The following is a 47,972-nucleotide window of genomic DNA, read 5'->3' as shown; positions in this document are numbered from 1 at the left end:
CGTTGAGTAATGCCATTTGTGCTAATTTTTCTTTTTCGGCTTGTTCCATTGCATGATGAGCTTCTGAACGTGCCACTAATGTTTTTAAATCGACACTTGCGGCATTAGAACGTCCACAGCCCACAAGAAAAAGGGCAACCAATGCGATTGCACTAAAACACCATGCTTTTACATTCATCTTTTGCATTTTAATTCCTCACTTTCATATCTCTCCATAAATCTTGTGATAAAAATAACAGACTGCCCTATTTACTTCATTTTAACCACCCCTTTCATAAATTGCAAGGCTTAAATAAAAATATACTCACTTCTGTTCTTTTTCAGCGATCTTTTATTCCAACAAAATATCGGGATTATGGATAAGCTCCACCAGATCTGCCGACAGTTCCGACTGCCCCATCGACTGCTGGGAACGTCCATAGTCTAAAAATAAACGCTTGAATGCCATAAAGAGATAGTCGTTCGGACGCTGCACCTGCCCTTGACGAATCTGATACATGCATGATTTAAACGTTTTCGCCAGCATTTGGTGTAAGTATGACCCGCTAGGATCAATCTCAAAGCCCACACCCAAACTATAGCCCAAGTCTTTCTCCGCCGACTGCTGTGCAAACATCACCTTATCCGCATAAAGCTTCAACGCTTCCGCATTGCCGTAGGCAAAATTCTCAAGAAGTTTTAAAAGCGTTTCGCCATAAAAATGTTTAAAACTCATATTGTCTAAATACTGGTGCACTAACTCTAAATTAAGCGTTTCTGAATTTTGACTCTCGGACACATTTTTCCAGAGGATGGAATTTTCATCGCTTGGGCGATCTTTAATCTCTTTAAGATCTTTATAGTTATCTTTATATATATAGGGCGCAAATTTTGCTAGTCCGCTTGTATCAAGGGTTTCCACGTTTTTTATTTTGCCTTTTATCGCAAGCAATGAGAGCCTGTGGATTACTCAAAAGATATCCTATTATAGGAAGGGAAAGATTAAGAGGATGAATAATGATTATTAGGTGCAGGCGTGAGAGTATGCTACTATAAAAAAGAGTAATTAATATAAAGGAGTTCTTTATGTATCGAACATATTTATCTAAGAAAAATCATAGTGCCCATTATTTTTATGGTGCAGCAGTCATTGTTTGTCTGCCTTTTTTATTGTTATTGTGGGGGACTGTCTGTCATCAAGCAGCATTAACAGCCATGGACTATCAGTGGGGGCATTATATCTATCAATTACGCTCGCCACAGTGGACACCTTTTGTGATTGGTGTGACAACAATTGGGAATGTGTGGCCACAAACTATACTGACTGCTATCTTTGCGGTAGGTTTGTGGTGGATGAATGAGCGATACTATGCGCAGTACCTTGCATGGGCCATGTTCTTGGGAGCACTTTTATTGAATGGTGGCATAAAGCAACTTGTAGCTAGAATTCGCCCAACGGAAGTTACCCATTTAATTGACCAAGGTGGATACTCATTCCCCAGTGGACATGCGATGGGAATGACAATTTTATGTAGCATGCTTTTATTTATTATTTTCCAAAAGGTACAGACTATCACTGCCAAAATGATATGGACTGTCATATTAGTCGGACTTACTTTAGCCATTGCATGTAGTCGTATCTATTTGGGAGTACATTTTGTGTCAGATGTGATTGCAGGGATATCTTTGGGCTTGAGTTTCAGTTTGTTATTTATGGGAAGTAGCAAAAAAAGACACAAATATCGAATAAATAGCCCATACTAAATTGAGGAGGGACAAGATGAAGATTGCAATTGTAGGAATGGGAGTAGCTGGTGGAAATACACTGCGTTCCCTTTATGAGAAGAATGCTGTCCGCCCTAGTGATGAGATTCATGTATATGAAGATCGCTTGACACCAGGTGTTGGATTACCTTATCAGCCAGATGATGACCGCCTTATTTTAAATTCTTTTTCAATGGATGTCAGCTTGAATCCGGATGATCCAGATGAATATGTAAAATTTCTGGAAGAACATTATCCTGGACGCTTTGGTCGTTATGAATTTACTCCGCGTATGATTTTTGGTGAATATGCAACGCAACGCTTTGCCCCTTATTTAGAAAAAGAAGAAGTACAATGGATAAAAAAACGTGTAACACGTCTAACGCCAATACTATCCGATCATCATCCTGACAAATTGCGATTTTGCGTGCAAGTAGACCAGAACCGTCCTGGAGAAATATATGATGCGGTCTTCTTGGCAGTGGGACACCCTCCTTATGCGGATTATTATGGCTTGAAAGGACAGCCGGGATATATTCATGAACCTTTTCCAGTGTCGCATCTACTGGAGCAGATTGATCCATCAAAAGATCGTGTGGGCATTGTTGGCAGCAGTCTGACTGCTCTTGATGTGATGGAATATTTGCAGGAGTCTGCATCATTTGCATATCCGCTTACTTTTTATACATTGCATGAACCATTTGCGACAGTTAAAGATACATTATATGAAGGGGATGAAGTATTTTGCACATTTGATGATGCTTGGATTGAAGCGCACCGATTGCCATCAGGAAAGATAGCACTCGATGATGTACTTGCACAATTTAAAAAAGATTTGTCCGACAGTCAGATTCACTTAGACTATATTATGGAGCATTTTGGCACAGGTTCTTTATATGAGGTGCATCAACAATTACAACAAGCAGACGAGCAATTATTGAAATTTCAATATTATATTGCATTACTTTCTCCGCATATGACGGCAATTGTGAATGCATTAGATGATAGAGGACGCCGCCACTTTTTTGAAACTTATCGTCCATGGTATGAATATTTTCATGTTCAACTGTCCAAAGTAAAAATGGAAAAAATATGGAAGGGTTACCTCAATGGCACTATCCGCTTTGTACGTGAAATTGTTGTAATTGAACCAGCAAAAGATAAAGGTGTTGTGATTAAGACGGCACACCATCGCACATATCATGCCGATGTTCTAATTAATGCAACAGGGTTTGAGACACGCTTGTCATATGCAGCGGCAGAGGATCCACTCATCCATTCGCTACTTGAAGCGGATCTTATGATGCCCTCTCCTCAGCAAGATGTTGCGATTACGTGGCCAGGATCACAGCCATTAAGTCGCACTTATGGTGTGGTTGATAATTTATATTTATCTGGATTTTGGATTGGGACGACCCAGTATCCGAATAATAATGTTCAACGTGCTGCACAACAAGGTGCACGTATGGTGGACAGTTTCAAAAAGAATAATCATCGTTAAGATCAAAAAAGACTTGTGCATGCACAAGTCTTTTTTATTCAACAACGGTCAGATCAGCCACTGTAATAGGTAGGATTGCTTGTAAATGTTCAAGTGAAAGCTCGACAGAGTAATTGACTTTTCCTGCACTAAATAAAAAAGTTGAAAATAATTGTGCCGATTCATCAATATATGTTGGTAAGTCGACTTTCATGCCAATAGGGGAGCATCCTCCATGAACATAACCCGTTAATGGCAATAAGTCGCGCTCTTTTATCATATGAATATTTTTTTCGCCGCAAGCTGCTGCCGCTTTTTTTAAGTCTAATTCTTCTGTCGTTGGAATCATAAAAACATAGTGCGCATTTGATTTACCAACAGTGACTAACGTTTTAAAAATTTGCGACTGCGAAAGGATACCTTGTGCCGCCATATTTTCTAGTGGTTTATAATGTGGCTTGTAAGGGAGGCGGTGCTGTTCAATCAGTCGCATCACATTTGTTTTTTCATTTTTTGACATGTTGTTCGTCCTTTCCACTGCTAGTATAGCAAAGTCAGCGAAAATAAAAAAGAACACTCACATGCCAATATATCTAAAATGCGACTAAAAATTAAAATCATCTCATGCTTTAGGCTGAAATTAAAAGAGAATAGGTGGAAATTGTCATTTATTTGTTATAATAGAAAGTGAAAAAAGTAAGTCATTCATTTTTTAAGTGAATAATAGCAAAGGAGCTTTTGACATGAAACAATTTCTAAAAAAAATAATTATTGCTGCAGCTAGTGTCGGGATGTTGGCAAATGCTGGTCTTGTGGCACATGCTGTCGATACGCAATGGGATAAACCAACTGTCATCTATGGTGCAGGTCTTTCCGAGGCCGAGAAGAAAGAAACAGCGGTCCAATTAGGGATGGATAAACAAGAAGTGTTAGAATCCGTAGTCACTGGAAAAGATTTAGAGAAATATTTGGGTTATGCTACAGCAGATGCCAATATGATTTCGAGTGTTGCAGTGAAACGTACAGGCAAAGGTGGGGGCGTAACAGTCAATATTGCTACACCTAAAAATATCACGCTCATTACAAAAGAACAATATATGAATGCAGCATTCACCGCTGGTATCGAAAATGCAGACATTCAAGTTGCTGCAATTCGTCCTGTTACAGGAGAAAGTGCTCTAACAGGTGTATATAAAGCATTCGAAGAAAATGGCGAACATTTAGAGAGTAACCGTATGGCGGTAGCACAAGAAGAGCTAGAAACGACAAGTGACATCGCCCAAACATTAGACAAAGACCAAGCCAAACGTCTGGATGCTGCTATCGTTGAAATCAAACAACAACTTGCAGATTTGAAAAAAAGAACTGATGAATTAGCAACACGTGAAGATATCGAAAAAATTATTAATGATGCACTTGATGAATATGATCTTTCAAGTATTTTGACAGAAGAGCAGATGAATCGTTTAATTGCACTTTTTGAGAAATATCAACAAACAAGTGCCATTGACTCCGACAAAATCAAAGAACAATTAGGAAATTTAAAAGATAAACTTGGAAAAGTATGGAAAGAAGCAGAAGAAAGTGGCGTCATTGACCGTATTGTTCAATTTTTGCGCGATATATGGAATGCGATAATGGATGCCTTTCATAATTGATAGAAAATCTAAAGCATAAAAATAAATGAATGTCCCTTAAAAGAAATCTCCCACATCAATTGGTGGGAGATTTTTTAGGATATTTTTTGAAGAATTCTTTTTAAAATTATGATAGACTAGACATGTGAAAGCGAGGTGATGATGATGAGAGAAGAATTATTAAAAGGCCAGCTAGTGGAAGTTCAATTGGAAACTTTCATTAACCAAAATGGGGAAGTCCATCATCATATATTTGACGAGATGGGGCGTATTGTGAAGCTGAATGAGCATTATTATATAAGATTCGAAGAAACGAATCAAAACCAGCAGTTGCCTAAAGCGTCCATAACAATAAAAATACATCCTCAAGGGCGCGTAACCGTTATTCGAAATGGTGAGCAGACTACGCGTTTAGTGTTTGACAAAAAACAAAAGACCATTTCTCGCTATGCTACGCCGGCAGGTCTTTTAGAGCTTGATGTATCAACGACTCGCTTACAATTCGTAACAAGTGACCAGCCTTTTTCGGGTGCATTGGATGTCGATTATCATATGGTAAGTGGGGACGACATCTTCGGTCGTTATCAAATGCATTTGCGTTTTACGACATAATCAAGTAGTCTATAGAAATAAAAAAGATAATAAAGGAAGTGTCAACGTGGATTTATTCAATCAAATTTATGACAAAAGAGAACTCTCCATGCTAGATGTCGCCAAAATGATCTTAGTGCGTCATGGCGATATTATGGACTTTAATGATTTACTTGCCGAAATCGCCGAATTTCTAGAGCTTGATGACGATCAACTTGAAAGCGAGATGGCACAATTTTATACGGACTTAAATACGGACGGCCAATTTATCTCTTTAGGGGATAATCTGTGGGGCTTGCGTAATTGGTATCCTTTCGAATCTATTAATGAAGTCCTAACACAAGAAAATACGGAAGAAGATATTACACCACGTCGCAGTTCTGATGGCTTTGACGATTATGACAGCCTCTTCGAACAAGAAGAAAAAGAAGCATTAGATGAAGAAGATAGCGATGAATTGGATGAGGAAACAGAAAAAGATGAAGATCTAGATGCTTATCGTGACGATCTCGATGATCTGGAAGAAGACTCTGACGAGCTTGAAGATCTAGAGATTGAAGATGATGAAGATGTCCTTGCAGATGATGAAGATGACGACGATTTAATTTAGGCGACATTTTACTTGACGAAGGGTCTAAAAGTACGTATCATATTATTTGGGCACTAGAATTATTCTAGTCAGAACACCATAGAGAATAAGGCTCCCTACTTGTATCGAGTAGGGAGTTTTCTTTATTTAGATTAAAATAGGAGGAATTATTTATGACAAAGTATATCTTTTTTACTGGCGGTGTCGTATCGTCCATTGGTAAAGGAATTTCTGCAGCTTCTCTTGGCCGATTGCTCAAAAATCGAGGCTTAAAAGTTACGACTCAAAAATTTGACCCCTATATTAACGTTGACCCAGGCACGATGAGTCCGCTTCAACATGGTGAAGTCTTCGTAACGGAAGATGGGGCAGAAGCTGATTTGGACCTTGGGCATTATGAACGCTTTATTGATAATACCTTAAATAAATATTCTAGCGTAACGGCTGGGAAAATTTATTCCGAAGTCCTAGAAAAAGAACGTCGCGGCGAACTTAATGGCGCTACCGTTCAAGTAATTCCTCATATTACAAACCAAATCAAAGAAAAATTAATGCGCGCTGCTGAAACGACTGACTCCGAAATCATCATTACAGAAATCGGTGGCACTGTCGGCGATATTGAATCGCTACCACACTTGGAAGCACTGCGCCAAATGCGTACAGATGTAGGGGCAGAGAATGTACTTTATATTCATACAACGCTCGTTCCTTATCTGAAAGCATCTGAAGAAATGAAAACAAAACCGACCCAACATTCTGTTAAAGAATTACGTGGTCTTGGAATTCAGCCGAATATCTTGATTTTGCGTAGTGAACACAAATTAGATCAAGCAATCAAAGATAAAATTGCGCTATTTACCGATGTTGAGCCACGTGCTGTCATTGAATCATTAGATGTCGAAACCCTTTACTCTATTCCACTAAGACTTCAAGAACAGCATTTGGATGATTTAGTGCTTGAACATTTTGGCATTGAAGCACCACAAGCAGATATGACGGAGTGGCGTGCACTTGAACAACGCGTCCTTCATCTAGAAAAATCAGTTAAAATAGCTGTCGTTGGTAAATATGTCAGTCTACCCGATGCATATCTTTCTAGTAATGAGGCACTCAAACATGCAGGCTATGCATTCAATAGCAAGATTGATATAAAATGGATTGACTCTGAAAAATTGACAGCTGCTAATGTGGCAGAGCAACTGAGTGATGTTCAAGGCGTCTTGGTTCCTGGAGGCTTTGGCAAACGTGGTATTGATGGCAAGCTTGAAGCTATCCGCTATGCACGTGAGCAGGGCGTGCCATTTTTAGGGATTGGATTAGGAATGCAGCTGGTGGTCGTAGAATATGCTCGCCATGTGATGGGACTTGCTGATGCTCACTCAACAGAAATGAATCCCGATACGTTACATCCAGTTGTTAATTTACAAGATGATCAGCATGATGTGACCGTTATGGGTGGAACATTGCGCCTAGGCAGTTATAATGCAAAATTAAAAGAAGGTTCCTATACACGTGCTATTTATGGTGGACAAGAAATCGTAAGTGAACGCCACCGTAACCGTTATGAAGTGAATCAAGAGTATTTCGAAGCACTAGAAAAAGCAGGATTTTGCTTGTCTGGAATCAATACAGAAGAAAATTGTGTGGACTTTGTCGAAATCAAAGACCATCCATTCTTCGTTGCAACGCAAGCGCATCCTGAGTTCAAATCACGTCCGAATCGTCCGCATCCGCTTTATCGTGAATTCATCAAAAAAAGTTTAGAAATGGAATAAGACGCTTAACCGGCAGTGGCCACTGGATTTCACTGCCGGTTTTAATTATACTTAAAGTGTGGAAATGAAAAATAGGAGGAAAAAATATGAGTCGTTTAGTAAATATGACGGATATGCTAAATAAAGCATTAGATGAAGGATATGCAGTTGGCCAATTCAATATCAACAACCTTGAATGGACGCAAGCAATCTTAGAAGCGACGAAACGAGAAAATTCACCAGTTATTTTAGGTGTATCAGAAGGTGCTGCAAAATATATGGGCGGTTTTAAAGTAGCTGCAGCAATGGTAGAAGCCTTGCTCGAAACAATGGCGGTTGAACAGCCAGTAGCACTTCACTTAGACCATGGCTCAAGTGTCGCAGTAGCAAAAGAAGCGATTGAAGCAGGTTTTTCATCGGTGATGTTAGACTTATCCGCACGTCCTATTGATGAAAATATCGAACAGACAAAAGAACTTGTAGTCTTTGCACATGAACATGGTGCAAGTGTTGAAGCGGAAGTTGGGACAGTTGGCGGTCAAGAAGATGGCGTCATTGGTAATGTGATCTATGCAGATCCACAAGAGTGCAAACGCATGGTAGATGAAGCGGGCATTGATGCATTGGCTGCAGCGCTCGGTTCAGTTCATGGTCCATTGACAGGAGAACCAAAATTAGGATTTGCTGAAATGAAAGAAATCTCTGAATTGACGAAGACACCGCTTGTCCTACATGGGGGAACAGGCATTCCAGAACATCAAATTAAAAAAGCGATTGCTAATGGCCATGCTAAGATTAATGTGAACACAGAATTGCAACAAGTATGGGCAGCGAGAGTTCGTGAAGTGCTAGACAATGATGAAATGGTCTATGACCCACGTAAAATTATCGGTCCTGGAAAAGAGAATATTACAAATGCAACGATCGATAAAATGCGCATGTTTGGCTCTAGCCAAAAAGCATAATAATGATGAGCCGGTTTAACCGGCTTTTTTAATTAGAATGAGTCTAAAAACTTGAATGAATTCTGGAAAAAGACTATGATGAAAATGTAGAAAAGATGGTTCTACATTATAATGTAAGTATTTCATCATATTTTAAAAAGTAATAGAAAGAAGGAATGTGCAATGACTTTTGACTATTCAGATCGTGGCAAACAACCTGTTGTTGAAGATATCGAAGGCATGACACTTGATAATACGAATTTCCGCACAACAATATGGACGGGCGAACATTTACAAATGACTTTGATGGAAATTGCTCCAAATGATGATATTGGACTAGAAGTTCACCATGATATTGACCAATTTCTACGTGTTGAAGGCGGTGTAGGCCTTTGCAAAATGGGACCTACTGAAGACAATCTCACTTTTGAAAAAGAAGTAAGAGATGGCGATGGTATTTTCGTACCAGATGGCACTTGGCATAATGTGGAAAATATTGGCGATGAACCATTAAAAATTTATACCATTTATGCAAAACCAGACCATGTGCCAGGCACTATTCATGTAACTCATGAAGATGCAGAAAATGATCCCAATGAACATTAAGCAATAACCAATTATTATGCCATTTTATGGCAGACCCCACGAATTAGATATGGGGAAACAAATAATGCATGCACTATTCCAACCAAAAAAGACCTCCACGGATTAAGCGTGGGGGTCTTTTTTATTGGAAAAAAGTGGGCAGAGGAGTCATATGTATGGATGCTTTTGGAACTTATAGTGCAAGTTGGATGCGCCCACCCAGAGGGTGCATGAGTGCATCATTTTTTCTTGAAAAAAGACACCATTTCATTCATGATAACAAAAAGGAGGCGGGAGAATGTATCATATTAGAAAAGCAGTCGCTGCAGATCTGCCACGTGTGAAGCAATTAATTCAAAATGGCCGCAAACGGCAAATTGCATCAGGCAACATTCACCAGTGGCAGAGGGGCTATCCAAGTGATGAACTCTTACAGAATGATTTTGACAGGGGTACCATTTACTTATGCCTTGAATGTGCACAGATCGTTGGAACCTTTACATTATTCCAGATGCCAGACCCAACATATGCTACGATTTCTAATGGGAATTGGTTGAATGATGCGCCATATGTAACCATTCATCGTATTGCCACTGCTGAATCTGCACCGGGGGCAGGTCAATTTTGTCTATCTTTTGTGCAACGCCATTTCGATAATATTCGGATTGATACGCATGAAGACAATCATGTGATGCGCCATATTTTGGCTAAGTTGGGATTTCAAGAAGTGGGTATTATTCAACTGGCAGACGGAAGCGACCGTTTAGCCTTTCATTATGCAAAATAAAAAGCCTTTTGTCCTCTTTGACAAAAGGCTTTATTTTAGTCATTTAATAGTTCAATTGAGATTTCTTGTGCAGCTTTATGGCTGACAAGTATTTTGTCCCCTTTGCTATTTCTAAGGGTGAGCGGTCCTTCTAGGTCATCAATGGCCAGCAATTTGAATTTCTCACCAGGAACAAGCTCGCGTTCATAGGCATATTGTAAGATATCGGCATGATCGCTGACTTCACGAATGGCGAAGGTTTCGCCAATTTTAGCATCGGATAAGGCAATATAATAATAGACATCAATGGAACCATCTGCACGCGGGATAATGCCTCCATGTGGATCGCGCGTTGGATGATTCAATAATTCACTTAATTTATTAATGAGGCGGTCGCTGGATACATGTTCTAGGAGGTCTGCCTCTGGATGGACATCTTCCCAATTGTAGTCCAAGAATTCATATAAAAATGTCTCCCAGATGCGATGCTTTCTTATTAATTTACGTGCTGTAAGAATTCCTTTTTCTGTAAGTTTAACGCCTTGGTAAGGAATATATGTAATTAGGTCCTCTTCTAATAATCTTGAGTTCATGTCGGTGACTGAAGCTGCAGATACATTAAGTGCGTGTGAGAGCGCCTTGTTGCTGACAATTTCACGTGCACCATCTAAAGAGTGAATTGCTTTAATGTAATCTTCTTTACTTGGGGTCATAAATTCACGTCCTTCTAATACTACTTTCTTTCATTTTATAGGTATTGAAATATATTTACAAACAATAAGTATTTTACAACTCAAAAAAGATGATGCATTCAAAAAAACAATGGTTTGCTATAATAATTATCTTTTTTCGCTATAGCGTAAAAGTCTTAAACCATTCAAGATAACAAGCAATGTACTTCCTTCATGACCAACGACACCGATCGGTAAGTTAATGCTTTGAAAAAGATTGGCTACAATTAATAAAGCAATTACGCTCAGTGAGAAGATAATATTTTGTAGCACAATGCGGCGTGTTGCTCTTGATATACCAATTGAAAAAGGAATCAAATGTAGATCGTCTTGAATGAGCACAACGTCAGCTGTCTCCATAGCAACGTCCGTCCCAGTTCCTAGAGCAAAGCCAACATCGGCAATTGCTAGAGCAGGTGCATCATTAATACCATCGCCGACCATGGCGACTTCACCATATTTTTCTTGCAACTCATGAATGATCTCAGCTTTATCTTGTGGAAGAAGATTAGCACGAACTTTATCAATGTCCAATGATTTTGCGATAAATTGGGCATTACGCTCTTCATCGCCAGTTAGCATGATCGTTTTAATATTCATCTCATGCAGACGTGCAATCGTTGCCTTGCTTTCTGCTTTGACCTGATCGGCTAATGTATAAAAAGCAGCGAATTGTTTATTTTTGCTGACGTAGATAACGGTTTTTCCTTCAGATTCATATTGTAAAATCGTTTCATGTTCATCATGTTTAATGGTATCAAGATGGTGTTCAAGTGTGAATTTTTTGTTACCAATACGCCAAGTATCTTCACCATTGATGACTTCGAACCCTTTTCCTGTAATGTCTTTTACTTCATCGAGCGGTCTTAGCATGACATGTTCTTGCTCGAATTTTTCGATAAAGGCACGTGCGATTGGGTGAGTTGATGAAGATTCTGCAGCATAGACAATTTGGTCGATGAATTCTTTTTGTGCTGGATCATGGTAGAAAGCATCGACAATGGCAGGTTTTCCTTCGGTTAGAGTTCCCGTCTTATCAAAAATGACTGCTTTTAAATCGTTCGTTTTGTCTACAACGTCGCCCCCTTTAAAAAGGATGCCTTTTTTAGCGCTGCGACTAATAGCGGATAAGTTAGCAGGGGCAGAGCTTGCAACGAGAGCACAAGGAGATGCGACAGTCAGCAACACCATTCCGCGGTAGAAACTTTCAGCATAGTCCCACGTCTTAAAGAATAAAGGAGTTAAAAGAATAAATAAAGGAACAGCAACTAGTACTGCCTTAACATATATATTTTCGATGGCTTTGATTTTTGAACTCGTTTTGGACGGATTATTTTTCGCTTCTTCTACCATGCGAATAATTTTTGAAAATAAGGTATCTACATTTTCAACAGCAACTTCCATATCAAATGCTTCATCTTCATTGATCGTTCCGCCGATAACTTCTTCACCATAATGAAGTGTTACAGGTAGCGGCTCGCCAGTAATAGCAGCGGTATTAAGAATTGCCATCTCATCTAGCAATCGGCCGTCAATCGGTACCGCCTCACCTTTACGAACTTGAATGCGGTCGCCAATTTTCAGATCGGCTGTTGCCACTTCAATTAATTCACCTATTTCATTATAAAGTCGTGCAACATCAGGAGTAACTTGCATTAAGGAGGCAATGGAGTCTTGGGTCTTATTCATCGCCATCGTTTCTAATGATTCAGCAAGTGAGAAGATAAAGATTAAAAGCGCTCCTTCCATCCAGTAGCCGATAATAGAAGCACCTACTGCGGCTAGAATCATTAAGATATCGACATTTAATTTATGATATTTTGTTAAGTCTGTCCAAGCGTGTTTCATGGAGTGCCAACCGCCAATTAAAAAAGCAATGATATAAAGTGGCACTGCGACACTCATGTTGTCTGCATGGTCAAAATATAAACCGAAAAGAATTAAGATAGCACTTATAATGGTATTGACCATTTCTGGGTTATTTTCCACCCAGCTTTGCAGTTTTTTCATGTGAATCGATCCTTTCTATTTCTTATATATTTATTGTATAGAATTAAAGAATCAGATTCCACTATTTAGAATCATTCTAAATAGATAGTAATCATTACGATTTAGAATCATTCTAAATAAAAGTAATCATTACGATTTATAAGGTAGACCATTTCAAAAAAGCTGTGCATAAATTATGCACAGCTTTTTTATTTACCATAAATAAATTGGTTCATTTATATAGAGCAAGGAAATTATCTTCCGCGTAGTCGTGATCCGCCACGTGGTGTATAGCCATAATATTTTGTACACCATAATGCACTGATACCAACTAAAATATAAAAAATACGTGGTCCTTGAATATGCAGTGTCATTAATGTGTCGGTAATTGCATAAGAATTTACTGCGCCAATAAGCATCAAATGGATGCCGCCGATAATTAGAATTGTTAATGCTAAACGGTCTAAAAGTTTCATCATAAACCTCCTAACAAAATAAGATACCAAAATACTTGAAAGATATACCTTATTATAACGAACTTTGAATAAAAATCCAATGGGTTCAAATACGCGATGATAGGAATAATATGATATACTTACACCATTATAGGAGTAAAGGGGTTAATCAACGAATGGCAAAAAGTGATATTGAAATTGCACAAAGTGTTACAATGCAGCCGATTGATCGAATCGCTGAGAAATTAGCAATTCATCCCGAACAGTTGGAACATTATGGTCCATATAAGGCCAAAGTCCATGTGGATCCAGACGAGTTATCCAAGCGCAAACGGGGAAAATTAATCTTAGTGACAGCGATTAATCCGACTGCAGCAGGTGAAGGGAAGACAACAGTATCCATTGGGCTAGCAGATGGATTAAATTATATCGGGGAAAAAGTATGTCTAGCTTTACGCGAGCCGTCCTTAGGTCCTGTTTTTGGTATTAAAGGCGGTGCTGCTGGAGGTGGGCATTCACAATTAGTGCCAATGGAAGATTTGAACTTGCATTTCACTGGCGATATGCATGCCATTGGTGCAGCGAATAACTTAGCAGCTGCTATGATCGACAATCACATTCATCAAGGAAATGAACTGCAAATTGATCCGCGCCGTATTGTTTGGCGCCGTGCCGTTGATATGAATGATCGCCAATTGCGCCAGATTACGAGCGGGTTAGGTGGACCGCTGAATGGTATGCCAAGAGAAGATGGTTTTGATATTACGGTTGCCAGTGAAGTGATGGCGATTTTATGCTTGTCGACATCACTTTCAGATTTAAAACAGCGCCTTTCCAGAGCTGTTATCGGTTACACTTATGACCGCAACCCCGTAACGATTGGGGATCTAGGGGCAGAAGAAGCTATGACTATCTTATTAAAAGATGCCTTGAAACCGAATCTCGTTCAAACATTAGAAGGAACACCAGCATTTGTCCATGGAGGCCCTTTTGCTAATATTGCACATGGTTGCAATAGTGTTCTTGCTACACAGTCTGCTCTAGCATATGCAGACTATGCTGTAACTGAAGCGGGATTTGGAGCAGATTTAGGTGCCGAAAAATTCTTAGACATTAAATGTCGTATGACGGACCTAGCGCCTGATGCAGTGGTCGTAGTTGCAACGATTCGTGCATTGAAATTGCATGGTGGTGTGGCAAAAGATCAGCTACAAGAAGAGAATGTAAAAGCACTCCAAGACGGTTCTAGCAATTTATTGAAACATATTGAAAACTTGCAACATGTCTACAATCAAAATGTCGTTGTCGCTATCAACGCTTTTGTGAATGATACCGCCGCCGAAATCCAAGCGCTTCAAGAGATTTGCCAGCAAGCAGATGTTCCTTATGCTTTGTGCAAGTCGTGGGAGCAAGGTGGCTCAGGGGCTGAAGCATTAGCACATCTCGTTGTAGATGCATGTCATGTACCATCTACATTAACCTATCCTTATGCACTTGAAGACTCCCTTGAAGCCAAAATAGCCCACGTCATTCAAAAAGTGTATGGTGGAAAAGCTTCGCAGTGGTCCGTCAAAGCTAAACGCGTTGCACGCCAACTGAAGCGACAAGGGTATGGGCATCTGCCTATTTGTATGGCAAAGACACAATATTCATTATCGGACAATCCTCGATTGCTTGGACGTCCTAAAGATTTTGAAGTAGCGATTAAGGATTTAACTGTTTCTGCGGGGGCAGGCTTTATTGTTGTATTAACGGGAGATGTAATGAAGATGCCTGGCTTGCCAAAAGATCCTGCCGCGACACATATGACCATTGATGATTCTGGTAAGATTAATGGATTATTCTAGTGAGGGTATGCGATGAAGCAATTAACTATTGAACAGCTTTTACATGAACTGGGCTCAAAAAATGGAAAATATACTGGTGGAACAGGCATTGGCTTAGTGAGTGTATTAAGTGCAACATTGACACAATTTATTTTTGAGTTGCAGTTAGGCAAGAAAAAATATATAAAAGATCAGGCACAGTTAGAGCAAATTATTGAACATGCCAAACAATTGAGTGATGAATTCTTACGATTGACAGAAGAAGATTCTACAGTTTTTGAGCAAGTCTTAAGTGCTTATAAAATGCCTAAAATATCGACTGAAGAAAAAGAGTTACGCCAACAAGCCATTGATAATGGCTATGTGCAGTCCAGTTTACCATTACTCAATATTATGCGAAATTTAGTAGAGTTGTTGGATTTGTATGAACAATTGATTGATCTTCAAGTGAGTGGTCCGATTTTGAGTGATGCATTAATGAGTGTCCAATTTATTCAAGCAGCAGCCGTCAGTGCGGAGCGAATGATTGAAAATAATTTATATGAAGTGAAACAAAGTGAAAAAGCACTTCCTATTCAGGATGCACTCATTCAGACCAAGCAAAAATTAAATAAAAAAATAAAAAAAGTAACCGATGCAATTGAATCTTATCTAAAATATAATAAATGGTAAGGAGAATGGGGAATGAACCAGCCGAGACTACTTAAAGGGCGTCCAGTAGTTATCGAAAAAAGAGAAGAGATTAAAGCACAGATTGCTACCTTAAAACAAAAAGGTATAACACCACATTTAAAAATTTTTCGCATTGAAGGTCAAAAAGCATGTCAGTCATATAGTCGTGCCGCTCAAAAAGTTATGCAAGCTGTGGGAGGAATAGCATCTGAAGACTTATTCCCAGCTGATGTAACAGAAGCGGAATTCTTAAAAGCCGTAGCGCAACGTTGTGATGAAAAGGATATACATGGCATCATTATTATGCAGCCACTTCCACCTCATATTGATCGCCAAAAAGTGGCCGATTTACTTCCACCACTAAAAGATGTTGACGGGATGACGACGCTGAACTTAGGGCGTGTGACTGAAAATAATGATAAAGCAATGTTCCCAAGCACGGCCAGAGCGGTAATGGAAATTTTGGACCATTATGCAATTGATGTGCGAGGTCTTGATGTCTGTGTTATCGGCAAAAGTACTTCCGTTGGCAAGCCGTTAATATTATTATTGATGAACCGGGATGCAACCGTCATATCTTGTCATAAAGCAACGCGCCAGCTTAAAAAATATACTAAAACGGCCGATGTGATTATTTCTGCGACTGGTGTAGTGGATTTAATTACAAAAGATCACCTAAAACCTGGCGCAATTGTGATTGATGTTGGCTACAATATGAAAGATGACAAAATCGTGGGAGATGTATCATTTGATGAAGTGGCGACAGCAGCGAGTGTTATAACACCTGTGCCAGGAGGGGTCGGCAGCGTTACAACGACAGCTTTAGTGGAGCAAGTCGTTCGAGGATGCACGTTGCAAATGGAAGAATGCAAATGAGTTCTAAAAAAGAAATTCGGGAGCAATCGTTACATTTTTTGCAAAGCCTTTCCTCAAGTCAGCGCCATTTTATTACGCAATGCCTCCACAAAAAAATATTGAATGCTTCCGCTTGGCAAGATGCGCACACCATCGCTTTAACGCTATCTACCGCAATTGAGTGGGACACGCATATCTTAATTCAAAAAGCGTGGGAAGAAGAGCGTACAGTTGTAGTGCCACGTTGCCTTCCTCGTACACGTCAGCTGCAATTTTTTGCCATTGAATCGCTGCAACAGGTGTCACCTGGCTTTAAAGGGCTATTGGAGCCTTCACCAGAACTTACGCAAGAAGTGCCACTTGATGTAATTGATTTAATGATTGTGCCTGCACTTGTTTGTTCGAAAGAAGGCTTTCGGATCGGTTTTGGAGGCGGTTATTATGACCGCGTGTTGGCCACCTATCAAGGGCAAACACTTACCATGATGAGTTCATCTCAGTGGGCGGACAATTGGCATCCACAAGATTGGGATCGCCCTGTTGATTATGTTGTAACAGAAAAAGAATGGATAAATATTTAAAAAATAAAAAAGAGTAGGAAAATAGCGTTAAGGTCTGAGAGATGGGATGTTGCTTTCAGAAGAAAAAATATTGCGACTATTTTTCGCATCCGCTTATATATTAAGTGGATTCTTTGAATTAAAGGAGAATTCCAATGAATAAAAAAAATAAATTTAATTTTTCAGTTGAACAAATGACGATCGTAGCAGTTATGATTGCACTTCATTTAGTACTTTCGCGATTTTCAATTCCTCTAGGTAATGCTAACCGAATCAGCTTTAGTTTTATTATTACTGCACTGCTGGGTATTTTATATGGACCTATTATTGCTGGACTGGCCAATGTATCGAGTGATTTGCTAAAAAGCTTTCTTTTTGGTCCAGGAGGTCCCTTTTTCATCGGCTTTACGATTAGTGCTATGCTTGGCGGTATCATTTATGGCCTATTTTTGCATCGAAAAACGATTCGTTGGCCGCACGTTTTAGCAGCAACTGTTGTTAATACCCTCTTTGTGAATTTAGTATTGAATACTTACTGGGTCCATTTGCTTTTTGGGACACCTTTTCGTGAGTTATTAGTGACTAGAGTGCCACAAAATGCGATTATGTTACCTATACGTTTTGCATTTATTTTATTTATCACACAATTGCCACAGTTGAAACCTATTATTAAAAAATATCAAACAAAATAATAAAAAGCTTCGAAGCATTTTAGTTTTACGCTAATAAGGAAGTATTCACAATAACTTATCACTAACGCTGACAGACAGGTTTGCAAACAGAAACAGAGAGTTAGTCACTTTTAAAAGTGATTTCCTCTCTGTTTTTCTATCTATGCATTGTTATGCAGTAGAACCCCATTTTTGAGTGAAAAGGTAAAATCTCTTATCCTTGATGTTTTCGTGTCTGTAAGATGCTTAAACCCAAGCTGTGTTGCCCTCTATTGCGTAACATTACTATGACAATTCCTATAGCAGTTTACAAGGAACAAAGCCTTGTGTAGTTATGACTTCCAGCATTGGATTACTCGATATTGGATTTTCCATTCCTTTCTGTCCCCTCAATTCTTCCTCTGTCCATAAGTTGCTGGAACGAAAGCGAAATGAAGCGGGAATACAGAAATAATTATTCGTTTAGAAAATTCATAATTCATAGAGGGGCAAGCGGTCTATCCGCTTGCGCTCTTGATTATCCCATAGCAAAACCACATAGACATTTGGTAATATGAGTTATTCAAGCGTACATAGTGAAATGTGTGTTCATACTGGTAGCTGGAATATCCCGTTATATGGAATAGGCTTTTTTGATAATTGAAGAATGTCAATGGTACAGAAAAAAGGACATGGTGATACCGCCTTGCTTACAAGCATTTGATACCGCCATATCCTAAATGGGCGTTCCAACATATTGACTGTATGCAAAATACGGCAGTTTATTTACTACAGAACAGAAAAGAGCCGATAACCGCATTTTATATCTGCGTGTTATCGGCTCTGCGTCTGTGCGTCCGGCTCTTGGATAACGGATAGTTTCATTTGTTCTACACTAATTAGCATTTCTTGTCTGCACTTTGGACAAAACAGCGGGAAGTTTTTCAATTCGGTATCTTGCCGTATCTGTAGCCTTGTTTTATTACCGCAAACAGGACAAAGTATCCATTCTGTTGTAACCATTTCATTTACTCCTTAGAACAATAAATTTCAATAGCCTGCTTTACAAATTCAGCCGTGCCCGCGCCACCTACTTTATCAATATTGTGCTTAAATCGCTCATCATTGACATACATCTGCCCTAATCCACGAAAAATTTCAGTATTACAAGTGTAGTAATTACTTGTAATAAAGTTTTGTAAATCGTTAATTTTTTCCTGTACCGCTTTATCGGTAGGCGACAACTGCCCGAGTGCTCCGATTTCATTGAACAAATTCATCAGCTGCGATGTTGTTTCACTAAAATCATGTCCGCTCTTTTGCTTCTGCTCATATTCTTGATATTCTTTGATGTCACCCCATTTCGCTTTGGCTTCTACCTTGTACTGTTCAATCTCGCTTTTGTCGAAAATGCGAAAGTTCATTTCTCTCACTCCTTTTTTCTGGATTTCACGGGCGAAAGAAATCAGTTCCCCTATATGCTTATACTGCAATTCCAGTAATTCAATTTGTTGTGTTAATGCCTCTAACGGATCAAAGTTTGAACTGTCAAGAATTGCTTTGATTTCTTTTAGAGGAAATTGTAACTCACGAAACAGTAAAATATTTTGCAAACGGCTGAGTGCCGTATCGTCATACAACCGATAACCCGACTCGGTCACTTCTGTAGGTTTCAAAAGACCAATGGCATCATAATGATGCAGTGTGCGCACACTTACTCCTGTGAGTTTGCTAACTTCATTTACTGTTCGCATAATTATCCCTCCCGTGTAAAGATATTATAAACTATAACGTAACGTTAGAGTCAAGAGGTGTAAAAAGTTTTTCACAAAAATTTTCTCAAAACTTCGGCAAAATCGCAAAGGGCGGTGTTGTATATAGTTCGGGGCAAAGAGCAACAATAGTTTTATACCTTTCCAAAATCTGCTTAACGATTTTTACGCCAAAGATACCAGTAAAAAAACGGGCAATCAAGAAAGTGCAGGGCATGGCAGGGGAACATCTGACAACGCCACCTTACGGTTATAAGGTAGACCCCAATGACAGAAAAAATAGATTGTAGATGAAGAAGCCACCGCTGTGGTAAAGAAGATTTTTGATTTATGTGTTGTCAGAAACGGACCTATGCGGATAGCGAAAACTCTGAAAGCTGACAAAGTGCTAACAATACGCGCCCATTATGCAAAGCAGAAAAGGAAATGAAGCGCAAGTGGCGTAAAGTAGGGCAGGGGAAAAAACGGATTGCGGAACTCGACCAGATTTTCAAGTGGATTTATGAGAATGACATCAACGACACAATCAGCCTTGAACGATTTTTAAATCTGTCCGCAGAGTACGAAGCGGAACAGAAAGAACTGACATAAAAGGTAATATAGAACAACAGAAAGTCGATACCTACGAACAAAATAAAAGCGATTTTGACAGATTATCCGCCATTCTCTGCAAGTATGTGGGAATAACAGAATTAACACCCACTATCGTCAATGAGTTTGTGAAGAAAATCGTTGCCCATGCGCCTGAGAAGATAGGTGGCAAGCATTTTCAGAAAGTGAATATTATTTTTAACTTCGTGGGAGAAATCCATTTGCCGACTGACCCGCAAACGGAACAGAAAGAAACCAATAAACAGGAAAAGACGGCATAGCCCTTGAACGGGCTATACCGCCTAATTGAAAAATATACTTCCTTATAACCAAACCCTTCACTTCGAGGCTTTTTTAGATAATATGTCCATTGTGAATATGTTTTAGAAATTGTTGTCGCAATACTTGTACATCAAAAGGTATATCTGCTGAAGTCGATAAGAATTCTGCTGGGACATAAAGGCGCTGGTTACCATGAAGATGGTCGCTCAAGATTTTGACAATAGGGCTGGCAGTACTTAATTCAACCAAAGAATCATCTGGATTCATTAAGATAATAGGCGATTGTCCTTTCAATGAATAGTCATAAGATAGATCAGAGCTGCGATTGATTTGTGTGAAATATTGTAAAGGATAGCCTGCTTTTTCAACAAGATGGCGTAATTTCTCAACGATTTCTGTCTGATTTTTTCCATCAAATTCTACAGATTTTAGTGGTTTACGATTATAAAACATTTGCGCCAGCGTACTTAAAATAGTGTCTTTACTTTGGCAAAATAGGCCGATGGCTGTGATAAGTACAGCATCATCAAGGGCGAGATAGTCGTGCAATGTATAATGATTGTCAAAAAAAGGTTCAAGAAAAGGCGGCAATATATCTAATTGCCCTGCTAAATATAAATCTTTTGCACGTGTTAATAAACGGTCAAGCGTCACTTCCATGCCACGGGAAACGGGGTGGAAATAGACTTGCATATACATTTGATAGCGACTGACAACATAATCTTCTACGGCGTGCATTCCTGCATACGAAAAAGCGATACCTTGTGTATACGGACGTATCACACGCAAAATGCGACTCAAATCAAAATTACCATAACTAACGCCTGTAAAATAGGCATCGCGCAATAGATAATCCATGCGGTCCGCATCCATTTGGCTGGAGATAAGCTGAACGACCTGCGGGTTGGGATAAGTTTTTGCGATGACACTGGCGACTTGTGCCGGAAAATCTTCTCCAGCATGTTGTAAGATGTGGTGGACTTGTGTCGCAGGGTTTAGAATAATTTGTTGTGTAATTGCTTCATGATCTGTTTTGAAAATTTTTTCAAATGTATGTGAAAAAGGGCCATGACCAATATCGTGGAGTAAGGCAGCACAGAGCGCAACAAATTGCTCCTGACTATCCCATTGATGCGCATAGTAGCGCGCAAAGCGGTCAGTAATCAATCGTGTCAATTCATAGACACCTAGTGAATGAGAAAATCGCGAATGTTCAGCTCCATGAAAAGTGTATTGCGAAGTGCCTAGTTGTTTAATGCGGCGTAGACGTTGAAATTCTTTTGAGTCGATTAATTGTAAAATTAGACGGTCATCGACATGAATATAATCATGAACAGGATCTTTGAAAACGATCGGTTGTGTACGCGATGGTTTATTTGAAAGTTCTGACATCTTTTTCTCCTTTCTCATTGACTTCTTTCGCTCATTGTACCATATTGTAATAGAAGAAATGTAGTATTTGGAAAGTTGTTTTCAAACAGCGTTTCATCTAAAATGGAAACGATTTATAAGAGTAAAAAAGGAGGGGTGCTAAATGAAAAATAAAACGACATTATATCATATTACCATTACAGTAAGTTTGTTGTTGGCGGCGACCATTGCAAGTGGACTGTTGCATTATTATAATGTGCAAAGTGCAAATATTGTGATGTTTTATTTATTGGCGGTTATTCTGACGGCGCAATTTACGAATCAACGCAGTTATGGATTATTTCAATCATTTGCTTCGGCACTCCTAATTAATTGGCTATTTACAGAGCCTTATTTTACATTGCGAGTAACGCAATCGGACTGGATTATTACATTGATCTTTTTGGTCATTGTTTCGATTATTATGAATACATTAGTGATGCACTTGAAAGAGGCACATGACCATTCGCAGCAAGTCAGCCGAAAATTCAAGATTCTCTATCAATTGACAGACCGCTTGCTAGATGTCCATACGGAAGAAGAGACGCTAGAAGCAGGGACGCAAGCATTGAAACAAGCACTAACCATTGATGAAGTGGAGCTTGTGAAACAATTGCCGCAGCCTCTTCCAACCAATAAAATGCCACTATCTTTAAAAATAAAAAAACAAGTGCCCGTCTATGGAATCATTCCTGCAGAAAATAAAGAAAATATGAATGTGATGCAAGAAGATTTAGTTGAGTCAATCATTGAAAATATTGCCATTTCACTAGAGAGAATTGAACATTTACAGCAACGACAAGCCGCAGAAAGAAAAATCGAAAAAGAAAGACTGCGCTCGAATTTGTTACGAAGCATCTCTCATGATCTACGCACACCGCTAACATCAATTATGGGTAGTAGCGAATGGATTCAGCAAATGTCTGAAAAAGATGAAGTCAAAAAATTAGCGCACGATATTTATAAGGAAGCGACATGGCTCACTTCAATGGTAGAGAATATTTTGAGTCTAACACGTGTCCAAACAGGCGATCTGCAGTTGCACAAAACGATCGAGCCATTAGAAGAAGTGTTGGGGGTTGCCATTGAACGTGCAGAACGCATGAATGGTCATATTCAAATTGAAGTCGATGCCCCCAATGACTTGCTTTTAGTGCCAATGGATGCAAAATTAATGGCACAAGTCATCTTCAACTTGCTTGAGAATTCAATTCGTTCAGCAACGGCACAACCTAAAATTACCATTCAAGTGAAGAAAATGACCGACCATGTTGCAATTCATGTTCGAGATTTCGGACCAGGTATTGCTGAAAAAGATTTACCCCATGTATTTGAGATGTTTTACACGAATCGTGGAACAAATGATCGTGGACGAGGAACGGGATTAGGGCTAGCCATTGTCCAAGCCATTGTCCATGCTCACAATGGACATATTTCTGTCAGCAATATAAAGGAACATTCGGGGGCTGAATTTGTGATTACATTGCCACTGCAAAAGGAGGATGAGTCGCATGATACCCATTAATAATCGCTTATTAATTATTGAAGATGATCCTCAAATTCGTCACTTTATGGAATATTTCTTGACCGAAAAAGGCTTCCAATGTCAGGTGGCGGATACTGCTCAAGAAGGGCTATCAATTTTTGTAACGCAAGCGATTGATTTAATTATCTTAGATTTAGGATTGCCGGATTATGATGGTGCTGAAGTTATTCAAAAGGTGCGTGAATGGTCGCAAGCTCCGATTATTGTCGTGTCAGCACGTGACCAAGAATGCGAAAAAATAAAAGCATTGGATTTAGGAGCGGATGATTATTTAACGAAGCCTTTTTCATCATCAGAACTTTTAGCACGCATTAAGGTATCGCTGCGGCATTTAAGTCAAATGAATAATGAACGTGCCCCTATTTTTTCAGTGGGCGACCTTATTCTTGATATCGACCGCCGTCAAGCCCGTCTTGCCCAAGAAGATGTCCATTTGACACCTTTGGAATTTCAATTGTTAGCTTATTTATTCAAAAATCAAGGCAAAGTTGTAACACATCAGCAGCTGCTAAAAGAATTATATGGCTATGAATATGGAACAGATACCCAAGCTTTACGAGCGCTACTTGCTGGACTTCGAAGAAAGATTGAAGAAAATCCTGCAAAACCGCGCTACATTAAAACAGAAATAGGTGTCGGCTATCGTTTGACCGACCAATAATTAAGACCGAAAAACATTGAAATGAAATACAACCTACCAATGTATTGTGGGGTTGGTTTTATGCCAAACGTTTTTCGGTCTTTTTTTATTCTCACAGCATTCTCACACAAACACTTTTTTCCTCACACCACTTTCACATGATGCGGTGTAAGATAGGCGTAAGAAAGAGGAGGAAACGTCATGAAAAACACTGCCAATCCTAAAGAGCCAGTCACTTTACCACAAAAAATAAAAAGTGAATTGGCACTCTGTCATTATCATGAATGCGAAGAAATGATTATCCAAGCGATTTGTGAGAATCCACATGCTGCACTCCCTCATAATTTATATGGGATTTTGTTGGAAGTGACCGGAGATCATCCACTGGCCATGAAACATTTTCGCGCAGCATGGGATTTGGATCCTACTTTTTTACCTGCACGTTTGAACTTAATTCATATGGGAACATTTAAAACAGCAGATCAAAAAAAATTCATCTTTGACAGTGACGAATGTGAAACAGTTAATATATAAGAATTAGAAGGAAGAGGAAAAAATGGGAAAAGCAAACACATTAATTATCGGGTGTGGGCGTCTTGGTGCAAGTATCGCGCGTAACCTATCGGAAGATACACAAAATGTTGTCATCATTGATCGTTCAGAATTAGCATTCAAAAAATTGAATGCATCTTTCAGCGGTATTAGCGTTGTCGGTGATGCAACGCAAATTAGCGTGTTGGAAGAAGCAGAGATCAACGAAATGAAAACAGCCATCATCGTAACCGATGTGGACAATGTTAATATTTTGCTAGGTGAATTATTAATCCACCGCTATCATGTTGAAGATGTCGTCATTCGCTTGACCGATCCAGAATTAGTCTCCGCTTATCAAGAAAAAGGATTTAAGATCGTCTGTCCAACACTTCTATCTGTCAACAAAGTGTTAACAATGTGTTCAGGGGGTGAATTCATTGCGTAAAAATGTATTAATTATGGGCGGCTTTAAAAATACGAGCGAGCTCGTGCACTTACTGCTCGAAACAAACTATCAAGTGACAATTATCAACCATTCACGCGATGTATGTGCTCGATTAGCACTTATTGATGGGATTCGCGTGATTCAAGGCGATGGAACTCGTCCATATATTTTAGATGAGGCACTTGCAAGTGAAGCCGATATTGCAATCGCATTGACCAATAATGATGAAAATAATCTCGTCTTCTGTCAATTAGCTAAAGAAAAATTCGGCGTCAAACGAACGATCTGCTTGCTAGAAGATTCATTGAAAAAACAATTTTTCTATGATATGGGCATTGACGGCGTTGTGAGTGCGATGTCCATGCTCTCTGAAGTCATTAAACAAGAGGCGGTCTTAAGTGCCATGGCACATGTGATTCCTGTCGGCGAAGGACGTGTCCAAATTGCTGAAGTGCCAATTACGAGAGAGTCTCCAGTGATCGGTCAGTGCTTGATTGATATCAATCTTCCAAAAGATGTCATTATCGGAACAATCTTGCGTGAAGATTATACGATTATTCCAAGTGGTGAAACGACCATTCATCGCGGAGATGTCTTAGTACTGCTAGCTACACATCATCAAGAAGTCAAAGCGATCGAAGTCTTGACTGGGAAAGCGAGTGAAACCTTATGACGCTCAATCAACTTTGGAATGACGGTTCTGCATACGGTAAGCTTATGATTGTGATTGGCGTACTTGTCATGACACCGTTAGTTATTCTTCCTTTTTATCCGACAGATATGATGTATATTGCAGATTTTCTTATCCCAGGTGGAGTGTCTGTTTTATTAGGACTCATTATTTCTGCGCGCTTTCAAATGAAAGAATTAACGGCATGGAAAGAACAGTTGCGCTTTAATTCACAAGTTGTAACTTTTGCTTGGCTTTTTGGTATCTTAGTGGGAGCACTTCCTTTTGTGCTCGCGGGTCAGTTGCCATTTTTACGTGCAATTTTTGAAGCAACAAGCGGCTGGACAACGACGGGACTTTCAACAATGGATGTCACAAAAACACCGCAGATTTTTCTATTTCATCGAAGCTTTATGCAATATGCAGGAGGGCTAGGCTTCGTCATGATGGTGATTGTACTCTTGCGTGGCAAACATTCAATGTCTCTTTATGATGCAGAAGGGCATCCCGATCGTCTGCGCCCAAATATTAAATCAACCGTTCAAACAATTATCTTAATGTATAGCGTGCTTTTAATTGTGGGGACTGGATTATATATGATGGTTGGTATGCCATTATTTGACAGTCTTAATCATGCAATGTGTGCTTTGTCGACTGGGGGTTTTTCTACCAAGCTTTTAAGTATCGGTGAGTACAACAGTGTCAGCATTGAAATGGTTACTGCATTATTAATGTTGATTGGGACCACTAACTTTGGCGTGTTGCTCCTGATGGCACAAAGACAATGGAAGAGAGCATGGCGTGTCAGTGAGATGCGTTTCCTTGTAGTCCTTACGATTGTTTTAGTGGGCATTGCTGCTTTATCACTTGTTCAAGGTACTGATATGGGTATTGTTGAAAGCATTCGTCAAGCATTCTTTAATACAGTGTCTGCCTTTTCGACATCTGGATTTGCAACGGTGGATTATACGACTTGGCCATCTGTTACCTTTGCAGTCATCGTTATCGCGATGATTATCGGGGGTGGTATCGGTTCAACTGCTGGCGGATTGAAACTTACACGTGCTTATTTGATCATTCGTATTGCTTGGATGAATATCAAAAAACGCTTTTTGCCAAAAAACCAAGTCCAAGTAGAAACTTATTATAAAGTTCAAGGCAAACAAGTCATTGATGCAGATGTTGTTAGTGATACATTTGGCTATTTCGGTTTGTATTTGCTTGTTTATCTTGTAGGGTCGACCATTATTGCGCTAGATTCCAATGTCAATCTGAGCCATGCCTTTTTTGAATTTGCATCCTCATTGAGCACTGTTGGCTTATCGGCAGGTGTCACCAACCCTAATAGTCCAACCATTACCTTGATTGTTGAAATTGTGGGGATGATTTTAGGTCGCCTTGAAATTTATGTACTTTTGCTTGGCGTTCATCTCACTGTTCAGCAATTAAAACGAAAAATGTTTCGCCGCAATGATTCTTCTTTTGCCTCAATAAAAAATTAAGCTGTGGTAATGATATTTATATGCAATTTAAATTGTTCTTGACAACTTTAATAATTATTACCACAATGAGATGTAAACGGAACCACAACGGATAAAATATGGTGAAAAGGAGGGAGTCCATGCTTTCTGTCCAAGTAAAGGATATTGAAATGCTACTGTTAGAAAGTGATATTACATCATATAAAATTCACAAAGAGACAGGGATTCCTCATCAAACGATTGATAACTATCGGACAAATGGTTGTTTGATTGAAAATATGCGGCTACATATTGCATTAAGGCTGCAAGATTATATCAACAAAAATCGCCATAAAATTAAAGATATCTAACGGCGGATACATTCAATTAAATGCCTAGGAGGTCATATAATGACCTCTTTTTTTATATTTCAAGCGTGTTTTTCATAAAAGTGATATAATGGCTAGTAAAGATGAAGGGAGATACAACTCATGTATAAATATCCAGATGATAGTATTGCAGTGCATACCGATTTATATGAGATTAATATGGCATATACTTATTTTAAGGAAGGAATTGCGCAACGAAAAGCAGTCTTTGAAGTGTATTATCGCAATAATCCATTTGGCATGGGCTACACTCTTTTTGCTGGCTTGGAGCGAGTCATCCAATGCATCGAGAAATTTCGATTTACAGCAAGCGATATTGATTATTTGCGAAAAGAAGTTGGTTATCCAGAAGAATTTCTTGATTATTTGAAAAATTGGCGCTTTCGTGGAACGATTCGTTCATTTCGTGAAGGAGAAGTCGCCTTTGAACAAGAACCGCTCATGCAAGTGGAAGGACCCATCCTAGATTGCCAGCTATTAGAAACGATGCTACTAAATGTGGTGAATTTTCAGACACTAATTGCAACTAAAGCAAGCAAAATAAAAACAGCAGCTGGCTCAGATGTTGTGATGGAATTCGGTTCACGCCGTGCACAAGAATTAGATGCTGCACTTTGGGGAGCACGTGCGACATATATTGGCGGTGTAGAGTCCACAAGCAACGTGCGGGCGGCTAAACTTTTTGGGATTCCAGCAAGCGGTACACATGCTCACTCATTGGTGCAAGCCTACCGCGATGAGTATACAGCATTTCGCGCCTATGCTGAGACTCATAAGAATTGCATCTTTTTAGTCGATACTTATAATTCAATTGAATCAGGTGTCCCTAATGCGATTCGCGTGGCAGATGAATTAGGTGACAAGATCAACTTCTTAGGTGTACGTTTGGATTCGGGGGACCTTTCTTATCAATCAAAAAGAATTCGCGAATTATTAGATGCCGCTGGATATCCTGATGCAATTATTGTCGCTTCAAATAATTTAGATGCAGAAACTATTTTAAGTTTGAAAATGCAAGGTGCAAAAATTGATTCTTGGGGAATTGGAACAAAGATGATTACGGCATATGATCATCCAGCTTTAGGTGCCGTATATAAACTCGTCTCGGTCGAAGATGACCATGGTCAAATGCAACATACCCTCAAACTCACCTCAAACTTATCCAAAATTTCAACACCAGGCAAAAAACAAGTGTGGCGCATTCGCTCACATCACAATACGAAGCCTGAAGGAGATATTATCGCTTTAGCTCATGAACGTCCAGATTTAGAAAAAGAACTCTTTATGTTCCATCCGCAATATACATATATTAATAAATGGGTAAAAGACTTCACTGCACGTCCACTTTTGGAAGATATTTATGTGGATGGCGAGTTAGTATATCAAGTGCCAACCATTCAAGAAGTACGCGAATATGCAATGAAAAGTCTGGCAGAACAATGGGAAGAAACGAAACGACTCTTAAATCCAGAACAATACCCTGTTGATTTGTCAAAAGAATTATTTGATGTCAAGGCAGAAACGGTCCACCATTTTAGAAGTCTTTCGAGTGCAAAAAAAACATTTACTGAAATGGAGTAAGGAGCGTATAATGAATTTACAAAAACAAGTTATAAAAGAAATGAAAGTCAAGCCTTGTATTCATCCTGAAGAAGAGATTAATAAAAGCATTCAATTGATGAAGGATTATATGCAAGCATATCCTTTTTTAAAGACACTTGTTTTAGGAATTTCTGGCGGTCAAGATTCTACCCTTTTAGGAAAATTAGCCCAACAAGCTGTAGCACAATTGCGAAAAGAAACAGGTGATGACGCTTATAAATTTATTGCGGTACGGCTTCCTTATGGTGAACAGATTGATGAAGCTTTTGCTCAAGAAGTGATTCGGTGGATTGCACCAGATCGAGTGTGCACTGTCGATATTAAGCCAGCGGTCGATGCAACAGTTGATAGCTTGCAACGTGCAGGGGTTTCAATATCTGATTTCAATAAAGGAAATATCAAAGCCCGCCAACGTATGATCGTCCAATATGCGATTGCAACAGCTTGTGCAGGGGTCGTATTAGGAACGGATCATGCTGCTGAAAGTGTTGTCGGCTTTTATACGAAATTTGGTGATGGGGCGAGCGATTTAGTGCCACTCTACCGCCTTAATAAGCGCCAAGGTGCCGCGATGTTAAAAGCACTAGGTGCACCAGCAGCCTTTTATGAAAAAATTCCAACGGCTGATCTAGAAGAAAAAGTTCCCGCACAACCTGATGAAGTGGCATTAGGGGTAAGTTATAAGGCAATTGATGATTATTTGGAAGGACGCACCGTTGCTGAAGAAGATCGCAAATGTATTGAAAGATTATATTTAAATTCACAACATAAGCGGCACTTACCCATTACAATTTTTGATAATTTTTGGAAAAATAAAGATAAGGGATAGGAGGAACCCCTTGATGACAAAAAATAATATAAAAGTGATTGTTGTAAAAGATAAAGTTGAAGGTGGACAAAAAGCGTTTGAAATTGTGCAACAAGCCCTTGAAAATGGGATGAAAACATTGGGATTAGCAACAGGTAGCACTCCAGAAACGCTCTATGAGAATATGGTCGCTAGCGATCTAGATTTTAGCCAAGTTGTTGGCGTGAATTTGGATGAATATATCGGGCTGACAGCGGACCATCCGCAAAGTTATGCAACTTTCATGAAAGAACATTTATTCAATCAAAAACCATTTAAAGAAACTTATATTCCAAATGGCATGGCACCTTCTGATACGGAGCTTGAACGCTACGATGAAGTTCTTTCCACTCATCCTATCGACTTACAAATCTTAGGAATTGGTAACAATGCACATATCGGGTTCAATGAACCAGGATCAAGCTTTGAAGGGAAAACTAGCAAAGTTCATCTTACGCCTTCCACGATTGAAGCTAATAAACGTTTCTTTGATTCAGCAGATGAAGTGCCACGCTATGCATATTCTATGGGACTGGCATCCATTATGGCTGCAAAACAAATACTATTGATCGCTTATGGTGAAAATAAAGCCGAAGCGATTGCTCATACATTGGAAGGTCCAGTTACGGAGGCAGTTCCAGCAAGTATCTTGCAGCGTCATGACCATGCGATTTTCATTATTGATGAAGCCGCAGCAAGCCAATTGAAAAATTTATAAATTTCATATGAAATAAAAATGCCTGACCAACAGTGGTCAGGCATTTTTTATATTATTTAGCATGTGCTACAATAAGTTCCATTTCGCCATCTAATTCGAAACTTTCAACATCTTTTGGCAAGATGAAGAAGACCCCTTTTTCTAAAGGATATGTTTTGTCATCAATCTGCAAGGTGCCATGCCCTTTAATCACGCTGAGCAATGTATAATCTTCCACTTTATCCAGCGGCATTTGACCAGTCGTTTGCCAATGTTCGACCGCAAAATAATCATTAGCTAAAAGTAAAGTGATCCGACCATTTGTCGTTCCCATTCCAAAAGGTGGGCGTGTCTCGTCAACAGCAGGCACTAATGTAACATTCAATGCATCTTCTAAATGAAGCGGTCGCTTATTGCCATTTGCATCTGTTCGGTCATAATCATAAAAACGATATGTTGTATCACTGGATTGCTGGACTTCAAGCAATGTAACACCAGCACCAATTGCATGTAAAAGACCCGCTTGCACATAATAGAATTCTCCTGGTTTTACGTAGCGATAAGCAAGGAGCTCGTCCCATTTTCCTTCTGCAACTAATTGTTCTAATTCTTCTTTTGTCTGTGCCTTATGTCCGAACACAATGCGTGCATTGGGCTCAGCATCTAGAATATACCAGCACTCTGTTTTTCCAAGCTCGCCAGCGTGTTCTTTAGCATAATCATTATTGGGATGGACTTGTACTGAAAGATCTTCTTTGGCATCGATAATTTTTACAAGAAGTGGAAATTTTTCATCTTTTGGATGATTGAATAGTTCAGGATGTTGTGTCCATAGCTCTTTTAAAGACAATCCATCAAAAGGCCCACCTGTTACATAAGACATTCCATTTTCATGAGCGCTGATGGCCCAATATTCTCCCGTTGTATCAGTTGGAATATCATAACCGAACAATTCATGCAATTTGGTGCCGCCCCAAATTTTATCTTGCATGGCTCCTTTTAAAAAAATTGGTTCTTTCATTTTTGACTCCTATCTATTTTATAGTCATTACTTTCTCCCTAATACTAGCATAATCCACACCAAAAATCTTCAAAAGAGGCTGTTTAGCTTTTCTTGTTATTTTAAATGGAATTCGTTATAATTTTTAATGATGAAATAGAATGGAGCGGTACTGTGGCACAATTATATTTTCGTTATGGCGCAATGAATAGTGGTAAATCCATTGAAGTGATTAAAGTTGCCCATAATTATGAAGAACAGAACAAATCAGTGATGATTTTTACGAGCGGGGTCGATAATCGCGAAGGTGTCGGAAAAGTTGCGAGTCGTACAGGTATGATGAAGAAAGCGACACCGATTTTTGAAGCAACCGATATTTTTGAAATGGTGCAGCAACATCATCCAGAACCCTATTGTGTATTAGTGGATGAAGCACAATTTCTTTCGCGTGAACATGTACTACAACTTGCAAAGATCGTTGATGAATTAGATGTTCCCGTCATTGCCTTTGGATTGAAAAATGATTTTATGAACCATTTATTTGAAGGATCTGAGAATCTGCTCATCTATGCAGACAAAATTGAAGAAATAAAGACGATCTGTTGGTTCTGTGGCAAAAAAGCAACAATGAACTTGCGGATGAATGACGGCAAACCGGTCTATGAAGGTGAACAAATTCAAATTGGCGGTAATGAGTCTTATTACCCAGTATGTCGCAAGCATTATTTTCAGCCGCCGATTAATGACCAACAAAATGAAGGGGAATTGAATTGATAAATTTATATGAGCAACTTGAAGGTGTAGAAGACCATTATATTCAATTAACAAAACAATTAGCGGATCCTGAAGTGATTGCGGATACGAATCGTTTGCTTGCACTTTCAAAAGAAGAAGGCAATCTACGCGAAACCATTGACACTTACCGCAAATACAAAAAAGCAGTCGAAGAATATCAAGAAGTCGAAGAAATGCTTCAAGGTTCTCTTGAGCCAGATATGGAAGAACTTGCAAAAGAAGAACATGATACACTTATGCAAGAAAAAGAAGCATTAGAAGAACAATTGAAAATATTGCTACTCCCTAAAGATGAAAATGATGAAAAGAATATTATTATGGAAATTCGCGGGGCAGCAGGTGGTGATGAAGCACAGCTTTTTGCAGGGGATCTATTCCATATGTATCAAAAATATGCTGACAATCAAGGATGGAAAACTGAAATCATCGAAGCGAGCACAAGTGATGCAGGGGGCTATAAAGAGATTATCTTTGCAATTCAAGGAAATAATGTTTATTCCAAATTGAAATATGAAAGTGGTGCACACCGAGTGCAGCGTGTACCAGAAACAGAATCGCAAGGACGTATTCATACCTCAACGGCTACAGTTGTGGTAATGCCTGAAGCCGAAGACGTGGAAGTGAACTTAGATGCTAATGATATTCGTGTAGATATTTTCCGTGCAAGTGGTGCAGGCGGTCAGCACGTGAATATGACAGACTCTGCCGTTCGCTTGACGCACTTGCCAACAGGAATTGTTGTTTCAATGCAAGATGAACGAAGCCAGATAAAAAACCGCGAAAAAGCGATGAAGGTGTTGCTTGCACGAGTAAATGACTACTATATCCAACAAGCACAAGCTGAAGTAGACGCTGAGCGCAAATCTGCAGTTGGAACGGGCGACCGCTCGGAACGTATTCGAACTTATAATTTCCCGCAAGGACGTGTAACCGATCATCGTGTGCATCTGACCCTTCACAAGTTAGAACAAGTCTTAAATGGAGATTTGGACGAAATCATCGAAACATTGATTATCGAAGATCAGACGAAAAAATTGGAGAATATGTAATGAGAGGTCTGCATTTTTCAAATGAAATGACATATCAAGAAGCCGAACGTATGGCTTCTTCTTTTTTAGAAAAAATAAAAGAAAATCCACAAGAAGCACGTTGGCTCATCCTTGCAAGAAAGGCATGGACCTTAACGGATTGGATGACCCATCAAATGGAACAGATGCCCCAAAAAGAGCGGGCACAACTTGCTTCCGACTTGGCACGCAAAGCAAAAGGTGAACCGTTGCAATATATTCTAGGCGAAGCAGAATTTTTGAATCAGCATTATCTGGTAACCGCTCAGACATTAATTCCGCGTCCAGAAACAGAAGCGTGGGTAGGAGATACTTTAAAAATACTGTCTTCTATAACAAAATCACTTGATGTGTTAGATATTGGAACAGGTAGTGGTGTGATTGGCATCAGCCATAAGTTGGCACGGCCACAAGATACCGTTGTGGCGACAGATATTAGTCAGGAGGCACTCGCGATTGCCCAAAAAAATGCAAGATGCTTAAAGGCGGATGTAGAATTTTATTGTGGCGATCTTTTTGAACCTGTTGCTGGGCGGACATTTGATATAATTTATTCCAATCCGCCTTATATTGGAAAAGGAGAAATAACTGAGATGACAGCAAATGTCATTCAATTTGAACCGCATGAAGCACTCTTTGCTGCCGAGGAAGGTTATGCCATTTATCGTCAGATTGCTGAAAGATTTCTATATTATTTGAATCCAGGCGGTCAACTTTACTTAGAAATTGGCTATCAGCAGGCTGAAAGAGTTGCTCATTTTATAAAAAATCAAGGGGAAAATCTGGCGCTTAAAGTGTTAAAAGATTATGCTGGACATGACCGCGTGATTCATGTGCAAATGCTTTAAAGGAAGTGAATGTGATGCAGACGAAACGATATACTCAAAATGATTTAAAAGAAGCTGCACAACAGATTGAAGCAGGAGAATTAGTTGCCTTCCCAACGGAGACAGTATTTGGATTGGGGGCAGATGCAACAAATGACACTGCAGTAAAAAAAATCTATCAAGCGAAAGGGCGACCGAGCGATAATCCATTGATCGTTCATATTGCGACCATTTGCGATGCACAAAAATTTGTCAAATCTATTCCCCCTCAAGCCCGTCAGTTGATGGATGCTTTTTGGCCAGGACCACTGACATTAATTCTACAATCAAGTGGGATTGCAGCACCAACGGTAACGGCAGGACTTGACACGGTAGGTATTCGTATGCCAGCACATCCAGTGGCGCTTGCCTTTATACGTGCATGCCACGTGGGTTTAGCAGCACCGAGCGCTAATTTGTCGGGACGTCCTAGCCCAACAATGGCACAACATGTCTATGATGATTTGCAAGGAAAAATTGCTGGAATCATTGAAGCGGACGATTTAGAGGTTGGTGTTGAATCGACCGTTATTGATATAACAAGTGACCGCCCAACTATTTTACGCCCAGGAGGGATCACACAAGAAGCGATAGAAGCGGTAATTGGTCCAATTCGTGGCTTTGAAGAAAATCAGAATATGACAAAAGGGCCGAAAGCCCCAGGAATGAAATATCAACATTATGCTCCCAATGTACCAGTGTGGATGGTAGAAGATTTTGACCAGGCATTGCGTGAATTTTCGGATAAGAAGATCGGTCTTCTAGCAAAAGAAGAGATTATCAGCCGCTATCAAAATGAACCTACACTTATGGCAAGTGTATCATTAGGTAAAGCAGCTGATATTGAATCAGCAAATGCTACATTTTATAAAGGATTGCGGACACTTGAACAGGCAGCAGTTGATGTGATTTTGGCGCAAGTATTTCCTGCAAAAGGAGCTGGCGTTGCATATATGAACCGATTAAGTAAAGCTAGCGGTGGAAAAATAATAAAATAATAGCCTTTAGGGTAGAAAAGCAAGCAAAAATTCGGTATCATTAAAAAGATGAAAAGCAATAAAAAATAAAAAAGGGGCGCTATACTAATGAAGAATTTTCAAGTGATTGAACACCCACTCATCAAACACAAATTGACACTTTTACGCGATGAAAATACTGGAACAAAAGATTTCAGACAGTTGGTTAATGAACTTGCAAGACTTCTCGCCTATGAAGTTTCGCGCGATTTGCCACTTGAAGATGTCCAAGTGAAAACCCCATTGACAACGACCGTCCAAAAACAATTGTCAGGTAAAAAGGTTGTCATCGTCCCTATTTTAAGAGCGGGGTTAGGAATGGTTGATGGCATCTTAGACTTAATTCCAGCAGCACGTGTCGGTCATGTGGGAATGTACCGCGATGAGAAAACAATGCAACCTGTTGAATATTTCGTTAAAATGCCAAATAATTTAGAAGATCGCCACATTTATCTGGTGGATCCGATGCTTGCAACGGGCGGAAGTGCTATTGCAGCAGTAGATGCTTTGGTGAAACGTGGTGCTAAAAAAGAAAATATTAAATTTATTTGCCTTGTAAGTGCACCAGAAGGCGTTCGAGCATTTACTGAAGCACATCCAGATATTCAAGTATATACCGCAGCACTTGATGAGAAATTGAATGACAATGCGTATATCCTTCCAGGATTAGGCGATGCAGGCGACCGTTTATATGGTACGCTCTAAGAACAATTACATCATCCCAAAAAGAAAAGATGCACGAGTGCATCTTTTCTTTTTGAGTTGATATGACAATAAAAGATAGTTCTTGTAATTTATGAAGGCTTCTAGCTATACTTATAGTACTGACAAAAAAACAACTTAAAATTTTCTCAAGAAATAAAATGACCCGAAAACGGTTTGGAGGTAAAAATGGAGGAAATTATCGTAAGAGGCGGTCGAATGCTTCAAGGAACAGTCGAAGTAGAAGGCGCGAAAAACGCTGCACTACCGATATTGGCAGCCGCTATTCTAGGAGAATCAGAGATCACACATTTATATAATGTACCACAATTGTCTGATATTTATTTGATGGAAGAAGTCTTACGTTATTTAAATATTCATGTTGACTTTAATGAAGAAAAAAAGATGATGACTATTGATGCTACGCAACCTATCCAACATGAGACCCCTTTTGAATTTATGAGTAAGATGCGTGCTTCAGTTGTTGTCATGGGCCCGCTTCTGGCGCGTACTGGACGTGCAAAAGTGGCGATGCCTGGAGGATGTGCAATTGGCACACGTCCTATTGACTTGCACTTGAAAGGCTTTGAGGCAATGGGCGCGCAGATTATTCAAAAGAATGCTTATTTGGAAGCTATTGTACCTCATTTACATGGTGCGGAGATTTATTTGGATTTTCCAAGTGTTGGTGCAACGCAGAATCTTATGATGGCAGCCACGTTAGCTGATGGCAAGACAACAATTGTCAATGCAGCACAAGAGCCTGAGATTGTTGACTTGGCGAACTATTTGAACCGTATGGGTGCTAGAATAATCGGTGCGGGGACTGAAAAGATAAGAATTTATGGCGTAACCTCTCTTAAAGGCAGAACGCATAGTATTATCCCAGATCGCATTGAAGCAGGGACTTTTATGGTGGCAAGTGCACTTACTCAAGGCGATATCATCATAAGAAATGGTATCGTTGAACATAATGCACCTCTCATAGCAAAATTAAAAGAAATGGGGACACTATTTATTGAGTCGGAGGAAGGATTGCGTGTACTAGGACCAGAAAGATTACAACCGACTGATGTAAAGACGATGCCGCATCCTGGTTTTCCGACTGATTTACAAGCCTTGATGACAATTGCACAGTTGGCGGCAGATGGTCGCAGTGTGATGCAAGAAACAGTTTTTGAAAATCGCTTTATGCATTTGGAACAATTGCGCAAAATGAATGCGACCTTTACAATTGATGGCAATATAGCAGTAATTCATGGCGGAAATACTTTATTAGGTTCGCACGTTGCATCGACTGATTTGCGTGCCTCTGCGGCACTTATTCTAGCAGGATTAATTGCTAAAGGTTCCACCCACGTGACGAAACTTGAGCATCTGGACCGTGGTTATTTTGATTTTCATCATAAGCTAGAAGCATTAGGTGCTGATATTAAAAGAGTGTCCGACAATCAACAAAAAAATATTAAAGAATTAACGAAAGCTTAGTGCAATGCTTGTAATTTTGTGTCAAAGCATTTAGTATACTACTATTAAAAGATTGATTAAGACTGAATTTGAGGAGAAATAAAATGGCAAAAAATATTGGAATAGACTTAGGGACAGCTAATGTGCTCGTTCATGTAAAAGATAGTGGCATTGTCATTAATGAGCCTTCTGTTGTTGCGGTGAATACGCGAACGCATGAAGTACTTGCAGTGGGAGAAGATGCCTATAAAATGGTCGGACGTACTCCTGGCGATATTCAAGCCATCCGTCCACTAAAAGGTGGCGTAATTGCTGATTTTGATATTACAGAAGCGATGCTGACTTATTTTATTGACAAAGCAGAAGTTAAAGGTTTCTTATCCAAGCCGAATATTTTAATTTGCTGCCCGACAAATATTACGGCAATCGAACAAAAAGCAATTATTGAAGTTGCTGAAAAAGCTGGCGGGAAAAATGTATATCTAGAAGAAGAGCCTAAGGTTGCAGCAGTAGGTGCAGGAATGGATATTTTTCAACCGAGCGGTAGCATGGTGATTGATATTGGTGGTGGGACAACAGATGTTGCAGTATTATCAATGGGAAGTATCGTAACGAGTCAGTCTGTTAAAGTTGCGGGCGATACTTTTGATGCTGACATTAAATTATATGTCAAAGAAAAACACAACCTACTCATCGGCGACCGCACATCAGAAGAAGTCAAAAAACAAATTGGTGAAGTCTTTGATAAAACACGTGCCGATTCAATGGAAATCCGCGGACGTGATATGGTGAGTGGCTTGCCAAAAACAGTTTCGATCTCATCAAAAGAAGTGCTTGAAGCAACGCATGAATCTATTATTGAAATTGTAAAAATCGCTAAAAAAGTACTTGAAACAACACCGCCAGAACTTTCAGCAGATATTATCGATCGCGGAATTATTATCACAGGTGGTGGCGCGCTTATGCATGGCATTGATCAATTATTAGTTGAAGAATTAAAAGTGCCAGTATTCATTGCAGAACGCCCGCTAGATTCTGTCGCAATCGGTACAGGTATTTTGTTAGATAATTTAGAAAAAATAAAATAACTCGCTAAGAAAGAAGGGACCAAATGGACTGGGGAAGAGTATTTAAAAATATCGGTATTATTTTAGTCCGTACAATAGCAGTCATCTTCCTTTTTAGTGCCGCTTTATTGGTGGGCATTATGATAGGTTATACTTTTTTAGGTAAAGGATCGCCTAATCCACTGGACATTTTCGATGCACAAATGTGGCGAGAGTTAATTCATATTGCCTTACACTAAAAAATAATAAAAAAGCAGCACCTTATGAGGTGCTGCTTTTTTTATTTTGTAATTTTTGTAATAGATAATCAATATTGGGGGATACTCTTTTTAAAAGAGATGTTAAAGGATAGTTCAGACGTTCACTTTGGCGATAAATCTCTTGCATTGCCTCGAAATATTGCACATCCTCTGTTAAAAGATACAAAATCATCTGCCGTAAGAATTCATTAATATATTTGATAAAGAAATTATCTTGCGTGGTTTCGAATAAGGCAACATGTTCAACAATTTCTAGTGCCTCTTCATATTTTTCGCGAGCAATTTCTGTCACAAGGAAGTTCACACATATTGCAAGGACAATGAATTGCTCTTTTTTTGTAAAGTTGGCAAATGGTTTTTTGAGAATTTGCTTCAAAAACATTAAATTCGTTTGAACATCATAGATATCAATAAAGTTACCATAAATTGAGAGCTTTTTAGCGTCCCAATCAGGATAGGAGAATATTTTGTTCGAAATAAATTGACGGCTATCTTCTGAAAAGTGTTGGAGATCATGTGTAATCCAATATAAGTTCCTTTCACCAATTGCTTGTAACAATTGCTTAGCATCTAATGAAAGATTATCGGTCGCTTGAATATCTTTTAGCAGTTGATTTATTTCTTCTACTTTGGAATGGGTCAGTGCATTGGCTAAGGCATATTGAAAAGTTATAATAAGATTTTCCTGTTCATCCATTTGAACCAATGCAATGAAATCTTCAAGCGATAATTGGTGTGCTTTCAAAATATCGAAGAGATCATCTGCAGAAATATGATGATATCCTTTTTCAACTTTTGCATAAAAAGATGGTGAAATAATATTGGCAGCCATCTCTTTTTGCGTTAAATTTTCTCGTCGTCGTATTTCTTTCAATGCCTGACCGACATTCATCTGCAGCGCCTCCTTTTTATTAATAAAATGTCGTATACGCCATTTTTGATTGTCTCCATTTTATTTCATTTAAACTGAGAATACAAATAAAGGAGGTAACCAAATGAAAAATATTATAAAACAATTTTGGAAAGAACATATTGTCATTGTGGGCTTGATTGCCGGTGCAGTTGTTGCAAGTACAGCTACAGCATTTATCACTGGAGAAATTATGAATGCTATTATCCAAGCAGATGCTTCATTGATGATGCGCCAAATGGTCTTATTATTTGTATCTTTAATGCTTTATGTATTTTTTGTGATTGCTAAAGTGCGTTATGCTAATGGTGTACGTGAGAAAATGCTTTATACATTGCGTACTAATGTAGCACACGATATGACGCAGACGAGCTTTGAGACATTTCATCAAAAAGATGCGGGAGCTTATGCTTCATGGCTGAGCAATGATATGAATGAACTGGACACGCGAGGCTTTGAGAGTTTCTATCATTTAGCAGAGGGTTTGATAAGTGTTATTTTTTCAGCAATTTCTTTATTTTTCATGCACTGGTCACTTTTAGGGGTTTCGATTGTGGCATTAGGCGTCATGGTGCAGTTGCCAAAATTATTCAAGCGAACCATTCAAGATGCTACTGTTCATTTAACCCAAGAACAGGAACGCTTCATTAGTAAAGTGACGGATACACTGACTTTTTATAATACTTTTTTAACGTATCGAGCATTGAACTTTTTTGAACAAAAAATAGATCAATCGGCGAAAAATATAAAAGATGTCTCACTTCAATATCGCCAAACAATGAGTCTCGTAGCATTAGCTGGTGCAGTCGGGAATGTGGTATCGCAAATGGCTATTATTGTATTGGCGGGATATTTATCCAATCAGCACCTTATTTCTGCTGGTTTCTTATTGCCAGCGATTCAATTTTCAAGCAGTATATTTAATACAGTCGGTAATATGAGTCAGAATTTGGCGGCAATTCAAGGGGTGGAGCCTATCATCGAAAAAATCCATTCATTAACGCCTGCTTCAAAAAATAAAAGAAAAATTGAAGCCCTACAATCTGGCTATGATTTCGATCAGCTGGAGTTATCATATGGCGAGCAGACGATTTTGAAGAATTTTGCTGAGCAAATTAAGCTAGGCGAAAAAATTGCCTTAATGGGGCCGAGCGGATGCGGTAAATCCAGCCTATTAAAAGTCCTTGCAGGGCAACTAAAAGCAAGTGGTGGAAAAGCAAGATTGAATCAGCAAAATATTGATGAGATATCCCTCAACTCATTATATGATTATGTGACACTTGTTGAACAAACCCCAGCAATTATTGAAGGATCAATTCGTGAGAATTTAACGCTTGGGCAAGAAATTCCAGAAGAAAGATTATGGGATGCGCTGGCACAAGTTCAATTGAAAGATATTATTGAAGCATTACCTGCTCAACTTGATGAAACAGTTGGGGTACGTGGGGACAAATTCTCAGGAGGTCAATTGCAACGTTTGGCACTTGCACGCGGATTTTTGGCAGATTGCCCAATTTTGCTTCTTGATGAGAGTACCTCGAGTTTAGATGAGGCGACAGCTATAGCAATTGAGAAATATTTATTAATGCATCCAGATTGGACAGTTGTGATGGTAACCCATCATCTGCGCGACCAAGTGAAACCATATATTGACCGCATCATTCAATTATCTTAAAATCTAATATCTTAAGTTAAATGGCCTCATTTTAGGGAATATAGTACTTAGAATATTAAAGGAGGCACAATGAATGAATCGAACAAATGTAATCGGAAGAATTGTACGCGATATTGAATTGAAAGAAGTAGGGGAAGATAGAATTGTTGTCAATAATACAATTGCTGTCCCTAAAGTTTTGCGTTCAAAAAATGGACAAGAAGATGCGGACTTTATTCCTTTTGTGGCATGGGATGCTGCGGGTAAATTGTTGCATGAGCATTGCAAAAAAGGGGACTTGATTGGTTTGGACGGACGTATGACATCACGTACATATGTCGATAAGTCCGCCAAGACGCATTATGTTGTCGAGTTGACTGTAGAAAGAATGACATTTTTACCGAATATTCGCCAAGCGGATGAAACGAATGCATAGCCCTTTTTCTTGATAGCGTCTGCCCTATTCATTGGGGCAGACGTTTTTTGTGCCTTCTTTATGTGAGCAAATATGAAGAATTTTGATAATAGTGATATTTTCTGTTATCATACAAAGTTGAATGTATCTTTTTTTAATAGAACATCATAAGACATTAAATGATTCAAGATATAGCGACTTTGATTTGTACCAAGGAGGCATTAATTAACTATGAAGAAACTCAAAACTTTGCTTGAAGATCGTTTGGGATTCTTTGCCGTAGCCACTGTATTATTTTGGCTCAAGACATTATTGATTTATACATTGGAATTTAATTTAGGCGTTACTGGCATTATCCAGCATCTGATTCTATTGATTAATCCAGTGGCGATGACGGTATTGATTTTAGCGATTGGACTTTATTTTTCTGAAGGGAAAAGACCTTATCATGTACTTTTTGGTCTTTATTTCTTATTAAGTCTTTTAATTTATGCAAATGCTGTTTATTACCGCGAATTTTCTGATTTTTTAACGTTGCGAGTGATTACAGGAACGGTAAAAGCCGGAAATAATATTACAAGTGGATTAACCGATTCTTTCTTTGCATTACTCGATCCGATCGATATATTATTTTGGCTTGATTTTGTTGGATTAGGATTTTTACTTTATAGCAAGCATTCGCCGATTACATTGGATACGGCGCCACGCGGTAAGCGCTATGCGATTGCTATGAGTGCGTTGGGATTGGCTGTGTTTTTCGGGAACTTAGGGCTGGCGGAGTTGAATCGCCCACAGCTGCTTACTCGAACATTTGACCGCAACTATATCGTGAAATATCTTGGCATCAATTTCTACCAAGGCTATGATGCATTCCAGACAATTCAAAATAACCGCATTCGTGCAAGTGCTGATGAGAACGATCTGGATGAAATTTTTGAGTATGTAGCGACGCGCCAAGTGCCGATAAATGATGAATATTTTGGTATTGCAAAAGGGCGTAACGTCTTTACTATTGTGCTGGAAAGTGCGCAACAATTTGCGATGGATATGGCCATTGAAGATTCAGAGGGTAATGCACAAGAAGTAACACCATTTTTCAATTCACTTTACCATGATCCGCAGACGATTAGTTTTAGTAACTATTTCCACCAAACTAAGCAAGGCAAATCAAGTGATGCCGAGATTCTATCCGAAAATTCACTCTTTGGATTGCCAGAAGGTGCAGCCATGCAAATGTTTGGTTCAACAAATACTTTTCATGCAGCACCGAATTTATTAAAGACAGAAGCAGGCTATACAACGGCAGCTTTCCATGGAAATGTCGGTTCATTTTGGAATCGTACAGACACTTATCAACAATTTGGTTATGATTATTTCTTTGATGCTGAATTTTTTGACCTAGGTGAAGGGCGTACTGCAGAATATGGCTTAAAAGATAAGATCTTCTTCCATGATGCTGCACAATATATTGAACAGTTGCCGCAGCCTTTTTATACAAAATATTTAACGCTATCCAATCATTTCCCTTATCCTTTAGATGAGGCAAATATAAGCTTTGAAGCGCCTGATACGGAAGATGAGACAATTAATCGCTATTTCGTCACGATGCATTACATGGATCAAGCAGTTGAAGAATTTATCAACTGGACGAAAGCTGCGGGGTTATATGATCATTCGATTTTCATTATTTATGGTGATCATTATGGTATCTCTAATATGCGCAATCCAAAACTTGCAGATCTATTAGGGGTCGAGGAGTGGACAGACTATCATAATGTGCAAATGCAACGTGTCCCGATGATGTTCCATATTCCAGGTATAACAAATGGTGGGATTTTTGATACATTTGGAGGGCAATTAGATTATCTTCCAACCTTGATGCACTTGCTGGGCATTGAGACGGACTCTTATTTATTCTTAGGAGAAGACTTATTGAGTCCAGAGCACCAAAATTATACTGTATTTAGAAATGGCCATGTCGTTACGCCAGAGTATACGCTGATTGGTGAAGATATCTATGATACAGCAACTGGAACATGGCTCAATGATGAGCTTGCAGAGCAAACAGTAGAATCATTGAAAACATTCCATGAAGAAGCGCTCCATGTCTTGAATGTGTCAGATAATGTGATGACCAAAGACTTGCTACGCTTTTATACACCGCGTGCTCTTGGTAGTCTTGAAATGTTGCCATATTCATACATGAATCAATTACCATATTTACAAGAGCATCCGCATAAGGAAACGAGTCTGCGCGAACAGCGTAAAGCGATGGGACTCGAATCTGCTGCAACACTTTATGAAACTGATGCACCAGAATTAGCACAATAAAATAAGCGATGCTATACCGCCTGCTATATTGCAGGCGGTTTTTTATTGGAAGAATTGAATGTCAGGTGCGCTTTATCGTAGAGATGTATGTGTCTAGTGAATGTAGGTGCCTCTCAGTCGGACGACCGATTTTTAAAATGGGAATTGTTCGCAAAATTAAAGCGTGGTATCATGTAAAATGAATGACAAAAAAGAAAGCGGATGTTTTAAAATGAAAAAAAGTCTCATATTAATAAGCACAAGTCTAATCTTATTGTCAGGCTGTCACATGGCACAGGATCCATCGCAATCTGACGATTCGCCTCATGCTGAACAGACACTTCATGAACAACTTGCAGATTTACCAGATGCTAAAACGACTGATTGGGAATTGATTTTAATTAATCCGACTCACCCGCTTCCCAATGATTATGAAAAGAATACGCAATATCAAGAAGCGGACGGCGAACCGATGGATGCACGAATTGTTGATGCATATTTGGAGATGAAAGCGGCCGCACAAAAAGCGGGCTATACTTTACATTTGGGCTCAGCATATCGGTCGGTAGAACACCAGCAATTTAATTATGATTGGCATATGAATCATTATATGGAACAAGGCATGAGCGAAGCGGATGCTAAAAAAGAAACAGAAAAACAAATTGCTAAGCCAGGTTACAGTGAGCATCATTCTGGCTTGGCACTAGATATTGTTGATGAGGAATGGTTTAAATCGCATGACGATCCTTATATTCCAGAATATGATACGCAAGACTCACAACATTGGTTAGTTGAACATGCACCAGAATATGGTTTTATTTTGCGCTATTTAAAAGGAAAAGAAAATGAGACAGGAACAGGATATGAATCATGGCATTTCCGTTATGTAGGTGTTGAGAATGCTAAATATATCGCAGCTCATCAATTAACGCTTGAAAAATATTTAGAACTTCTGGCCGAAAAGGAATAACAGATGCTTAAAAAAGGAGGGACGTCTTGAAACGTAAAAAGCTACAATGGCAAAAAACAGTCCGACTAATGTTTGTGACAGTTTTAATATGGACTGTCGGACAATTGATACTTGCTAGACCATTTTTAGATTATGACGCCCCGACTTCAAAAGAAGATGAATTCATTTCAGAAATTGCACCATACGCCCAAAGATTGTCCGCCGAATATGGCGTATTGCCGAGTGTTGTTATGGCACAAGCTATTTTGGAATCGGATTGGGGTCAGAGTGCATTAGCTGTCCAAGACAAGAATTATTTTGGCGTAAAAGGGAGCGCTGAAGATCCAGTCTATCAGACTTCAGAATATGAAGAAGATTGGACCGAAAAGATGCAACATTTTCGTTCATATGAGAGTCTATATGATTCGATGCGCGATTATGCGCAACTTCTTCATGATGGTACCACTTGGAATCCACAACAATATCATGACGTTTTAGAAGCAGATAATTACAAAGATGCGGCGAATGCTATTGAAGCAGCAGGCTATGCTACAGATCCAGATTATAGTGAAAAATTAATCAATATTATTGAACTTTATGAATTAAATGCATATGATAATGACACAAATAACAGATAGGAAGTGAATGTAATGCACCAAGAGAAAACTCCAAGACTTAGAAAAAAAGTACCGCAAGTGATGACCAACTTGCGCCGAGATTCAATCCATCTTCCGCAGTCGATACGTAATGCGAGTGGTATTAATGTCAATGGAAAACGTATAAAATCGCTTATTTTTACAACAGATGTGGCGATCATTACGAATAATAATGCGGATGCAGTTTTGGCGGTGTATCCATTCACTCCGAGTCCAGCGGTTATTGAAGCATTGATGATGGCATCTTCTTTACCTATTATTTCAGGTGTTGGCGGTGGCACAACCCAAGGAGAGCGTTCTGCATATATGGCACTTATGGCAGAATCAGTTGGGAGCATGGCAGTGATTGTCAATGCGCCGACACCTATTGAAACGATCCGCCAAATTGAAGAAATTGTAGATATACCAATTATTATGACGGTTGTATCTAAATATACCGATATTGACCCACTGCTTGAAGCGGGTGTTGATATTGTCAATATCTCAGGGGGTAAAGATACAGCACTTATTGTGCGTCAATTGCGCGAAAAATATCCAGATCTACCAATTATTGCAACTGGCGGTGCCAGTGATGAAAGTATTAATGCAACGATTGAAGCAGGTGCTAATGCTATCACTTATACACCACCTACAACGAGTGAACTTTTCCATTCTCGTATGAAAGGGTATCGCGAAAAAGAAGCGCAAAAAGCTGCCGAAAATGAACAAGCATAATGGGATGGAATAGGAGAGATTTTATTGAATAATAAATTAAATCCAGGACAGACAGTCGGTTTAATTGGAGTAGATTTTTATACGGAAGAATTAAGTGGTGCCTTTAAAGCAGCAGGTTATCGTGTGAAGCAACTATCGCCAAAAGATACATCTTCGAAAAAACTCATTGATTTTGCCAAGCAAGTCGATCGTCTAATATGTGCCGACTTTCCAGAAGATCCAGAAGATTTAGATTGTGTAGCAGATCAATTAATTCAAGACACATTGCCATTTGTTATGGCGCAAGATCGCCTATTATTTAAGAATTTTCTCGATGAAGCAAATATTAATACACAGCCTTATGCAACGATTCTATCGGAAGAGGACGTCTATGAAAATGTGAAATCAATCGGATTTCCCTGTGCATTGAGATCAAATCAAGGATCTGATGATTTACATTTGATTTATGAGGCATCAGAAATTGCGGATGCTTTTGCACAATTGCCACCAGGGCCTGCAATTTTAGAGGCATGGATTCCGCTCGATACAGAGATTGCGCTCACTATTAGTCGTTCAATTTCGGGTCATCTCCATATTGTATCGCTATTTGAAGTGGTTCGCATTGATACTAAGGCGGCATTATATATTACAGTACCGCGAATTGAAGCAGAGTGGCTAGAAGCTTGTGAAGAAGTTGGCCGACAATTTGTAAATGAACTTCGCGGAGCGGGGTTATTTACTTTGCGTTTATTGATGACTTCAACGGGTGTCATTTATGTTCATCATGTGAAATGTCGTCCGGAGCTTAATCATTATCCTAAAAATATGTATGGACAGTCGCTCCCTCTTTTAGAACAAGTTAGCATCTTTACAGATAATCAGCGGCTGAGCGCTTCCGAAAGACAGCAACAAAGTGTCGTGATTTTACCTATTTACAAAAAACAAGTCGCGAAAGCGCTTGAACTTGTTTCAAATCATCCGCAGATGAATATACAATTTTATCATGATGACTGGCTACAAGCGGAAGCAGATGAGAAAGTAGCGGAAGTATCTGTCGTGACCGAACATATAACAGATATGCTCTCACAAATGAGCAGTACATTCTTTCATGAATCGCTATAATAAATTAACCTGATATGATATAAATCATATTAGGTTTTTTTGTGGGATTGTAGATGAGCGAAGGTAGAAAAAGTAACGATTTTTAGCTATAATTAATGGGTTATAGGAAAGGATTTGACGTTGTGAATGATCGCCGCAATATTTTAGCCCAATTGAATAAAGAACAAGTTGAAGCCGTTCAACATACAGAAGGACCACTGCTTATTATGGCAGGAGCAGGAAGTGGAAAAACGCGCGTGTTGACCCACCGCATTGCATACTTACTTCAAGAAAAAATGGTGAATCCTTGGAATATTCTTGCGATAACTTTT

General features: G+C 39.2%; 53 protein-coding genes and 1 riboswitch (1 of these 54 only partly in view). Of the genes, 42 read left to right on the top strand and 11 right to left on the bottom strand.

Annotated features, from left to right (window positions below; all coding sequences use genetic code 11):
• Both C231_RS0105480 and C231_RS0105475 read right to left on the bottom strand, forming a co-directional pair.
• On the bottom strand, positions 1-187 hold a 187-nt coding region (locus C231_RS0105480; RefSeq protein ID WP_026314324.1), incomplete at its 3' end, for a hypothetical protein.
• A gap of 144 nt (positions 188-331) precedes the next feature.
• On the bottom strand, positions 332-901 hold the full coding sequence (locus C231_RS0105475; protein WP_018659627.1) for a hypothetical protein: 570 nt from the start codon (positions 899-901) through the stop codon (positions 332-334).
• 164 nt (positions 902-1,065) lie between these two features.
• Here C231_RS0105475 and C231_RS08295 point away from each other — a divergent pair, with 164 nt between their 5' ends.
• Both C231_RS08295 and C231_RS0105465 read left to right on the top strand, forming a co-directional pair.
• Positions 1,066-1,743, top strand: coding sequence for a phosphatase PAP2 family protein (locus C231_RS08295; RefSeq protein WP_018659626.1), 678 nt, complete (start codon positions 1,066-1,068; stop codon positions 1,741-1,743).
• Between the two features lie 16 nt (positions 1,744-1,759).
• Positions 1,760-3,244: an FAD/NAD(P)-binding protein gene (locus C231_RS0105465; RefSeq protein WP_018659625.1), complete on the top strand. Its 1,485-nt coding sequence runs from the start codon at positions 1,760-1,762 to the stop codon at positions 3,242-3,244.
• Between the two features lie 34 nt (positions 3,245-3,278).
• On the opposite strand, the gene C231_RS0105460 is transcribed toward C231_RS0105465, so the two are convergent.
• On the bottom strand, positions 3,279-3,743 hold the full coding sequence (locus C231_RS0105460; protein ID WP_018659624.1) for an aminoacyl-tRNA deacylase: 465 nt from the start codon (positions 3,741-3,743) through the stop codon (positions 3,279-3,281).
• A gap of 223 nt (positions 3,744-3,966) precedes the next feature.
• Between C231_RS0105460 and C231_RS0105455 the strand changes: the two genes are divergently transcribed.
• From C231_RS0105455 to C231_RS0105425, 7 genes are all read left to right on the top strand, one after another.
• Positions 3,967-4,881, top strand: coding sequence for a DUF1002 domain-containing protein (locus tag C231_RS0105455; protein ID WP_018659623.1), 915 nt, complete (start codon positions 3,967-3,969; stop codon positions 4,879-4,881).
• Positions 4,882-5,025: 144 nt separating this feature from the next.
• Positions 5,026-5,472, top strand: coding sequence for a YwiB family protein (locus C231_RS0105450; protein WP_018659622.1), 447 nt, complete (start codon positions 5,026-5,028; stop codon positions 5,470-5,472).
• 46 nt (positions 5,473-5,518) lie between these two features.
• On the top strand, positions 5,519-6,061 hold the full coding sequence (gene rpoE, locus C231_RS0105445) for a DNA-directed RNA polymerase subunit delta (protein WP_018659621.1): 543 nt from the start codon (positions 5,519-5,521) through the stop codon (positions 6,059-6,061).
• Between the two features lie 152 nt (positions 6,062-6,213).
• Positions 6,214-7,815, top strand: a complete 1,602-nt coding sequence (locus tag C231_RS0105440; protein ID WP_018659620.1) for a CTP synthase — start codon at positions 6,214-6,216, stop codon at positions 7,813-7,815.
• An 86-nt stretch (positions 7,816-7,901) separates the two neighbouring features.
• Positions 7,902-8,759, top strand: a complete 858-nt coding sequence (fba, locus tag C231_RS0105435) for a class II fructose-1,6-bisphosphate aldolase (RefSeq protein WP_018659619.1) — start codon at positions 7,902-7,904, stop codon at positions 8,757-8,759.
• 162 nt (positions 8,760-8,921) lie between these two features.
• Positions 8,922-9,344, top strand: a complete 423-nt coding sequence (locus tag C231_RS0105430; RefSeq protein WP_018659618.1) for a cupin domain-containing protein — start codon at positions 8,922-8,924, stop codon at positions 9,342-9,344.
• 277 nt (positions 9,345-9,621) lie between these two features.
• Positions 9,622-10,110: a GNAT family N-acetyltransferase gene (locus tag C231_RS0105425; RefSeq protein ID WP_018659617.1), complete on the top strand. Its 489-nt coding sequence runs from the start codon at positions 9,622-9,624 to the stop codon at positions 10,108-10,110.
• A 35-nt stretch (positions 10,111-10,145) separates the two neighbouring features.
• On the opposite strand, the gene C231_RS0105420 is transcribed toward C231_RS0105425, so the two are convergent.
• The 3 genes from C231_RS0105420 to C231_RS0105410 all read right to left on the bottom strand — a co-directional run bounded on the left by C231_RS0105420 (position 10,146) and on the right by C231_RS0105410 (position 13,285).
• On the bottom strand, positions 10,146-10,802 hold the full coding sequence (locus C231_RS0105420) for a metal-dependent transcriptional regulator (protein ID WP_018659616.1): 657 nt from the start codon (positions 10,800-10,802) through the stop codon (positions 10,146-10,148).
• Positions 10,803-10,928: 126 nt separating this feature from the next.
• Positions 10,929-12,830 (bottom strand): heavy metal translocating P-type ATPase, encoded by a 1,902-nt coding sequence (locus C231_RS0105415; protein WP_018659615.1) that lies wholly within the window; start codon positions 12,828-12,830, stop codon positions 10,929-10,931.
• Between the two features lie 233 nt (positions 12,831-13,063).
• A complete protein-coding gene (locus C231_RS0105410) occupies positions 13,064-13,285 on the bottom strand; it encodes a DUF378 domain-containing protein (RefSeq protein ID WP_018659614.1) in 222 nt (73 codons plus the stop codon).
• Positions 13,286-13,440: 155 nt separating this feature from the next.
• Between C231_RS0105410 and C231_RS0105405 the strand changes: the two genes are divergently transcribed.
• The 5 genes from C231_RS0105405 to C231_RS07910 all read left to right on the top strand — a co-directional run bounded on the left by C231_RS0105405 (position 13,441) and on the right by C231_RS07910 (position 17,869).
• Positions 13,441-15,111 (top strand): formate--tetrahydrofolate ligase, encoded by a 1,671-nt coding sequence (locus tag C231_RS0105405; RefSeq protein WP_018659613.1) that lies wholly within the window; start codon positions 13,441-13,443, stop codon positions 15,109-15,111.
• Positions 15,112-15,123: 12 nt separating this feature from the next.
• Positions 15,124-15,762: a cyclodeaminase/cyclohydrolase family protein gene (locus tag C231_RS0105400; protein ID WP_018659612.1), complete on the top strand. Its 639-nt coding sequence runs from the start codon at positions 15,124-15,126 to the stop codon at positions 15,760-15,762.
• 12 nt (positions 15,763-15,774) lie between these two features.
• On the top strand, positions 15,775-16,638 hold the full coding sequence (locus tag C231_RS0105395; RefSeq protein ID WP_018659611.1) for a bifunctional 5,10-methylenetetrahydrofolate dehydrogenase/5,10-methenyltetrahydrofolate cyclohydrolase: 864 nt from the start codon (positions 15,775-15,777) through the stop codon (positions 16,636-16,638).
• Entirely contained in the window at positions 16,635-17,198 is a 564-nt protein-coding gene (locus C231_RS0105390) for a 5-formyltetrahydrofolate cyclo-ligase (RefSeq protein WP_018659610.1), read from the top strand. The genes C231_RS0105395 and C231_RS0105390 overlap by 4 nt, the downstream gene beginning before the upstream one ends.
• A gap of 7 nt (positions 17,199-17,205) precedes the next feature.
• Positions 17,206-17,295: riboswitch (THF riboswitch) on the top strand.
• Between the two features lie 37 nt (positions 17,296-17,332).
• On the top strand, positions 17,333-17,869 hold the full coding sequence (locus tag C231_RS07910; protein WP_018659609.1) for a folate family ECF transporter S component: 537 nt from the start codon (positions 17,333-17,335) through the stop codon (positions 17,867-17,869).
• Positions 17,870-18,661: 792 nt separating this feature from the next.
• Here C231_RS07910 and C231_RS0105380 read toward each other — a convergent pair.
• Together C231_RS0105380 and C231_RS0105375 are read right to left on the bottom strand one after the other, a co-directional pair.
• Positions 18,662-18,850 carry a cysteine-rich KTR domain-containing protein gene (locus C231_RS0105380; RefSeq protein WP_018659608.1) on the bottom strand — a complete coding sequence of 63 codons (189 nt, stop codon included), beginning with the start codon at positions 18,848-18,850 and terminating at the stop codon, positions 18,662-18,664.
• A 5-nt stretch (positions 18,851-18,855) separates the two neighbouring features.
• Positions 18,856-19,581: a MerR family transcriptional regulator gene (locus tag C231_RS0105375; RefSeq protein ID WP_018659607.1), complete on the bottom strand. Its 726-nt coding sequence runs from the start codon at positions 19,579-19,581 to the stop codon at positions 18,856-18,858.
• A 444-nt stretch (positions 19,582-20,025) separates the two neighbouring features.
• Between C231_RS0105375 and C231_RS08690 the strand changes: the two genes are divergently transcribed.
• Both C231_RS08690 and C231_RS08750 read left to right on the top strand, forming a co-directional pair.
• On the top strand, positions 20,026-20,190 hold the full coding sequence (locus C231_RS08690) for a hypothetical protein (RefSeq protein ID WP_211214233.1): 165 nt from the start codon (positions 20,026-20,028) through the stop codon (positions 20,188-20,190).
• On the top strand, positions 20,139-20,471 hold the full coding sequence (locus C231_RS08750) for a DUF4368 domain-containing protein (RefSeq protein WP_211214235.1): 333 nt from the start codon (positions 20,139-20,141) through the stop codon (positions 20,469-20,471). Before C231_RS08690 ends, C231_RS08750 begins: the two co-directional genes overlap by 52 nt.
• Positions 20,472-20,544: 73 nt before the next feature.
• Here the strand turns inward: C231_RS08750 and C231_RS0105355 are convergent, their stop codons facing one another.
• Positions 20,545-21,864: an HD domain-containing protein gene (locus C231_RS0105355; protein ID WP_018659606.1), complete on the bottom strand. Its 1,320-nt coding sequence runs from the start codon at positions 21,862-21,864 to the stop codon at positions 20,545-20,547.
• Positions 21,865-22,006: 142 nt separating this feature from the next.
• On the opposite strand from C231_RS0105355, the gene C231_RS08290 reads away from it, so the two are divergent.
• The 10 genes from C231_RS08290 to C231_RS0105305 all read left to right on the top strand — a co-directional run bounded on the left by C231_RS08290 (position 22,007) and on the right by C231_RS0105305 (position 30,733).
• Complete coding sequence (locus tag C231_RS08290) at positions 22,007-23,407, top strand: sensor histidine kinase (RefSeq protein WP_018659605.1); 1,401 nt, start codon at positions 22,007-22,009, stop codon at positions 23,405-23,407.
• Entirely contained in the window at positions 23,385-24,089 is a 705-nt protein-coding gene (locus C231_RS0105345; RefSeq protein WP_245533378.1) for a response regulator, read from the top strand. Before C231_RS08290 ends, C231_RS0105345 begins: the two co-directional genes overlap by 23 nt.
• 180 nt (positions 24,090-24,269) lie before the next feature.
• The gene (locus tag C231_RS07900) at positions 24,270-24,602 is read left to right on the top strand and encodes a tetratricopeptide repeat protein (RefSeq protein WP_018659603.1); all 333 of its coding nucleotides are present in this window, start codon (positions 24,270-24,272) and stop codon (positions 24,600-24,602) included.
• A gap of 22 nt (positions 24,603-24,624) precedes the next feature.
• A complete protein-coding gene (locus C231_RS0105335) occupies positions 24,625-25,047 on the top strand; it encodes an NAD-binding protein (RefSeq protein WP_018659602.1) in 423 nt (140 codons plus the stop codon).
• On the top strand, positions 25,040-25,720 hold the full coding sequence (locus C231_RS0105330; protein WP_018659601.1) for an NAD-binding protein: 681 nt from the start codon (positions 25,040-25,042) through the stop codon (positions 25,718-25,720). The genes C231_RS0105335 and C231_RS0105330 overlap by 8 nt, the downstream gene beginning before the upstream one ends.
• The gene (locus tag C231_RS0105325) at positions 25,717-27,219 is read left to right on the top strand and encodes a TrkH family potassium uptake protein (RefSeq protein ID WP_018659600.1); all 1,503 of its coding nucleotides are present in this window, start codon (positions 25,717-25,719) and stop codon (positions 27,217-27,219) included. Before C231_RS0105330 ends, C231_RS0105325 begins: the two co-directional genes overlap by 4 nt.
• 119 nt (positions 27,220-27,338) lie before the next feature.
• A complete protein-coding gene (locus tag C231_RS0105320; RefSeq protein WP_018659599.1) occupies positions 27,339-27,548 on the top strand; it encodes a hypothetical protein in 210 nt (69 codons plus the stop codon).
• Positions 27,549-27,668: 120 nt separating this feature from the next.
• Positions 27,669-29,147: a nicotinate phosphoribosyltransferase gene (locus C231_RS0105315; protein ID WP_018659598.1), complete on the top strand. Its 1,479-nt coding sequence runs from the start codon at positions 27,669-27,671 to the stop codon at positions 29,145-29,147.
• A 10-nt stretch (positions 29,148-29,157) separates the two neighbouring features.
• On the top strand, positions 29,158-29,997 hold the full coding sequence (gene nadE, locus C231_RS0105310) for an ammonia-dependent NAD(+) synthetase (RefSeq protein ID WP_018659597.1): 840 nt from the start codon (positions 29,158-29,160) through the stop codon (positions 29,995-29,997).
• Between the two features lie 28 nt (positions 29,998-30,025).
• Positions 30,026-30,733, top strand: coding sequence for a glucosamine-6-phosphate deaminase (locus tag C231_RS0105305; RefSeq protein ID WP_026314365.1), 708 nt, complete (start codon positions 30,026-30,028; stop codon positions 30,731-30,733).
• A 52-nt stretch (positions 30,734-30,785) separates the two neighbouring features.
• On the opposite strand, the gene manA is transcribed toward C231_RS0105305, so the two are convergent.
• Positions 30,786-31,733, bottom strand: a complete 948-nt coding sequence (gene manA, locus C231_RS0105300; protein WP_018659595.1) for a mannose-6-phosphate isomerase, class I — start codon at positions 31,731-31,733, stop codon at positions 30,786-30,788.
• A gap of 153 nt (positions 31,734-31,886) precedes the next feature.
• On the opposite strand from manA, the gene C231_RS0105295 reads away from it, so the two are divergent.
• From C231_RS0105295 to C231_RS0105260, 8 genes are all read left to right on the top strand, one after another.
• The gene (locus C231_RS0105295) at positions 31,887-32,486 is read left to right on the top strand and encodes a thymidine kinase (protein ID WP_026314364.1); all 600 of its coding nucleotides are present in this window, start codon (positions 31,887-31,889) and stop codon (positions 32,484-32,486) included.
• On the top strand, positions 32,483-33,556 hold the full coding sequence (gene prfA, locus C231_RS0105290; protein ID WP_018659593.1) for a peptide chain release factor 1: 1,074 nt from the start codon (positions 32,483-32,485) through the stop codon (positions 33,554-33,556). The genes C231_RS0105295 and prfA overlap by 4 nt, the downstream gene beginning before the upstream one ends.
• A complete protein-coding gene (gene prmC, locus C231_RS0105285) occupies positions 33,556-34,422 on the top strand; it encodes a peptide chain release factor N(5)-glutamine methyltransferase (protein ID WP_018659592.1) in 867 nt (288 codons plus the stop codon). The genes prfA and prmC overlap by 1 nt, the downstream gene beginning before the upstream one ends.
• A 14-nt stretch (positions 34,423-34,436) precedes the next feature.
• Positions 34,437-35,438 carry an L-threonylcarbamoyladenylate synthase gene (locus tag C231_RS0105280; RefSeq protein WP_018659591.1) on the top strand — a complete coding sequence of 334 codons (1,002 nt, stop codon included), beginning with the start codon at positions 34,437-34,439 and terminating at the stop codon, positions 35,436-35,438.
• A gap of 87 nt (positions 35,439-35,525) precedes the next feature.
• Positions 35,526-36,161 carry a uracil phosphoribosyltransferase gene (gene upp / locus C231_RS0105275; RefSeq protein ID WP_018659590.1) on the top strand — a complete coding sequence of 212 codons (636 nt, stop codon included), beginning with the start codon at positions 35,526-35,528 and terminating at the stop codon, positions 36,159-36,161.
• 186 nt (positions 36,162-36,347) lie between these two features.
• Positions 36,348-37,646 (top strand): UDP-N-acetylglucosamine 1-carboxyvinyltransferase, encoded by a 1,299-nt coding sequence (gene murA, locus C231_RS0105270; protein ID WP_018659589.1) that lies wholly within the window; start codon positions 36,348-36,350, stop codon positions 37,644-37,646.
• An 83-nt stretch (positions 37,647-37,729) separates the two neighbouring features.
• Positions 37,730-38,713 carry a rod shape-determining protein gene (gene mreB / locus C231_RS0105265; RefSeq protein WP_018659588.1) on the top strand — a complete coding sequence of 328 codons (984 nt, stop codon included), beginning with the start codon at positions 37,730-37,732 and terminating at the stop codon, positions 38,711-38,713.
• 23 nt (positions 38,714-38,736) lie between these two features.
• The gene (locus C231_RS0105260; RefSeq protein WP_018659587.1) at positions 38,737-38,931 is read left to right on the top strand and encodes a DNA-directed RNA polymerase subunit beta; all 195 of its coding nucleotides are present in this window, start codon (positions 38,737-38,739) and stop codon (positions 38,929-38,931) included.
• A gap of 22 nt (positions 38,932-38,953) precedes the next feature.
• Here the strand turns inward: C231_RS0105260 and C231_RS0105255 are convergent, their stop codons facing one another.
• Positions 38,954-39,844 (bottom strand): helix-turn-helix domain-containing protein, encoded by an 891-nt coding sequence (locus C231_RS0105255; RefSeq protein ID WP_018659586.1) that lies wholly within the window; start codon positions 39,842-39,844, stop codon positions 38,954-38,956.
• A gap of 103 nt (positions 39,845-39,947) precedes the next feature.
• On the opposite strand from C231_RS0105255, the gene C231_RS0105250 reads away from it, so the two are divergent.
• From C231_RS0105250 to pcrA, 8 genes are all read left to right on the top strand, one after another.
• Positions 39,948-41,537, top strand: a complete 1,590-nt coding sequence (locus tag C231_RS0105250) for an ABC transporter ATP-binding protein (protein WP_018659585.1) — start codon at positions 39,948-39,950, stop codon at positions 41,535-41,537.
• Between the two features lie 73 nt (positions 41,538-41,610).
• On the top strand, positions 41,611-41,952 hold the full coding sequence (locus C231_RS0105245) for a single-stranded DNA-binding protein (RefSeq protein WP_018659584.1): 342 nt from the start codon (positions 41,611-41,613) through the stop codon (positions 41,950-41,952).
• Positions 41,953-42,162: 210 nt separating this feature from the next.
• Positions 42,163-44,262 (top strand): LTA synthase family protein, encoded by a 2,100-nt coding sequence (locus C231_RS0105240; protein ID WP_018659583.1) that lies wholly within the window; start codon positions 42,163-42,165, stop codon positions 44,260-44,262.
• A gap of 268 nt (positions 44,263-44,530) precedes the next feature.
• Positions 44,531-45,211, top strand: coding sequence for a M15 family metallopeptidase (locus tag C231_RS0105235; RefSeq protein ID WP_018659582.1), 681 nt, complete (start codon positions 44,531-44,533; stop codon positions 45,209-45,211).
• A gap of 26 nt (positions 45,212-45,237) precedes the next feature.
• Positions 45,238-45,828 (top strand): glycoside hydrolase family 73 protein, encoded by a 591-nt coding sequence (locus C231_RS07895; protein ID WP_018659581.1) that lies wholly within the window; start codon positions 45,238-45,240, stop codon positions 45,826-45,828.
• A gap of 12 nt (positions 45,829-45,840) precedes the next feature.
• A complete protein-coding gene (locus C231_RS0105225; protein WP_018659580.1) occupies positions 45,841-46,560 on the top strand; it encodes a hypothetical protein in 720 nt (239 codons plus the stop codon).
• A gap of 24 nt (positions 46,561-46,584) precedes the next feature.
• Positions 46,585-47,661 carry an ATP-grasp domain-containing protein gene (locus tag C231_RS0105220; RefSeq protein WP_018659579.1) on the top strand — a complete coding sequence of 359 codons (1,077 nt, stop codon included), beginning with the start codon at positions 46,585-46,587 and terminating at the stop codon, positions 47,659-47,661.
• Positions 47,662-47,783: 122 nt separating this feature from the next.
• Positions 47,784-47,972, top strand: partial view of a DNA helicase PcrA gene (pcrA, locus tag C231_RS0105215; protein ID WP_018659578.1) — the 5' end (the start) only. 2,043 nt of this gene lie beyond the right edge of the window; 189 of the gene's 2,232 nt are visible here — the first part of the coding sequence; its start codon is at positions 47,784-47,786; its stop codon lies beyond the right edge, outside the window.

This window comes from Allofustis seminis DSM 15817, assembly GCF_000374325.1.
Classification (GTDB): Bacteria; Bacillota; Bacilli; order Lactobacillales; family Carnobacteriaceae_A; genus Allofustis; species Allofustis seminis.
Note: the sequence above shows the minus strand (reverse complement) of the source record. Positions and strands in the feature narration are given on the sequence as shown.

Coding starts and splice junctions, on each gene's coding strand:
- C231_RS08295 (WP_018659626.1), top strand. CDS start 1,066: ATGTATCGAACATATTTATCTAAGAAAAATCATAGTGCCCATTATTTT.
- C231_RS0105465 (WP_018659625.1), top strand. CDS start 1,760: ATGAAGATTGCAATTGTAGGAATGGGAGTAGCTGGTGGAAATACACTG.
- C231_RS0105460 (WP_018659624.1), bottom strand. CDS start 3,743: ATGTCAAAAAATGAAAAAACAAATGTGATGCGACTGATTGAACAGCAC.
- C231_RS0105455 (WP_018659623.1), top strand. CDS start 3,967: ATGAAACAATTTCTAAAAAAAATAATTATTGCTGCAGCTAGTGTCGGG.
- C231_RS0105450 (WP_018659622.1), top strand. CDS start 5,026: ATGAGAGAAGAATTATTAAAAGGCCAGCTAGTGGAAGTTCAATTGGAA.
- C231_RS0105440 (WP_018659620.1), top strand. CDS start 6,214: ATGACAAAGTATATCTTTTTTACTGGCGGTGTCGTATCGTCCATTGGT.
- fba (WP_018659619.1), top strand. CDS start 7,902: ATGAGTCGTTTAGTAAATATGACGGATATGCTAAATAAAGCATTAGAT.
- C231_RS0105430 (WP_018659618.1), top strand. CDS start 8,922: ATGACTTTTGACTATTCAGATCGTGGCAAACAACCTGTTGTTGAAGAT.
- C231_RS0105425 (WP_018659617.1), top strand. CDS start 9,622: ATGTATCATATTAGAAAAGCAGTCGCTGCAGATCTGCCACGTGTGAAG.
- C231_RS0105420 (WP_018659616.1), bottom strand. CDS start 10,802: ATGACCCCAAGTAAAGAAGATTACATTAAAGCAATTCACTCTTTAGAT.
- C231_RS0105415 (WP_018659615.1), bottom strand. CDS start 12,830: ATGAAAAAACTGCAAAGCTGGGTGGAAAATAACCCAGAAATGGTCAAT.
- C231_RS0105410 (WP_018659614.1), bottom strand. CDS start 13,285: ATGAAACTTTTAGACCGTTTAGCATTAACAATTCTAATTATCGGCGGC.
- C231_RS0105405 (WP_018659613.1), top strand. CDS start 13,441: ATGGCAAAAAGTGATATTGAAATTGCACAAAGTGTTACAATGCAGCCG.
- C231_RS0105400 (WP_018659612.1), top strand. CDS start 15,124: ATGAAGCAATTAACTATTGAACAGCTTTTACATGAACTGGGCTCAAAA.
- C231_RS0105395 (WP_018659611.1), top strand. CDS start 15,775: ATGAACCAGCCGAGACTACTTAAAGGGCGTCCAGTAGTTATCGAAAAA.
- C231_RS0105390 (WP_018659610.1), top strand. CDS start 16,635: ATGAGTTCTAAAAAAGAAATTCGGGAGCAATCGTTACATTTTTTGCAA.
- C231_RS07910 (WP_018659609.1), top strand. CDS start 17,333: ATGAATAAAAAAAATAAATTTAATTTTTCAGTTGAACAAATGACGATC.
- C231_RS0105380 (WP_018659608.1), bottom strand. CDS start 18,850: ATGGTTACAACAGAATGGATACTTTGTCCTGTTTGCGGTAATAAAACA.
- C231_RS0105375 (WP_018659607.1), bottom strand. CDS start 19,581: ATGCGAACAGTAAATGAAGTTAGCAAACTCACAGGAGTAAGTGTGCGC.
- C231_RS08690 (WP_211214233.1), top strand. CDS start 20,026: ATGAAGCGCAAGTGGCGTAAAGTAGGGCAGGGGAAAAAACGGATTGCG.
- C231_RS0105355 (WP_018659606.1), bottom strand. CDS start 21,864: ATGTCAGAACTTTCAAATAAACCATCGCGTACACAACCGATCGTTTTC.
- C231_RS08290 (WP_018659605.1), top strand. CDS start 22,007: ATGAAAAATAAAACGACATTATATCATATTACCATTACAGTAAGTTTG.
- C231_RS0105345 (WP_245533378.1), top strand. CDS start 23,385: ATGAGTCGCATGATACCCATTAATAATCGCTTATTAATTATTGAAGAT.
- C231_RS07900 (WP_018659603.1), top strand. CDS start 24,270: ATGAAAAACACTGCCAATCCTAAAGAGCCAGTCACTTTACCACAAAAA.
- C231_RS0105335 (WP_018659602.1), top strand. CDS start 24,625: ATGGGAAAAGCAAACACATTAATTATCGGGTGTGGGCGTCTTGGTGCA.
- C231_RS0105325 (WP_018659600.1), top strand. CDS start 25,717: ATGACGCTCAATCAACTTTGGAATGACGGTTCTGCATACGGTAAGCTT.
- C231_RS0105320 (WP_018659599.1), top strand. CDS start 27,339: ATGCTTTCTGTCCAAGTAAAGGATATTGAAATGCTACTGTTAGAAAGT.
- C231_RS0105315 (WP_018659598.1), top strand. CDS start 27,669: ATGTATAAATATCCAGATGATAGTATTGCAGTGCATACCGATTTATAT.
- nadE (WP_018659597.1), top strand. CDS start 29,158: ATGAATTTACAAAAACAAGTTATAAAAGAAATGAAAGTCAAGCCTTGT.
- manA (WP_018659595.1), bottom strand. CDS start 31,733: ATGAAAGAACCAATTTTTTTAAAAGGAGCCATGCAAGATAAAATTTGG.
- prmC (WP_018659592.1), top strand. CDS start 33,556: ATGAGAGGTCTGCATTTTTCAAATGAAATGACATATCAAGAAGCCGAA.
- C231_RS0105280 (WP_018659591.1), top strand. CDS start 34,437: ATGCAGACGAAACGATATACTCAAAATGATTTAAAAGAAGCTGCACAA.
- upp (WP_018659590.1), top strand. CDS start 35,526: ATGAAGAATTTTCAAGTGATTGAACACCCACTCATCAAACACAAATTG.
- murA (WP_018659589.1), top strand. CDS start 36,348: ATGGAGGAAATTATCGTAAGAGGCGGTCGAATGCTTCAAGGAACAGTC.
- mreB (WP_018659588.1), top strand. CDS start 37,730: ATGGCAAAAAATATTGGAATAGACTTAGGGACAGCTAATGTGCTCGTT.
- C231_RS0105260 (WP_018659587.1), top strand. CDS start 38,737: ATGGACTGGGGAAGAGTATTTAAAAATATCGGTATTATTTTAGTCCGT.
- C231_RS0105255 (WP_018659586.1), bottom strand. CDS start 39,844: ATGAATGTCGGTCAGGCATTGAAAGAAATACGACGACGAGAAAATTTA.
- C231_RS0105250 (WP_018659585.1), top strand. CDS start 39,948: ATGAAAAATATTATAAAACAATTTTGGAAAGAACATATTGTCATTGTG.
- C231_RS0105245 (WP_018659584.1), top strand. CDS start 41,611: ATGAATCGAACAAATGTAATCGGAAGAATTGTACGCGATATTGAATTG.
- C231_RS0105240 (WP_018659583.1), top strand. CDS start 42,163: ATGAAGAAACTCAAAACTTTGCTTGAAGATCGTTTGGGATTCTTTGCC.
- C231_RS0105235 (WP_018659582.1), top strand. CDS start 44,531: ATGGCACAGGATCCATCGCAATCTGACGATTCGCCTCATGCTGAACAG.
- C231_RS0105225 (WP_018659580.1), top strand. CDS start 45,841: ATGCACCAAGAGAAAACTCCAAGACTTAGAAAAAAAGTACCGCAAGTG.